Origin of the sequence: Dankookia sp. GCM10030260 (assembly GCF_042666655.1) — a bacterium.
GTDB lineage: Bacteria > Pseudomonadota > Alphaproteobacteria > Acetobacterales > Acetobacteraceae > Paracraurococcus.
This window is the reverse complement of the sequence record NZ_JBHTDE010000001.1, coordinates 1,046,843-1,101,464: the sequence shown is the minus strand read 5'-3', so window position 1 is coordinate 1,101,464 and position 54,622 is coordinate 1,046,843. Positions and strand designations below refer to the sequence as shown.

The 54,622-nt window shown below is 72.3% G+C and carries 52 protein-coding genes (2 of these 52 cut by a window edge); 31 read left to right on the top strand and 21 right to left on the bottom strand.

Annotated features, from left to right (window positions below; translation table 11 throughout):
- A protein-coding gene (locus ACFQS7_RS05275) for a universal stress protein (protein ID WP_380065969.1) crosses the window boundary here: on the top strand, positions 1-252 show its end. It extends 597 nt beyond the left edge of the window; the window shows 252 of its 849 coding nt (coding positions 598-849); its start codon lies off the left edge, out of view; its stop codon occupies positions 250-252.
- Between the two features lie 40 nt (positions 253-292).
- Here ACFQS7_RS05275 and ACFQS7_RS05270 read toward each other — a convergent pair whose 3' ends face one another.
- On the bottom strand, positions 293-592 hold the full coding sequence (locus ACFQS7_RS05270; RefSeq protein ID WP_241671129.1) for a DUF2312 domain-containing protein: 300 nt from the start codon (positions 590-592) through the stop codon (positions 293-295).
- Between the two features lie 93 nt (positions 593-685).
- Positions 686-997: a DUF1244 domain-containing protein gene (locus ACFQS7_RS05265; protein WP_380065968.1), complete on the bottom strand. Its 312-nt coding sequence runs from the start codon at positions 995-997 to the stop codon at positions 686-688.
- Between the two features lie 122 nt (positions 998-1,119).
- Between ACFQS7_RS05265 and ACFQS7_RS05260 the strand changes: the two genes are divergently transcribed.
- From ACFQS7_RS05260 to ACFQS7_RS05240, 5 genes are all read left to right on the top strand, one after another.
- Positions 1,120-1,494, top strand: coding sequence for a nuclear transport factor 2 family protein (locus ACFQS7_RS05260; protein ID WP_380065967.1), 375 nt, complete (start codon positions 1,120-1,122; stop codon positions 1,492-1,494).
- An 85-nt stretch (positions 1,495-1,579) separates the two neighbouring features.
- Positions 1,580-2,902 carry a glycolate oxidase subunit GlcF gene (gene glcF, locus ACFQS7_RS05255; RefSeq protein WP_380065966.1) on the top strand — a complete coding sequence of 441 codons (1,323 nt, stop codon included), beginning with the start codon at positions 1,580-1,582 and terminating at the stop codon, positions 2,900-2,902.
- 94 nt (positions 2,903-2,996) lie between these two features.
- On the top strand, positions 2,997-3,218 hold the full coding sequence (locus ACFQS7_RS05250; RefSeq protein ID WP_380065965.1) for a DUF2798 domain-containing protein: 222 nt from the start codon (positions 2,997-2,999) through the stop codon (positions 3,216-3,218).
- 41 nt (positions 3,219-3,259) lie between these two features.
- Entirely contained in the window at positions 3,260-3,637 is a 378-nt protein-coding gene (locus tag ACFQS7_RS05245) for a globin (protein ID WP_380065964.1), read from the top strand.
- Positions 3,638-3,797: 160 nt separating this feature from the next.
- Positions 3,798-4,286, top strand: a complete 489-nt coding sequence (locus tag ACFQS7_RS05240) for a hypothetical protein (RefSeq protein ID WP_380065963.1) — start codon at positions 3,798-3,800, stop codon at positions 4,284-4,286.
- Positions 4,287-4,292: 6 nt separating this feature from the next.
- Here ACFQS7_RS05240 and ACFQS7_RS05235 read toward each other — a convergent pair whose 3' ends face one another.
- Entirely contained in the window at positions 4,293-5,378 is a 1,086-nt protein-coding gene (locus ACFQS7_RS05235) for a YihY/virulence factor BrkB family protein (protein WP_380065962.1), read from the bottom strand.
- Positions 5,379-5,511: 133 nt separating this feature from the next.
- Between ACFQS7_RS05235 and ACFQS7_RS05230 the strand changes: the two genes are divergently transcribed.
- From ACFQS7_RS05230 to ada, 4 genes are all read left to right on the top strand, one after another.
- A complete protein-coding gene (locus ACFQS7_RS05230) occupies positions 5,512-6,501 on the top strand; it encodes a Bug family tripartite tricarboxylate transporter substrate binding protein (RefSeq protein ID WP_380065961.1) in 990 nt (329 codons plus the stop codon).
- A gap of 47 nt (positions 6,502-6,548) precedes the next feature.
- On the top strand, positions 6,549-7,127 hold the full coding sequence (locus tag ACFQS7_RS05225; protein ID WP_380065960.1) for a tetratricopeptide repeat protein: 579 nt from the start codon (positions 6,549-6,551) through the stop codon (positions 7,125-7,127).
- An 89-nt stretch (positions 7,128-7,216) separates the two neighbouring features.
- On the top strand, positions 7,217-7,348 hold the full coding sequence (locus tag ACFQS7_RS05220) for a hypothetical protein (RefSeq protein WP_380065959.1): 132 nt from the start codon (positions 7,217-7,219) through the stop codon (positions 7,346-7,348).
- Positions 7,349-7,435: 87 nt separating this feature from the next.
- On the top strand, positions 7,436-8,506 hold the full coding sequence (ada, locus tag ACFQS7_RS05215) for a bifunctional DNA-binding transcriptional regulator/O6-methylguanine-DNA methyltransferase Ada (protein ID WP_380065958.1): 1,071 nt from the start codon (positions 7,436-7,438) through the stop codon (positions 8,504-8,506).
- A gap of 166 nt (positions 8,507-8,672) precedes the next feature.
- Here the strand turns inward: ada and ACFQS7_RS05210 are convergent, their stop codons facing one another.
- The gene (locus ACFQS7_RS05210) at positions 8,673-10,220 is read right to left on the bottom strand and encodes a hypothetical protein (protein ID WP_380065957.1); all 1,548 of its coding nucleotides are present in this window, start codon (positions 10,218-10,220) and stop codon (positions 8,673-8,675) included.
- A 266-nt stretch (positions 10,221-10,486) separates the two neighbouring features.
- Between ACFQS7_RS05210 and ACFQS7_RS05205 the strand changes: the two genes are divergently transcribed.
- Positions 10,487-11,953 (top strand): DUF2231 domain-containing protein, encoded by a 1,467-nt coding sequence (locus ACFQS7_RS05205; protein WP_380065956.1) that lies wholly within the window; start codon positions 10,487-10,489, stop codon positions 11,951-11,953.
- 57 nt (positions 11,954-12,010) lie between these two features.
- Here the strand turns inward: ACFQS7_RS05205 and ACFQS7_RS05200 are convergent, their stop codons facing one another.
- The 4 genes from ACFQS7_RS05200 to ACFQS7_RS05185 all read right to left on the bottom strand — a co-directional run bounded on the left by ACFQS7_RS05200 (position 12,011) and on the right by ACFQS7_RS05185 (position 16,499).
- On the bottom strand, positions 12,011-12,409 hold the full coding sequence (locus ACFQS7_RS05200) for a hypothetical protein (protein WP_380065955.1): 399 nt from the start codon (positions 12,407-12,409) through the stop codon (positions 12,011-12,013).
- 112 nt (positions 12,410-12,521) lie between these two features.
- Positions 12,522-14,159 (bottom strand): pyruvate kinase, encoded by a 1,638-nt coding sequence (gene pyk / locus ACFQS7_RS05195; protein ID WP_380065954.1) that lies wholly within the window; start codon positions 14,157-14,159, stop codon positions 12,522-12,524.
- A 195-nt stretch (positions 14,160-14,354) separates the two neighbouring features.
- Positions 14,355-15,662, bottom strand: coding sequence for a glycerate kinase (locus ACFQS7_RS05190; RefSeq protein WP_380065953.1), 1,308 nt, complete (start codon positions 15,660-15,662; stop codon positions 14,355-14,357).
- A 132-nt stretch (positions 15,663-15,794) separates the two neighbouring features.
- On the bottom strand, positions 15,795-16,499 hold the full coding sequence (locus tag ACFQS7_RS05185) for a GntR family transcriptional regulator (RefSeq protein WP_380065952.1): 705 nt from the start codon (positions 16,497-16,499) through the stop codon (positions 15,795-15,797).
- 46 nt (positions 16,500-16,545) lie between these two features.
- Between ACFQS7_RS05185 and ACFQS7_RS05180 the strand changes: the two genes are divergently transcribed.
- Together ACFQS7_RS05180 and ACFQS7_RS05175 are read left to right on the top strand one after the other, a co-directional pair.
- A complete protein-coding gene (locus ACFQS7_RS05180) occupies positions 16,546-17,619 on the top strand; it encodes a tartrate dehydrogenase (protein WP_380065951.1) in 1,074 nt (357 codons plus the stop codon).
- 152 nt (positions 17,620-17,771) lie between these two features.
- The gene (locus tag ACFQS7_RS05175) at positions 17,772-18,737 is read left to right on the top strand and encodes a tripartite tricarboxylate transporter substrate-binding protein (protein ID WP_380065950.1); all 966 of its coding nucleotides are present in this window, start codon (positions 17,772-17,774) and stop codon (positions 18,735-18,737) included.
- A 146-nt stretch (positions 18,738-18,883) separates the two neighbouring features.
- Here the strand turns inward: ACFQS7_RS05175 and ACFQS7_RS05170 are convergent, their stop codons facing one another.
- The 3 genes from ACFQS7_RS05170 to ACFQS7_RS05160 all read right to left on the bottom strand — a co-directional run bounded on the left by ACFQS7_RS05170 (position 18,884) and on the right by ACFQS7_RS05160 (position 22,319).
- Positions 18,884-20,188, bottom strand: coding sequence for a hypothetical protein (locus ACFQS7_RS05170; RefSeq protein ID WP_380065949.1), 1,305 nt, complete (start codon positions 20,186-20,188; stop codon positions 18,884-18,886).
- A gap of 143 nt (positions 20,189-20,331) precedes the next feature.
- Positions 20,332-21,066 (bottom strand): SGNH/GDSL hydrolase family protein, encoded by a 735-nt coding sequence (locus ACFQS7_RS05165; RefSeq protein ID WP_380065948.1) that lies wholly within the window; start codon positions 21,064-21,066, stop codon positions 20,332-20,334.
- A gap of 23 nt (positions 21,067-21,089) precedes the next feature.
- Positions 21,090-22,319 carry an OpgC family protein gene (locus ACFQS7_RS05160; RefSeq protein ID WP_380065947.1) on the bottom strand — a complete coding sequence of 410 codons (1,230 nt, stop codon included), beginning with the start codon at positions 22,317-22,319 and terminating at the stop codon, positions 21,090-21,092.
- Positions 22,320-22,450: 131 nt separating this feature from the next.
- Here ACFQS7_RS05160 and ACFQS7_RS05155 point away from each other — a divergent pair, with 131 nt between their 5' ends.
- Positions 22,451-23,194, top strand: a complete 744-nt coding sequence (locus ACFQS7_RS05155) for an SGNH/GDSL hydrolase family protein (RefSeq protein WP_380065946.1) — start codon at positions 22,451-22,453, stop codon at positions 23,192-23,194.
- Between the two features lie 4 nt (positions 23,195-23,198).
- On the opposite strand, the gene ACFQS7_RS05150 is transcribed toward ACFQS7_RS05155, so the two are convergent.
- On the bottom strand, positions 23,199-24,014 hold the full coding sequence (locus tag ACFQS7_RS05150; RefSeq protein WP_380065945.1) for a hypothetical protein: 816 nt from the start codon (positions 24,012-24,014) through the stop codon (positions 23,199-23,201).
- A 754-nt stretch (positions 24,015-24,768) separates the two neighbouring features.
- On the opposite strand from ACFQS7_RS05150, the gene ACFQS7_RS05145 reads away from it, so the two are divergent.
- Both ACFQS7_RS05145 and ACFQS7_RS05140 read left to right on the top strand, forming a co-directional pair.
- Positions 24,769-25,584 (top strand): hypothetical protein, encoded by an 816-nt coding sequence (locus ACFQS7_RS05145; protein ID WP_380065944.1) that lies wholly within the window; start codon positions 24,769-24,771, stop codon positions 25,582-25,584.
- Between the two features lie 147 nt (positions 25,585-25,731).
- Positions 25,732-26,064: a hypothetical protein gene (locus ACFQS7_RS05140; RefSeq protein WP_380065943.1), complete on the top strand. Its 333-nt coding sequence runs from the start codon at positions 25,732-25,734 to the stop codon at positions 26,062-26,064.
- A gap of 73 nt (positions 26,065-26,137) precedes the next feature.
- Here ACFQS7_RS05140 and ACFQS7_RS05135 read toward each other — a convergent pair whose 3' ends face one another.
- Complete coding sequence (locus ACFQS7_RS05135) at positions 26,138-27,322, bottom strand: FAD-binding protein (protein ID WP_380065942.1); 1,185 nt, start codon at positions 27,320-27,322, stop codon at positions 26,138-26,140.
- Complete coding sequence (locus ACFQS7_RS05130) at positions 27,319-28,791, bottom strand: FAD-linked oxidase C-terminal domain-containing protein (protein ID WP_380065941.1); 1,473 nt, start codon at positions 28,789-28,791, stop codon at positions 27,319-27,321. Before ACFQS7_RS05130 ends, ACFQS7_RS05135 begins: the two co-directional genes overlap by 4 nt.
- 128 nt (positions 28,792-28,919) lie before the next feature.
- On the opposite strand from ACFQS7_RS05130, the gene ACFQS7_RS05125 reads away from it, so the two are divergent.
- On the top strand, positions 28,920-29,291 hold the full coding sequence (locus tag ACFQS7_RS05125; RefSeq protein ID WP_380065940.1) for a hypothetical protein: 372 nt from the start codon (positions 28,920-28,922) through the stop codon (positions 29,289-29,291).
- Between the two features lie 338 nt (positions 29,292-29,629).
- Here the strand turns inward: ACFQS7_RS05125 and ykgO are convergent, their stop codons facing one another.
- The 4 genes from ykgO to katG all read right to left on the bottom strand — a co-directional run bounded on the left by ykgO (position 29,630) and on the right by katG (position 34,357).
- Positions 29,630-29,755, bottom strand: a complete 126-nt coding sequence (ykgO, locus tag ACFQS7_RS05120; protein WP_133287551.1) for a type B 50S ribosomal protein L36 — start codon at positions 29,753-29,755, stop codon at positions 29,630-29,632.
- 87 nt (positions 29,756-29,842) lie between these two features.
- Positions 29,843-31,057: a 3-sulfinopropanoyl-CoA desulfinase gene (acdA, locus tag ACFQS7_RS05115; protein ID WP_380065939.1), complete on the bottom strand. Its 1,215-nt coding sequence runs from the start codon at positions 31,055-31,057 to the stop codon at positions 29,843-29,845.
- 30 nt (positions 31,058-31,087) lie between these two features.
- Complete coding sequence (locus tag ACFQS7_RS05110; RefSeq protein WP_380065938.1) at positions 31,088-32,017, bottom strand: hydrogen peroxide-inducible genes activator; 930 nt, start codon at positions 32,015-32,017, stop codon at positions 31,088-31,090.
- Between the two features lie 129 nt (positions 32,018-32,146).
- Positions 32,147-34,357, bottom strand: coding sequence for a catalase/peroxidase HPI (gene katG / locus ACFQS7_RS05105; protein WP_380065937.1), 2,211 nt, complete (start codon positions 34,355-34,357; stop codon positions 32,147-32,149).
- 470 nt (positions 34,358-34,827) lie between these two features.
- On the opposite strand from katG, the gene ACFQS7_RS05100 reads away from it, so the two are divergent.
- From ACFQS7_RS05100 to ACFQS7_RS05085, 4 genes are all read left to right on the top strand, one after another.
- The gene (locus tag ACFQS7_RS05100; RefSeq protein ID WP_380065936.1) at positions 34,828-35,403 is read left to right on the top strand and encodes a peroxiredoxin; all 576 of its coding nucleotides are present in this window, start codon (positions 34,828-34,830) and stop codon (positions 35,401-35,403) included.
- 192 nt (positions 35,404-35,595) lie between these two features.
- On the top strand, positions 35,596-36,126 hold the full coding sequence (locus ACFQS7_RS05095; RefSeq protein ID WP_380065935.1) for a carboxymuconolactone decarboxylase family protein: 531 nt from the start codon (positions 35,596-35,598) through the stop codon (positions 36,124-36,126).
- A gap of 75 nt (positions 36,127-36,201) precedes the next feature.
- Positions 36,202-37,764, top strand: coding sequence for an EAL domain-containing protein (locus tag ACFQS7_RS05090; RefSeq protein WP_380065934.1), 1,563 nt, complete (start codon positions 36,202-36,204; stop codon positions 37,762-37,764).
- A 47-nt stretch (positions 37,765-37,811) separates the two neighbouring features.
- Entirely contained in the window at positions 37,812-38,681 is an 870-nt protein-coding gene (locus tag ACFQS7_RS05085) for an amidohydrolase family protein (RefSeq protein WP_380065933.1), read from the top strand.
- Between the two features lie 173 nt (positions 38,682-38,854).
- On the opposite strand, the gene ACFQS7_RS05080 is transcribed toward ACFQS7_RS05085, so the two are convergent.
- The 3 genes from ACFQS7_RS05080 to ACFQS7_RS05070 are packed head-to-tail and all read right to left on the bottom strand — an operon-like array spanning position 38,855 to position 41,443.
- Positions 38,855-39,823, bottom strand: a complete 969-nt coding sequence (locus ACFQS7_RS05080; RefSeq protein WP_380065932.1) for an MBL fold metallo-hydrolase — start codon at positions 39,821-39,823, stop codon at positions 38,855-38,857.
- Between the two features lie 52 nt (positions 39,824-39,875).
- On the bottom strand, positions 39,876-40,853 hold the full coding sequence (locus ACFQS7_RS05075; RefSeq protein WP_380065931.1) for a 2-hydroxyacid dehydrogenase: 978 nt from the start codon (positions 40,851-40,853) through the stop codon (positions 39,876-39,878).
- 59 nt (positions 40,854-40,912) lie between these two features.
- Positions 40,913-41,443 carry a hypothetical protein gene (locus ACFQS7_RS05070; RefSeq protein ID WP_380065930.1) on the bottom strand — a complete coding sequence of 177 codons (531 nt, stop codon included), beginning with the start codon at positions 41,441-41,443 and terminating at the stop codon, positions 40,913-40,915.
- A 200-nt stretch (positions 41,444-41,643) separates the two neighbouring features.
- Between ACFQS7_RS05070 and ACFQS7_RS05065 the strand changes: the two genes are divergently transcribed.
- From ACFQS7_RS05065 to ACFQS7_RS05020, 10 genes are all read left to right on the top strand, one after another.
- Positions 41,644-42,435 carry an SDR family oxidoreductase gene (locus ACFQS7_RS05065; protein WP_380065929.1) on the top strand — a complete coding sequence of 264 codons (792 nt, stop codon included), beginning with the start codon at positions 41,644-41,646 and terminating at the stop codon, positions 42,433-42,435.
- A gap of 139 nt (positions 42,436-42,574) precedes the next feature.
- Complete coding sequence (locus ACFQS7_RS05060; RefSeq protein ID WP_380065928.1) at positions 42,575-43,840, top strand: hydantoinase/carbamoylase family amidase; 1,266 nt, start codon at positions 42,575-42,577, stop codon at positions 43,838-43,840.
- On the top strand, positions 43,837-45,909 hold the full coding sequence (locus ACFQS7_RS05055; RefSeq protein WP_380065927.1) for a hydantoinase/oxoprolinase family protein: 2,073 nt from the start codon (positions 43,837-43,839) through the stop codon (positions 45,907-45,909). The genes ACFQS7_RS05060 and ACFQS7_RS05055 overlap by 4 nt, the downstream gene beginning before the upstream one ends.
- Positions 45,909-47,594, top strand: a complete 1,686-nt coding sequence (locus ACFQS7_RS05050) for a hydantoinase B/oxoprolinase family protein (RefSeq protein ID WP_380065926.1) — start codon at positions 45,909-45,911, stop codon at positions 47,592-47,594. Before ACFQS7_RS05055 ends, ACFQS7_RS05050 begins: the two co-directional genes overlap by 1 nt.
- Complete coding sequence (locus ACFQS7_RS05045) at positions 47,588-47,755, top strand: hypothetical protein (protein WP_380065925.1); 168 nt, start codon at positions 47,588-47,590, stop codon at positions 47,753-47,755. Before ACFQS7_RS05050 ends, ACFQS7_RS05045 begins: the two co-directional genes overlap by 7 nt.
- Before the next feature lie 73 nt (positions 47,756-47,828).
- The gene (locus ACFQS7_RS05040; RefSeq protein ID WP_380065924.1) at positions 47,829-49,286 is read left to right on the top strand and encodes an amidohydrolase family protein; all 1,458 of its coding nucleotides are present in this window, start codon (positions 47,829-47,831) and stop codon (positions 49,284-49,286) included.
- Between the two features lie 176 nt (positions 49,287-49,462).
- A complete protein-coding gene (locus tag ACFQS7_RS05035; RefSeq protein ID WP_380065923.1) occupies positions 49,463-49,885 on the top strand; it encodes a hypothetical protein in 423 nt (140 codons plus the stop codon).
- 67 nt (positions 49,886-49,952) lie between these two features.
- A complete protein-coding gene (locus tag ACFQS7_RS05030; protein ID WP_380065922.1) occupies positions 49,953-51,581 on the top strand; it encodes a thiamine pyrophosphate-binding protein in 1,629 nt (542 codons plus the stop codon).
- 123 nt (positions 51,582-51,704) lie between these two features.
- Positions 51,705-53,873: a TonB-dependent siderophore receptor gene (locus ACFQS7_RS05025; RefSeq protein WP_380065921.1), complete on the top strand. Its 2,169-nt coding sequence runs from the start codon at positions 51,705-51,707 to the stop codon at positions 53,871-53,873.
- Positions 53,870-54,622, top strand: the 5' portion of a protein-coding gene (locus ACFQS7_RS05020; RefSeq protein WP_380065920.1) for a PepSY-associated TM helix domain-containing protein. The gene runs 339 nt beyond the window's last position; the window shows 753 of its 1,092 coding nt (coding positions 1-753); its start codon is at positions 53,870-53,872; its stop codon lies off the right edge, out of view. Before ACFQS7_RS05025 ends, ACFQS7_RS05020 begins: the two co-directional genes overlap by 4 nt.

Genomic DNA, 54,622 nt, shown 5'->3' with positions numbered 1-54,622 from the left:
CCGCAGGGCGAGGAGCCGGGTGCCGACATCGCGCTGCACCTGGCGCGGCATGGGGTGCCGGCGACGGTCCTGCACATGACCGCCGCAGGCCTCCCGGACGCCGAGGTGCTGCTGAACCAGGCCTCGGAACAGGCGGCGGACCTGATCGTGGTTGGCGCCTATGGCCATTCGCGGCTGCGGGAATGGGCGCTGGGCGGCGTCACCCGGACGCTGCTGCAATCGATGACCGTGCCGGTGCTGCTGTCGCACTGACGCGGCGGATGGCGGGGAGGCGTGCCTCCCCGCCGGCCGGTCACATGCCGAGCGCGCGGCGATAGAGGTCGAGCAGCGTCTCTTGCTCCTCGACTTCCGCCGGCTCCTTCTTGCGGATCGAGATGATCTGGCGAACCACCTTGACGTCGAAGCCAGCACTCTTGGCCTCGGCGAAGATGTCCTTGATGTCGCTGGCGAGCGCCTTGCGCTCCTCCTCCAGCCGCTCCACCCGCTCGATGATGCTGCGCAGCCGGTCGACGGCGATGCCGCCGACTTCCGGATCGGGGTCGGCTTCCTGCCGGGCGCGGCTTGCCCGGGCCTCGTCTTCCACGTCACTCATCGCCTGCGGCCCCCTGTACGAAGGGGGGCGGGTTTACCGGGCGCGGCGGATGGCAGCAACGGCAAAGCGCCATCCGGCCAGGGGCCACGCCGCTCAGTGGCCTGGATTGGCGACGGCGAATTTCGCCTTCTGCTCGGCGCTGGCCTCCTTCTGGTGCTGCGCCTGCCATTCCTTGTAGGGCATGCCGTAGACGATCTCCCGGGCATCGGGGTCGGCCAGGGTGATGCCCTGCTCGGCGGCGCCCTCGCGGTACCAGCGGGACAGGCAGTTCCGGCAGAACCCCGCCAGGTTCATCATGTCGATGTTCTGCACGTCCGTCCGGGTGCGCAGGTGCTCGACCAGCTTGCGGAAGGCGGCGGCTTCCAGGGCGGTGCGGGTGGCGTCGTCGAATTCGGGTGCGGCCATGGTCTGGGTCCTCAACTCTGGCCGGTCATTTGGGGCTGGCCGGGGGGCTGCGACAAGGCGGGCCCAGCGGCGTTCCTCGATGGCGGGCCGCGACGATCGCCCGCCTCCCGAGGAGGACCCCCATGGCGACCGCCGGCTTCGACTTCGCCACCCTGCGCCATGCGCTCGAGCACGGCGACGCTGCGACGCTCGCCGCGCTCTATGCCGAGGATGCGGAGATGACCATCGTCGACCGCAACCGGCCCCCCAGCGCGCCGCTGCGGCTGCTGGGCCGGCCGGCCATCGCCGGCTTCTGGCAGGATGTCTGCGCCCGGCCGATGACCCATGCGGTGGCCGAGGCGGTGGTCGGGGCCGACCGCATCGCCTTCGTCGAGCATTGCACCTACCCGGATGGCTGCAACGTCCTCTCGGCCATGACCCTGGACGTGGTCGAGGGCCGCATCACCCGGCACCTGACGGTGCAGGCCTGGGACGAGGTCGCCGGCACACCCGGCTGATCCGGCCCTCGGCCGGCCGCGCGCGCTCCCCGACGCCGCGCCGCCGAGGTTTCGCCCTTCCGCGCGAGCCCCTATATGCAGCCATATGCAGACGAATTTCGCGCCCGAGCAACTGGCCGACCCCGACACCCGGGACAGCAACACGATCCTCCGGACCTGCGTGCATTGCGGCTTCTGCACCGCGACCTGCCCGACCTTCGTGCTGCTGGGCGACGAGCTGGATAGCCCGCGCGGCCGGATCTACCTGATCAAGGACATGCTGGAGAGCGGCCGGCCGGCGACCGCCGAGGTGGTCAAGCACGTCGACCGGTGCCTGTCCTGCCTGTCCTGCATGACCACCTGCCCGTCCGGCGTGAACTACATGCACCTGGTCGACCACGCGCGGAAATACATCGAGGAGACCTACGACCGCCCCTGGCACGAAAAGGCGCTGCGCCGGGTGCTGTCAGCCGTGCTGCCCTATCCGGCACGGTTTCGCGCGGCGGTCGCCGGCGCCAGGCTCGGCCGCCCGCTGGCCGGGCTGATCCCGGGCGGGCATGTGCTGAGCCAGCGGCTGCGGGCCATGCTGACGCTGGCGCCGGGCGCGCTGCCGCCCGCCAGCCCGATGCAGGCGCCGCAGGTGCACAAGGCGCAAGGTGCACGCCGCGGCCGGGTCGCGCTGCTGACCGGCTGCGCCCAGCAGGTCCTCGCACCGTCGATCAACGAGGCGACGATCCGCCTGCTGACCCGCATGGGCATCGAGGTGGTGATCACCCGGGAACAGGGCTGCTGCGGCGCGCTGAACCACCACATGGGCGACCACGACCCGGCGATGCGCCTCGCCCGCGCCAACATCGCCGCCTGGAGGCGGGAGATCGCCGGCGAGGGTCTCGACGGCATCGTCATCAATACCTCGGGCTGCGGCACGACGGTGAAGGATTACGGCTTCATGTTCCGCGAGGAACCCGAGGCCGAGGCCGCAGCCGAGGTGGCGGGGCTGGCGATGGACGTGACCGAGGCGCTGCAGAAATTCGCCTATGCGCCGATGCGGGAGAAGCCCGGCCTGACGGTCGCCTACCATTCCGCCTGCAGCCTGCAGCACGGCCAGAAGATCACCGCATTGCCGAAGCAGCTGCTGGTCAGGGCCGGCTTCGCGGTGAAGGACCCGGCGGAGCCGCATCTCTGCTGCGGCAGCGCCGGCACCTACAACCTGCTGCAGCCGGAGATCGCCGGGAAGCTCAAGGCGCGCAAGCTGCACAACCTGAACCGCACCGGCGCCGACCTGATCGCCGCCGGCAACATCGGCTGCCTGACCCAGCTGGGCGGCGACGCGCTGCCGGTGGTGCATACGGTCGAGTTGCTGGACTGGATGGCCGGCGGACCGGAGCCGGCCGCGGTCGGCGCGGCGCGTCGGGAGAAGGCGGCATGAGCCTGCGGCCACCCTCCGGCGATCGCAGGGTGGGCGCCGGCCCTGGCGACTCACGCCTCCGGGCCCCGCGGCCCTCCGGCGATCGCGGGGCAGCATGATTCCCGTCCGCTACACGCCCATCCTGGTGCCGCTGGTGATGACCTTCTTCGTCGCCTGCTGCGTCTCGCTGCTGCTCACGCTCAACAGCGTCGGCTTCATTGCCGGCTTCGTCGGGCTCTGGCTGAGGAACTGGATGGTCGCCTGGGCCTTCGCCTTCCCGGCCGGCATCTTCGCCCTGCCCCTGGCGCGGCGGATCGTCGCGCTGCTGACGGCCTGACCCGGGCACGATAGCCTGCCGCAGCAGGGCGGGAGGCAGGCATGGACCAGGATCCGGTGGCCAAGAGCCTCGCGCTGTTCGCCGCCCGCTGCGCCGACCCTGCCACGGCGATCTACGGCCGGCTGTTCGCCCTGCATCCGGAGGCCGAGGCGCTGTTCCTGATGGATCCGGGCGGCCATGTCCGCGGCCAGATGCTGGCCATCGCCTTCGAGGCGCTGCTCGACGGCGGCGACCGCCTGGTCGGGCTGGTCGGGATCGAACGGATGAACCACGTCAATATCGGGGTGCCGCCGGCGCTCTTCGACGGCTTCCTGGGCCTGCTGCGCGACGTGGTGCGGTCGGTGCTGGGCACGGACTGGACCCCGACCATGGCCCAGGCCTGGAAGGCACGGCTGCGTATCCTCGGCAGTGACACCTGAAGCTTGGCGGAGGCGGTTACAGCACACCTTATTTCGTCGCACGAAGCACAATTTGAGATGTCGCGATATTGCGCATAGGTTGAATTATTGGTATTTTATTATTGTATTGTGGATGGAGCCCGCGGTGCCCCGGCTATGGAACCACCCGTTGCGTGCCTTCATGCTCGGTGCCAGCTGCGGCATCGCCGGCATGCTGGTCGTGACGCATGGCAGCCTGCCGTCGAGGCTATCGCCTGCCCGGCTGTGGTCCACCACCAGCATCGCGGCGCCGGCCATCGAGGCGAATCGCGCCCCGGACGCGCTCGGCGCCTCGCTCGCCCGCAGCACGGCGGAAGCCGGCCAGCGCGTGCTGCGCGCCGCCGCGACCCCGGCCGGCCGCGCCGCCTGCGAGGTGGCGATCGCCGATGCGGACAGCGCCGCCTACCGCGCCGCCCAGGATGCCCGTGGCCGCCAGGGCAACCCGCAGGACGTGCAACTGGTCCTGACGGCCGAAGACGGCTACCTCGCCGCCGCCCGGCTCTGCCTGCGGGAAGCGCGGCCGATCTGCCAAGCCGCCCCGCGCCGCACCGATGGCTGCGACCAGGTGGTCGGCGTGACCGAGGCCGAGCTGGTCAGCACCCGGGCGCTCCGCGCCGGCCGGGGGAACTGAGCCCGGCTACCCCGCCACGCTGTCCGCCATCCGCGCGCCGCGGGTGCCAAGTGGCTTTTCCGGCCCGGCCGTGGTGTCGCGCGCCGTCTGGTGCTCCATCTCCGCATCAAGCTCCGCCCCCACCAGCACTACGGTGGCGGACAGCCAGATCCAGGTCATGAAGCCGATCGCCGCACCCAGCGAGCCGTAGGTCTCGTTGTAGTTGCCGAAATTGGTGACATACCAGGAGAAGCCGAGCGAGAAGCCGACCCAGGCAATCGCCGCGACGGCGCTGCCCCAGCTCACCCAGCGCCACTGGGCACGCGTCCGGCTCGGCCCGTAACGGTAGATGCAGGCGAGGAAGCCGCCGATCGCCAGCAGCAGCACCGGCCAGCGCGCCAGGCGCAGCACGGTCTCCAGCGTGTCACCGAGCCCAACGAAATTCAGCACGACCGGGATCGCTACCACACCCACCATGGCCAGGATGATGAACAGGATACCGGCCAGGGTGAAGGCCAGCGTGACGGCCAGGCGCAGGAAGAAGCCGCGCTTCTCTTGCTCGCCGTAGACGATGTTCAGCGAATCGACCATCGCCTTCATCGCCTGGTTGGCCGACCAGAGCGAGGTGGCGAGGCCGATCACCGCGCCGAAGCCGAGCGTGCCGGTGCCCTTGGCGGTGATCCGCTTCACTTGGTCGGTGATGATCTCCATGCCGCCGCCGGGGATGACGCCGGACAGCGCCGCCAACTGGTCGTTGATCGTCGCCGGGTTGGCGAACAGTCCATAGATCGAGATCAGCGCGCCGAGCGCGGGGAACAGCGCAAGCAGGGCGTAGAAGGTGATGCCAGCCGCCTCGGTCATCACCCGGTCGTCGGCGACCTCGGACGCGGTGCGCTTGGCGATGGCCCACCAGCCACGGGCCGGGATTTCCAGGGGGCTGGCGGCGCCGCGGCCCTGTCGGTCGGAGCCGGGGCGCGGGTCGGGCCGGGCGGCGGGCCGCGCCGCAGTGCGGGCCGAAGCCGGGCCGCCGCCGCGCCCGGTCAGCAAGAGGACCAGCCCGCCGGCCGCAGCAAGCGTGGCAAGGAGGGGATACGGGCTGCGTTCGATCGGCATCGGTGTCTCCGGAACGCCAGGGGGAACGGCGCGCAAACGCGGCAGCCTCGCCCAGGTGCCGCGTGCGGCGGCGATTTGCGCCCGTGTGGCTTTCGCGCCATGTCGCCGGCGACGCCGTCCGGGGATCCTCCGCATGACCATGCCGCGCCGCCTGCTGCTTTCCGCTACCCTCGCGGCGCCGCTGGTCGGCCGGGCCCGGGCGCAAGCCTGGCCGGAGCGGCCGATTTCCGTCGTGGTGCCCTTCCTGGCCGGCGGATCCACCGATATCGCGGCACGGATCATGGCGGAGCGGATGGCACCGAAGCTCGGGCCCCAGGCCCGGCTGATTGTCGAGAACCGCGCCGGCGCCGGCGGCTCGGTCGGGGCGGAATGGGTGCGGCACCGGCCGGCGGATGGCTACACGCTGCTGCTGGCCTCGGCCTCGGCGCTCGGCACCAACCCGGCGGCGCTGCCGCAGACCACGCCCTACGATCCGGTGGAGGATTTCACCCAGGTCGCCCTGGTGGGTGGCGGGCCGATCGTGCTCGTCGTCCCGGCGGCGTCTCCCTTCAAGACGGCGCAGGACCTGCTGGCGGCGGTCAAGGCGGCGCCCGGTCGCCATACCTGGGCGACCAGCGGGGCCGGCGGCATCGGCCACCTGACCGGCGAATACCTGAAGATGCGGGCCGGGGGCCTCAAGGCCGAGCACGTGCCCTATCGCGGCGGCTCCGCGGTGATGGAGGCACTGGCCAAGAGCGAGGTGGACTACTCCCTGGAAGTTTTGGCCTCGGTTGCCGCCCATTTGCGGGACGGGCTGTCGCGCGGCCTGGCGGTCTCCTCGCTCAAGCGGCATCCGCTCTTCCCGGAGATCCCGACGCTGGACGAGGTCGGGCTGCCGGGCTTCGAGATCACCACCTGGAACATCCTGTGCGGGCCGCGCGGCCTGCCGCCTGAGATCGCCGCCACCCTGTCGCAGGCGGTGGGCGCGGCGCTCACCGAGCCCAGCACCGCGCAGCGCCTGGCCCAGGCCGGGGTGGATCCGGCCAATCCCGGCACGCCGGCCGAAACCCGCGCCTTCCTCACCGCCGAGCTCGCCAAGTTCCGCGCCATCGTGAAGGACGCGGGGCTCACCCTCGGCCGCTGATCCGGCCGGGGCTTGCCAGCGGCGCCGGGGCGCCCGACCTTCCTGGGATGCGCCGGCTCCTCGCCCTGATGCTCCTGCTGCCGATCCCTGCCGCGGCGCAATCCGCGCCGCCGCAGAGCCCGGCCACCCGCGCCGCGGAGGTCCGCAAGGCCGAGCTCGACCGCGCCTTCGAGGCGCTGCGCACCGCCCCCGACGAGGCCGGCGCCGCGCTGGTCGAAGCGCGCATCCGCACGCTCTGGGCGCAGGGCGCGACGCCGTCCACCACGCTGCTGCTGCGCCGCGGCGCCCGCAACGTGGAGGCACGGCTGCCGGCCGAGGCGCTGGAGGATTTCGATGCCGCCATCACCCTGCAGCCCGATTTCCCGGATGCATGGTACCTGCGCGCCCAGGCCTATGCCCGGGCCGGCGACAGCGCCGCCGCGGCGCGCGACCTGCAGGAGGCGCTGCGGCTGGAGCCACGCCATTGGGCGGCGCTGATGAGCCTGGCCGCGCTGCAGGAGGAGGCCGGCAACGCGATGGGCGCGCTACGCAGCCTGGAGGCGGCGCTGGCGATCAACCCGCGCATGCCGGGTGGCGCCGACCGGCTGAAGGAACAGCGGCGCAAGGCCGAGGGCGACACCACCTGAACGGCGGCCCGCATGACACGGCCGTCATTCGCTTGCTGCATGGCAGTAATCCAGAAAGATGGTTGGTCTGTAATGTCGAGTGGCCGCAGATGAGGCGGAACGAAGGCGGGCTCATGCAGCCCGGCCGATCAAGGACCGATCCCGTGAACGAGTTGATCAACATGCTGCCCTGGATGTTCGGCCTGGTCGCCGCCGCCGCGGCGGTGAAGGTTTCGAAGTAGCCGCGGCGCGCGCAGGCCGGTCCGGCCTGCGCGCGCCGGGGCAATCGACGGATGGCCCGGCCTGCGGCCACGCGCCAGAGTGCCGCCATGACGCACATGGCCCCCTTCCCTGATCCGGATGCCGCCCGCTGGGATGCCTTGCTGGCGCGCGATCCCTCCCCCGCCTGCGGCGGCTTTCTCTATGCGGTGACGACCCAGGGCGTGTTTTGCCGCTCCGGCTGTCCTTCCCGCCCGCCGCTGCGGCGCAACGTCCGCTTCTACGCCGATGTCCCCGCCGCCGAGGCGGCCGGCTTCCGCGCATGCAAGCGCTGCGACCCCAAGGGCGACCGCGCGGCGATCCACGCCGCCGCCATCCGCGCCGCCTGCGACCTGATCGAGGCGAGCGAGGGCATCCCGTCGCTGGCGACGCTCGCCGACCGGGCCGGCTATGCCCGGCACCATTTCCTCCGGCTGTTCCGGGAGATCACCGGCGTGACCCCGCATTCCTATGCTGCCTCGGTCCGTGCCCGCCGGCTGCAGGCCGCGCTCCAGGCCGGCGACCGTGTTGCCGAAGCCGTGGCCAGCGCCGGCTATGGCTCCGAGAGCCGGGTCTACGAGGCACCCGGCCGCGTCCTTGGCATGACCCCCGGCGCCGCCCGCCGCGGCGGCGCGGGCGAGACGATCCGCACCGCGACCGCGATGAGCGCGCTCGGCCCCCTGATGGTCGGCGCGACCGCGAGCGGCGTCTGCTTCATCGGCTTCGCCGAGGATTTTGCCGCGCTCGAGGGCGACCTCCGCCACCGCTTTCCTCAGGCGCACGTGGAGCCGGCGCCTGAGGCCCTGGCCGCGACGGTGCGCCAGGTGGTGGAATTTCTGCAGGAGCCGAAAGCGGCGCTCGCCCTGCCGCTCGACCTGCGCGGCACCGCCTTCCAGCGCCGGGTCTGGGAGGCGCTGGTGGCCATCCCCTTCGGCGAGACCCGCAGCTACGGCCAGATGGCCGAGGCGATCGGCGCGCCCAGGGCGGTCCGCGCCGTGGCCCGGGCCTGCGCGCAGAACCATGTCTCGCTGGCGGTGCCCTGCCACCGGGTGGTCGGCAAGGATGGCGATCTGACCGGCTACCGCTGGGGCGTGCCGCGCAAGCGGGCGCTATTGGCGAAGGAGCGCGCAGGAAAGGCCTGAACACAGCAAGCTGGTTCACTGCGGGCCCGAGGCGCCGAACGGCGTCCGCGCCCGCTGGCGCGATGCTGGCCACCCCGGAAGTTTGGACCTGGCGACCGACGACGGGCGATGATCATGCCGGCGGTCGGTCTTCACAGACCGCCGGCATGACGCAGTCGCACCCGCGTCAGCGGTTGCCGCCCGGCCCGCCACCCTCCGGCGCCGCGGTCGGGATCGCCGGGCCGCCTTCCGCCCGCTCCCGCGCCAGCCGCGCGGTGATGTCGGCCAGGTCACGCCGCTGCGCATCGAGCCGTGCCTGCGCCGAGGCGATCTCGCCGTTCAGCGCCGCGCGCCGCTGCTCCAGCCCGCTGACCTCGCCGCGCAGCGCTTCCAGGTCGCGGCGCAGCGCCGCCTGCTCCTGCCGCGATGCCTCGGACGCGGTGCTGGCCTGGCGCGCCTCGCCTTCCAGGGTCCGGGCGCGGGTGTCGAGCTCGGCCAGCGCATTGCGCCGCTGCGCCAGGGCCTGGTCGGCGGCGGCGGCCTCGTTGCGCGCCGTCTGCAGCCGGCGTTCCTCGGCCGCGGTGCCGTCGCGCAGCTCGGCCAGCCGCTTCTCGGCGGTGCCGATCTCGTCCCGCAGCGCGGCGCTGCGCTGTTCCAGCCCGCGCAGGGTGGCCTGCGCCTGGTCGCGCGCGGTGCCGAGACGGGCCAGTTCCGCCTCGGCCTGGCCGACTGCGTTGCGGCGTTCGGTCAGCGTCGCCTCGGCGGCGGTCATGCTTTCCCGCAGGCCGGCCAGCCGCCGCTCCGCCTCGGCGCCGCCGCGGCCCAACTCGGTGGAGCGGGCTTCCAGGCCCTTCACCTGCTGGTCGGCCGCCTCGGCCGCCTGGGTGGTGCGGGTCAGCCGGGTATTGGCCTCGGCCAGGCCGCGTTCCGCCGTGGCGGTCTGCTCGCGCAGCGCGGCCAGCCGCCGCTCCGCCTCGGTGCCGGCGGTGCGGCGCTCGGCGACGGTGCGCTCGGCCTCGGTGATGGTGCTGCGCAGCGCCTGCAGCCGGGCCTCCTCCTGCGCCACCCGGTCGCGCTGGCCGGCGAGGGTGCGGTCCTCCGCCGCCGCCTGCTGGCGCAGCCCGGCCAGCCGCTGCTCAGTCGCCATCGCCTCGCCGCGCAGCGCGACCAGCCGGCGGTCCTCGGCGGCGATGCGTTCGGTCAGCGCCACCAGCCGGCCGTCCTGGCCGGCGACCTGGTCGCGCAACTCGGCCAGCCGGCGCTCGGTGGCGCCGGTCGCATCGCGCAGGCCTCCGAGCTTGCGGTCCTCCGACCCCGCCTGTTCCTGCAGCAAGCCCAGCCGGCGCTCGGTTTCGGCCAGGCTGCCGCTGCGCTCGGTGCGGGCCTGCTCCAGCTGCCCGGCCTCGGATTGCAGGCCGCCCAGGCGCTGTTCCTCGGCTTCGAGCTGGGCCCGCTGCCGCCGCACCTCGGCCTCGGCGGTCGAGCGGCCGCGCTGGGCGACGGCGAGCGAGGCGCGGGCCTGGGCCAGCTTGGCCTCGATCGCCGAGAGGTCACCGGCGGCGACGCGTTCCTGCGCCAGGGTGGCTTCCAGTTCGGCATTGCGCTGGCGCAGCGTGCCGCCCTCCGCCTGGGCGGTGGCGAGGTCGCGCTGCAGGCTGTCCACCCGGGCGGTACGCTCGACCGTCAGGCCACAGCCGGCAAGCGGCACCAGGAAGGTCGAACACAGCACAAACATGGCCGGACCCGGCCGGCGTGACGACCCAAGCATACGGTATCTCCCCCAAGCCCCCCGAGAGGCCGTGGCATGGCGCCTTCTCAGGCTGCCGGGGTCAATCGCCGGCGGGCCCTGGCGGTCCATCGAACCGGTCACGATCCTGTTTCCCCGCACTCGGCCGCGCCCATGCGTTCACCGGCGGCGCGCGCGGCGAACCGTGCGACCACCACCGCTTTAGGTCGGCATGGCGGCTCGCACCCTGCGATGCGCCGGGCGGGAGGCAAGCGATGGCGCGCAGCCGGCGGCGCGGGGCGGAGGCCCTGATCGGGCGGATCGAGGCGGCGGAGGCGCTCGACCCGCCGGGCCATGCGATCGGCTATGCCCTGGCGCGGCCCGCCCAGATCGCCGGCCGGCCGGCGAAGCGGCTGGGCAATGCGCTGCACGGCACCGGCTATGGCCACCCGGTCCACCCGATGCTGGTGACGCTGCCGATCGGCAGCTGGACCCTGGCGTTCGGGCTCGACCTGCTGGCCGTGCTCGGCCTGGTGCGGGACCGCCGGGCCGCCGAGGTGGCGGATACCGCGCTGCGCGCCGGCGCGCTGGGCGCGGTCGGCGCCGCGGCGACCGGGATCGCCGACTGGCAACATACCGATGGCCGCGACCGCCGGCTCGGTATGGTGCATGGGCTGGCGAACGGCACCGCGCTCGGCCTCAACCTGGTCTCGCTGGTGCTGCGCGGCCGCGGCCGGCGCGGGGCGGGGCGGCTCGCCTCGGCGCTGGCCTTCGGCTGCATGGCGGCGGGCGGCTATCTCGGCGGGCATCTCGTCTATCGGCGGCGGATCGGGGTGGACCATGCCGACCGCAGCCCGGAGCCGCGCGAATGGCAGGCGGTGCTGCCGCTGGCCGAATTGGCGGAGGACCGGCCGCGCCGCGTCGAGGTCACGGATGCAGACACGCGGCAGGCGATCGGCATCGCCCTGGTCCTGCATGGCGGCCGGGTGCATGCGATGGGTGCCCGGTGCTCGCATGCCGGCGGGCCGCTCGACCAGGGCTGGGTGCTGGAGGGGCGGCTGGTCTGCCCCTGGCACGGCTCGCGCTATTGCCTGGAAACCGGCCGACCGACCGACGGCCCCGCCACCACGCCGCAGCCACGCTATGCGGTGCGCATCCAGGACGGCATGGTCGAGCTGCGGCGGGAGCAGGCGCCGGGCGACGCGGTGGTGACCGCGGCACGCGCCGCCCGCGCGGCGGGTCCGCAAGGCGGGCCGCTCGGCCGCAGGGCAGAGGAAGTGCTGATCGAGCACCACACCCTGCTGCGGCGGATGTTCGCGCAGATCCTCGCCATGCCGCGCGAGGACCCGGAGCGGCGCGACCTGATGCGGACACTGGCCGAGGAGCTGGAGATCCACGAATATATCGAGGACAGCCTGTTCTACCCTGCGGTCCAGCCGGTCAGCGAGGATGTCGCGGTCGCCCATGCCGAGCATCGCCTGCTGGCCGACCTGCTGGCCATGACCCTGAAGCTCAACACCGCGAGCCCGGCCTTCGAGGAGCACTTGCGCGCCCTGCAGGCGGCGGTCGACCACCATGCCGGTTCCGAGGAACGGTCGATGTTCCTCGAGGCGCAGCGGCTGGGAGAGACGCGGCTGCGCGAGATCGGCCATGCGCTGGAGGCGCTGTTGGAGCAGTCCCGCACCTCCCGCGCCCGGCATGCCTTCCGCCTGCTCAAGATCCGGCTGCTGGAAGGCGCCTGACCCGGACGGCGGGCCCGGGGGAAGTGGCCCCGGGGCGTGACCCCGGGGCCGCCGCAGTCAGGGTGCGCGGCCGCCGGGCGGCGGGGCGCCGCCACCGGACCGCTGCACCTCGGCATTGCTGATGCCGCCCATGATCTGGCCCGTGCCGGGCTTGATCGGCGCCTGCACGCCGGGGCCGGGCATGGTGCGCTGGACCTCGGCATTGCTGATGCCGCCCATGATCCGGCCGGTGCCGGGGACGATCGGCGCCTGGGCGCCGCTGCCCTGCTGCACGCGCTGGATGTCGGCATTGCTCGACCCGCCCATGATGCGGGCGGTCCCGGGGACGACCGGCGCGGCGGCGCTGCCGCCCGGTGGCGACGCGGCCGAGGTCGTCCGCGGCGGGGTCTGGCAAGCGGCAAGGAGGACGAGGCTTGCCGCCATCGCGGTTGCGCCGGCCATTCGGGTCTTGGTCATGTCGCTGGTTCCTGTCTGGTGGCAGGTCTGGCAGCCCAAAGGACCACCACCCGACCGCAAGCGGCAACGCGCGAGGCGCCCAATCTTTCCATCGCGTAATGCCGCATCCGAGCTATTTCACCGTGGCAACCCGCAGCGCGTTGGTGGTGCCCGGGGTGCCGAAGGGGACGCCGGCAGTGACCACCACCTCCTGGCCCGGGGTGGCGAAGGCCTCCTGCTGCGCCGCCCGCAGCGCCTTGGCCACCATGTCGCCCATGGTGTGGGGTTCCTGGGTCAGCAGCGGGTGGACGCCCCAGACCACGGCCAGGCGCCGCGCGCTCTCCATGCTGGCGGTCAGGCCGAGGATCGGGCAGTCCGGCCGTTCCCGCGCAACCCGCAGGGTGGTGCTGCCGGTCGAGGTGAAGGTGGCGATCGCCTGGGCCTGGATGGTGTGCGCCACCTGCCGCGCCGCGGCGGCGATGGCGCCGGCGCTGTTGGGTTCCGGCTCGGGCCGCGCGGTGTCGGTCTGCCGGCGCCAGTCGGGGTCCTGCTCCACCCGCGCCACGATGCGGTCCATCATGTTGACGGCCTCGTACGGGAATTGCCCGGCGGCGGTCTCGGCCGAGAGCATCACCGCGTCCGCCCCGTCGAACACCGCGGTGGCGACGTCGGAGGCCTCGGCGCGGGTCGGCGAGGGCGAGGAGATCATGCTCTCCAGCATCTGGGTCGCCACCACCACCGGCTTGCCCGCCGCGCGGGCGGCGCGGACGATGCGCTTCTGGATCAGCGGCACCTCTTCCGGCGGGCATTCGACGCCGAGGTCGCCGCGGGCGACCATGACGCAGTCGGCCAGCGCCATGATGGCGTCGAGGTTCTCGACCGCCTGCGGCTTCTCCATCTTGGCCATGATCAGCGCCCGGCCGGCGGCGATCAGCTTGGCCTCGGCCACGTCCTCGGGGCGCTGCACGAAGGACAGGCCGATATAGTCGATGCCCAGCGGCAGGACGAAGTCCAGGTCCTCGCGGTCCTTGGCGGTCAGCGCCGGGATCGGCAGGGCGACGTCGGGGACGTTGACGCCCTTGCGGTCGGACAGCGCGCCGCCGACCACCACCTCGGTCTCCAGGTGGTCGCCGCGGACGCGGGTGACCCGCAGCCGAAGCTTGCCGTCGTCGAGCAGCAGGGAGGTGCCGATCTGCGCCGCCTGGATGATCTCGACATGCGGCAGCTGGACGCGGCTGACATTGCCCGGCGTCGGGTTGAGGTCGAGCCGGAAGGGCTGGCCGGTCTGCAGCTGCACCCGGCCGCCCTGGAAGCGGCCGACCCGCAGCTTCGGGCCCTGGACGTCGGCCAGGATGCCGATGGGGCGGCCGGTCTTCTCCTCCAGCGCGCGGATGGTGGCGATGCGCTCGGCATGGTCGGCATGCGACCCATGGCTGAAGTTCAGGCGGAAGACATCGGCGCCGGCGCGGAACAGCCGCTCGATCACCTCGGCGCTGGCGGAGGCGGGGCCAAGCGTCGCCACGATCTTGGTACGGCGGCGGCGGCGCAGCGGGATGCGCGGGGCCATGCGGAGCTTCCCTTCCGGCGGCGGGTAGAGGTCGGGGCGGAGCTGGTGCACCGGCATGTCGAGCAGCCGGGCCAGCTCGCTGACGCGGTCGGCCGGAATGCGCTGCCATTGCGACACGGCGGCGGGGGTGATGCCGAGGGCAGTGGCGATCTTCGCCCCGGTGCCGCGGCGGGTGAGCAGGTCGTCGAGGATGGCGTCTCTCATGCGACGCAGCCTATGGATATTAAGCTTTGCCGCCTAGCCTTAATTAAAACCTTATTAAGTTAATATTAAGGAACAAGTTTGGTGCGATCCGGGCGTTCGATGGGGTCCTATCCCGATACAGGAGGGCAAGGGCCGGTCCAATCTTAAGGCCTCGCGAGAAGATGTGCGGCGCTCCGGGTCTGCGCGCAGGCCGGCTCAACCGATCAGCATCGCCCGCACATCGTTCACGTTGGTCAGCGTCGGCCCGGTCACCACCAGATCGCCCAGCCGCCGGAACAGCCCGGTGCTGTCGTGGCCGGCCAGGGCCGCACGCGGGTCGATGCCCAGGGCGCGTGCCCGGACCAGGGTGTCGGGCGCAGCGATGGCGCCGGCGGCGTCCGACTTGCCGTCGATGCCGTCGGTGTCGCAGCACAGCGCCCAGACCCTCGGCGCGCCGCCCAGCGCGAGCGCCATCCCCAGCAGGCATTCGGTCCCCCGCCCGCCCTCCCCGGCCGGGCCGTCGATGGTCACCGTGGTCTCGCCGCCCGAGAGCAGCACGGCGCCGCGCCCGACCGGCACGCCATGCGTCGCGGCCGAGAGGGCGATGCCGCCCAGCGCCCGGCCGAGTTCGCGCGCCTCGCCTTCCAGCGCATCGCCGAGGATCAACGGGACAAGGCCGAGCGCCGTCGCCTCCGCCGCCATGGCCCGCAGCGAGGCCATGGGCGTGGCGATCATCCGCAACTCGGTCCCGGCCAGGCGCGGATCGCCGGGCTTGGGCGTTTCCTCGGCCGCCGCCGCCAGATGCCGCGTCGCCGCCTCCGGCAGCTGCATCCGGTAATGCGCGACCAGGGCGCGCGCTTCGGCGAAGGTCGTGGGATCGGCGACGGTGGGGCCGGAGGCGATGACCGCCGGGTCGTCGCCGGGGACGTCGGAGATCGCAAGGGTCACCACCCGGGCCGGATGCGCCGCCGCCGCCAGCCGCCCGCCCGAAAAAGCCGACAGGTGCTTGCGGATGCAGTTCATGTGGTCGATCGGCGCGCCGCAGCGCAGCAGCTCGCGGTTCACCGCGATCAGGTCGTCGAGCGTCAGGCCCGGCGCCGGCAGGGTCGACAGCGACGACCCGCCGCCGGAGACCAGGAACAGCACCAGGTCGGCCGGCCTCAGCCCCTGCACCACGGCGAGGATCCCGGCCGCCGCGGCGGCGCCATGCGCATCCGGCACCGGATGGCTGGAGAAGCGTACCGGGATGCGGCGGCCGGGCGGCGGGCGGGGCAGGTCCGCCCCATGGGTGGTGACGACGAGGCCGGTCAGCGCCACCGCCGGCCAGGCCTGCTCGACTGCGAGCGCCATCTTCGCCGCCGCCTTGCCGACGCCGACCACCACGACGCGGCCGGCCTTCGGCGGCTCCGGCAGATGCGGGGCGAGGACCGCCAGCGGGTCGGCGGCGCGCACCCCGGCCTCGAACAGCCGCAGCAAGGCGGCGCGGGCGGTGGCGTCGTCCCAGCGATCGGTTGACCGGTGCATGGCCTTCTCCCTGTCGAGGGTCTTGTCCCGTCCCGCCGCCCCCGGCGCCAGGGGCGACAGGAAACGATTGTAAAGTTTCTTGTGGTATGGAACAAGGCACGCAAGGTGGTAGGGAGGGCGGCTATGACGAGTTCAGCGCGGCACTCCGCCCAGCACCCGCAGGATGTCCTCGCTTGCCCGGGACCGATGCGCCGCCACCGCGGCGCGAGCCGGCTCCGGCGCCCCGGCCTTGAGCGCCGCGAGGATCGCCGCATGCTCGGCGACCGAGGCGGCCGGGTCCTCGCGCCGCGCCGCCGTGGCGCTGCGGGCTCGCTGCGCCTGGTCGGCCGCGGTCTGCGCCAGCCGGGCGAGGCGGGCATTGCCGCTGGCCCGCAGCAGGGTGCGGTGGAAGCGGTCGTCGGCCGCGGCCCAGGCCTTGCGGTCACCGGCGGCGAGCGCCCTGGCCATCGCTTCGGTCGCCTCCTGCATGGTCGCCAGGGCCTCGGCGCCGGCCGCGCCGCGCCCCGCCAGCAGCGCCGCCGCGGCGCCTTCCAGCGCGATCAGGATGTCGTAGGTCTCCCGCAGGTCGACTGGGTCGATCGGCAGTACCCGCAGCCCGCGGCGCGGCAGGACCTGCAGGAAACCCTCGTGCTGCAGCCGCAAGGCGGCCTCGTGCACCGGGGTGCGGCTCATGCCGAGCTGGTCGGCGATCGCCTGTTCCACCGCCTCGTGCCCCGGCGGCAGCAGGCCCTCCAGGATGCTGGCCTTCAGCGCCGCATAGGCGGCCTGGGCCAGGCTTTCGCGGGCCGGGGCGGCGGGCGGGACGGGGCGGACCCGCGGCGATTCCGGCTGTTCCATGGCCATTCCCATACCACCAGCCACGCAACCGATTGAAGGAGTTCCGATGCGCACCCACAGGATCGCCGCCATCCCCGCCGACGGCATCGGCAAGGAGGTCATCCCCGCCGGGCTGCGGGTGCTGGAGGCGCTGGCCGAGCGGAGCGGCGACTTCCGGCTGGACGTCACCGATTTCCCCTGGGGCACCGACTACTACCGGGAGACGGGCAAGATGATGGCCGAGGACGGGCTCGAGACCCTGAAGGGGTTCGATGCCATCTTCTTCGGCGCGGTCGGCGACCAGCATGTGCCGGACGACATCACCCTGTGGGGCCTGCGGCTGCGGATCTGCCAGGGCTTCGACCAGTATGCCAATATCCGCCCGACCCGGGTGCTGCCCGGCCTGACCAGCCCGCTGCGCGCCGTGCAGCCCGGCGATATCGACTGGGTGATCGTGCGGGAGAACTCCGAGGGCGAGTATGCCGGCCATGGCGGCCGCGCCCATCGCGGCCACCCGGAGGAGGTCGCCACGGAGACCGCGATCTTCACCCGCGCCGGCGTCACCCGGATCATGAAGACCGCCTTCGAGATCGCCGCCAAGCGGCCGCGCCGGAAGCTGACGGTCGTCACCAAGTCCAACGCGCAGAAGCACGGCATGGTCTTCTGGGACGAGGTCGCCGCCGAGGTCGCCCGCGACTACCCGGGCGTGACCTGGGAGAAGGAGCTGGTCGACGCCATGGCGGCGCGGATGGTGCAGAAGCCGGCCAGCATCGACACCGTGGTCGCCACCAACCTGCATGCCGACATCCTGTCGGATCTGGCAGGCGCGCTCGCCGGCTCGCTCGGCGTGGCACCGACCGCCAACCTCGACCCTTCGCGGCGCTTCCCGTCGATGTTCGAGCCGATCCACGGCTCGGCCTTCGACATCGCGGGGAAGGGCGTGGCCAACCCGGTCGCCACCTTCTGGACCGCGGCGATGATGCTGGAGCACATCGGCGAGGTCCCGGCCGCGGCCCGGCTGATGGCGGCGATGGAACGCGTCTGCGCCGACGGCGTCATGACCGCGGATGTCGGCGGCACCGCGAATACAGAGCAGGTGACGGAGGCGGTCATCGCCGCCATCCGCGGCGCCAACGACTGAAGCAAGGCCGGGGAGGGAAAAGTATTCCCTCCCCGGACCCCTCCCTTCCTTTTTCCGAGTCGGGTCCCGACTCCCAGAAATAGATGAGGGGGTTTGGGGAAGAATACCTTCTCCCCCAGCCTTGCTTTCTTTTACCCGGAAGGAAACGCCCCATGCTCTCCCGCCGCAGCCTGCTCGCCGCGCCACTCGCCTTCCCTGCCATCGCCCGGGCCGCCTGGGTGCCGGACCGGCCGGTGACCATCACCGTGCCCTTCAGCGCCGGCGGCCCGACCGACGTCATCGCCCGGCTGGTCGCCGAGGGGATGGGCCGCAACCTCGGCCAGGCGGTGGTGGTCGAGAACGTGACCGGCGCCGGCGGCACCATCGCCGCCGCCCGCGTCGCCAATGCGCGGCCCGACGGCACGACGCTGATGTTCCACCATATCGGCCATGCCAGCGCGGCGACGCTGTACCGCAAGCTGCCCTACGACGTGCAGGGAAGCTTCGCGCCGCTCGGCCTGGCCTCCGATGCCGCGATGACCGTGGTGGCGCGGCCGGATTTCCCGGCCGCCGACCTCGCCGGCGTCATGGCGGCGATCAAGCGGCAGGGCGACACGCTCACCCTCGCCCATTCCGGCCTCGGCGCCGCCAACCAGCTCTGCGGGATGCTGCTGCAGCATGCCGCCGGCACCGCGCTGACCTCCGTCGTGTTCCGCGGCAGCGCGCCGGCGATCACCGAGCTGATGGCCGGGCGGATCGACCTGTTCTGCGACCAGGCGACCAATACCGCGACCTTCCTCCGGGAGAGCCGCATCAAGGGCTATGCGGTCACCCTGCCGCAACGCGTCGCCGGGCTCGATTTGCCGACCGCGGCCGAGGCGGGGCAGCCGAGCCTGGCCATGAGCACCTGGCATGGGCTCTACGCCCCGAAGGCGACGCCGGCCGAGATCCGCGCGCGGCTGTCCGAGGCGCTGCGGGCCGCGCTGCGGGAGGAAAGGCTGCTGGCCCGGCTGGCCGACCTGGTGACCGAGCCGGCCAGCCAGGAGCGCGCCACCGAGGCCTTCCATACGCGCTTCCTCGCCGAGGAGGTGGCGCGCTGGCGGCCGATCATCCAGGCGGCGGGGCAGTACGCGGATTGAGCAAGCGAAGGCCGGGAAGGGAAAGGGAAGGCTTTCCTTCCCAGACCCCATCTTTTCCCTCTCACGTGCCGCGCCCCGGACATGGATGCGGGTCGGACGCCTGCCTCCAAGGGGGGAGAATGCCGTCTCCCCCGGCCTTCCCCTGTTCAGGCGAACAGGTAGTCCACCCCCGCCACCAGGTGGTCCACCCCCTCGACGGTGAAGGCCTCCCGGTGCCCCGCCCCGTCCACCACGCGGTAGCGCCCGCCGCCCAGGTCGCGCAGCGTGGCATCGGCGGCGAAGCCCTCGAAGCGGATCACATCGCCGGCGTCGAAGCCGGTGATGCGGTCGCCGCGGACGCTGCCGGCCTGCTGGACGAAGGTGGTCTGCCCCGGGCCGCCCTCCAGCCAGTCATGCGTCCCGGTCAGGGCGAAGGTATTCACCCCACCGCCGCCGACCACGTGGTTGTGCCCGGCGCCGCCGCTGACGGTCAGGTTGACCATCGCCTCGGCCGTCACCGTGTTGTCGCGGCCGCCGAGCGTCACCTCCGCGGTCGAGAGATGCCCGTCATAGGTCGAGCCGCCGCGCGGCACGGAGAAGGGATAGATCGCATAGGGCAGCAGGCTGGTGGCGGCGATCCGGTCGTCCAGCGCGTCGGCGCCGACCGCCGTCATCGTCAGATCCGCCCGTCCATGGGTGGTGATCTGAGCCACCCCCGCGCTGCCGTCGCTGGCGAAGGACCAGGACGCGGTGGCGCCGCGGGCCAGCACCAGGCTGCCGGCCCCGGCGCCGACCACGTCCACCGCCTTGCCCTGCCCGGTGCCGGTGAAGTCCGCATGCACCGTCTCGAAGGTCGCCAGCAGCCAGGCGTCGCCGTCCGCCCGTCGCGGGGCGAAGTCCAGCGTGCCGGACCCACGCCAGCCGCCGAGGTTCTGGATGCGGGCGAAGTCCACCCCGTCCAGGGTCACCGGCGCGGTCAGCACCTGCTGCGCCGCGAGGTCGGTGGTGAAGGAATCGGCGGCGATCGGCGCGGCATCGAGCGTGCCGACCACCTCCTGCCGGATCGTCACCACCCGGTCGGGCAGCACGAGCACGCTGCCATCGGCGGCCACCTGTTCCGGATGCAGGATCAGCCGCGCCTCGTGCAGCCCCGGCGTGGTGGCGGTCAGCACCGCATCCAGCTCGCCGCGGCCGGATTGCGGCCCGATGCCCACATAGGCGTCCGGCACGAACAGCCGCAGGTCGGGGTCGGCCTGGACCTCGAAGCGCACGGTCAGCGAATCGGCCGGCGCCGAGGCCTGGTTGAATACGGCGAGGCGGAAGGTCGGCAGCAGGCTGCCGGCCTCGACCTGGCCGAGATCGAGCAGCCAATCCGCGCCATCGGCGGTGAGCGGCGCCGGGCCGCCCCTCTGGCTCAGGGCAAGCAGGGGTGGTGCGCCGAAGGCGGCGCTATCGCTGGGGTCGTCTGGCATTCTGTCCATCCCATCCGGCAACAGCCGCCGGCGCGAGGATCTCAGTCAGACGAATCCGATTTGTATACGCATGGGCCCGTGATGCTCGCGGAGGTGATCCGGGTTACCGCATGTTGCAGCCGCCGCGATCACGGGCAGGCCGCTCACGGTCGCGGCCTGCCGCGCGCCTCCGCCGCCCCGTCGCGCAGCAGGGCCGCCACGGCCTGGGCCAGGCAATTGTTCAGCCGGTCGGTCGCCGCCACCCGCTCCGGCTTCGGCGCGCGCTCGACATCGACCTGCTCGGTCTCCGCCCAGTGGCGCATCAGGTCCCAGCGCCGCAACAGCGGCACGTGGTGCGCCGCCGCCACCAGCCGCAAGGCGTCCATGTAGGGCTCGACATTGGCGTTGGCCCGCAGGAAGCGGGAGAACTGCGGTTCGATCAGCACCGCATCCGCCCCGGCGGCCTTGAGCTCGTCGAGCCCGGTGTTCAGCGCCTCGACCATCTCGTCGACTTCCAGGCCGCGCACCGCGCTGACCGTCCCGGTCGCCCAGAGCACGAGCTGTGCCGGTGCCTTGGCCATCTCCTCGACCAGCAGCGCCCCGGCCTCGGTGGTGTTGATCCCACGCTTGCCGCGCACCACCACCTTGAAGGCGATGCCGGGGCGGCGGGCCGTCAGCAGCGCCTGCAGCCGGGCCGGCCAGGCCGCCTCCGGCCCGCTGGTCCCGGCGCCGAGGACGGAGGCACCGCCGATCACCAGGATGCGGAGCGACCTGGCGTCGACCGCGCGGAGGGTGGCCGGCAGCGGCGCCCCGGCCTCCAGCAGCTCGGCCGGGGCGATGCAGGCGCGGTTATCCGCCCGCGCCGGCCAGGCCAGCAGCGCGGCGAGCAGCAGCGCCATCGCGGGGAGCCGTGCCGTATCCATTACGCTGCAGTCGTAGAAGAGGGCGCCGGGGCAGGCAAGCGCCCGGTACGGGCGGCCGGTGCCTCGCCCCGGTCGCGGTGCCGGTACCAGGCGCCGAGCGCGCCGACCGCCACCAGGGCCACCAGCCCGGTGAGGTTGACCGCCAGCTGCATCGGCCCGCGGTCGGATTGCTCCAGCGCCAGCCGGCCGAGGAAGGACAGGAAGATGCCGGTGCAGAAGACCGACAGCCCGTGCTGCCCCATCAGCAGGAAGGGCGCCGCCAGCCAGCCGCGCAGCCAGGCCGCGTCGCGCGGCACCGCATGGCCAAGCAGGTAGGCCAGCGCCAGGATCGAGACCAGCCGCAGCGGGTGCAGCGCGCTCTTGTCCACGGTGGTCAGCAGGACGCCGAGTTCCTCCGGCACCAGGGCCAGCCATTCCGGCGCCTGGAAGGCGACCAGCATGGCCGCGGCGCCGAGCGCCAGCAGCAGGACGCAGGCGGCGACCAGCCAGGGCCGGAAGGGCACTGCCGGCGGCGTGCCGCGCCGCCCGTCCGGCCCCGGCGGGGCATAGCCCAGCGCGGCGCCGGTCAGGAACAGCGCCTGCCAGGCGAAGGGATTGAAGAACCAGCCGCCATCGATCCAGTTCGGCAGGTTCAGGTCCAGCAGCCGCGCCGCCGTGTAGAGCACCGCCGAAAGCCCCAGCAGCAGCACCGGCCGGCGCAGCAGCGGCAGCGCCGGGATCAGCAGCACCAGCAGCGCGATGTACAGCGGCAGGATGTCGAGGAAGGCCGGCTGGTAGCGCAGCAGCAGCGCCTGCAGCAGCGCGTGGTAGGGCTGCTCCCGGAACGGGTCGAGATGCAGCTCGTCCAGATAGGCCGGGCTGTCGAGGATCGAGGCGGAATAACCGACCTGGGCCGCGAAGACCACGAACAGGAAGATATGCGCCACATACAGCGTCCCCGCCCGGCGCAGCAGCGAGGCCCCGGCGAAGAGCCAGCCGCGCCGGTCGAAGGCCGCGCCATAGGCCAGACCGGCGGCATAGCCGGCAAGCAGCACGAAGGCCTCGGTCGCGTCGCAGAAGGCGATGTTGCGGAGCGTCAGCTCGCCGAGCCGGTTGCCCGGGATGTGGTCAATGAAGATGGAGAACAGCGCCAGGCCGCGGAACAGGTCGACCCGCAGGTCGCGGGAGCCAGCTCCCCGCTGGCCCTGGCCTGCGCCGGCGGTCCCGCCACCCCGGATCAGGCCTCGCATGCATCCCTCCGCCCCAGCATCATGGGCGCCGCGAAAGTTGCGTCGCCATGCGTGGTTTGCAAGTCACGTATTGCGCCGCACGCGCGTCTGGCCGCTGGCGCTGGGTCGCCGGTCCTGGTTAGGGTCGTGCGATGCGCCGTCTCGCCACCCTTGCCGCCCTGCTGCTGCCCTGCCTGGCCCCCGGCCTGGCCGCGGCGCAACCCTGCCCACAAGCCCCGTCGCAGACCATCAACCTGCCGGCGATCCGGGCCGCGGTGACCTATGCCGCGCCGCTGACCGTCGTCGCCTTCGGCTCTTCCTCGACCGAGGGCGCCGCCTCCTCGGGCCCCGCCGCCACCTACCCGGCCCAGCTCGAGGCGCAGCTGCGCGCCGCCCTGCCGGACCTGCCCGTCGCGGTGCTGAACCGCGGCAAGGGCGGCCAGGAGGTGTACGAGATGCTGGCCCGGCTGGAGACCGACGTGCTGGCCGAGCATCCGGTCCTGGTGATCTGGCAGGCCGGCGCCAATGCGGTGCTGCAGGGCATGCCGGCCGAGGAATTCCGCGCCGCCCTGGCCGAGGGCATCGCCCGGATCCACGCCACCGGCGCCGACGTGGTGCTGATGGACAGCCAGCGCGCGCCGCGCATCCTGCAGGCGCCGGGCTTCGAGCGGCTGGACGCGGCGATCGACGGCCTGGCCGAGGCCACCTATGCCGAGCTGTTCTCCCGCGCCGCGCTGATGCGGGCCTGGGAGGCGGCGGGGACGCCCTCGGCCGAGATGATCTCGCCCGACGGGCTGCACCACAACGACCGCGGCTATGCCTGCGTCGCCGAGGCGCTGGCGCGGTCCATCCTGGCCGCGGCGGGCACGGCCGCGGCCCAGGTGGCCAAGCGGTAGGCCGCTACTCGGCCGCCAGGGCCTCGGGCGTCACCAGCACGGCGTGGTTCGGCCGCGGCAGCAGCGCCAGCCGGGCGTCCAGCCGGCCCTGCACCATGTCGCGGAACAGCGCCCGGTTCAGCGGCCCGGTCTCCGGTACCCGGTCGAGGAAATCCTGGAACACGCCGCGGTAGCGCGCCGCCTGGCGGACGAAGCGTTCGTCCACCTGGAAGCGCGCCATCTCCTCCGGCGTCGCCGGCAGCAGCCGCAGGATCGCCAGGCCAAGCTCGGCCCCGGCCGGCAGCGGCAGCTCGACCGCTGGCTGGCCCTCCGGGCCCTCCGGCGTGCGCCAGCCGAAGACCAGCCGCCACATCGCCGCCATGACCGCGGCCAGCTCCCGCCCGGTGAGGTCCCACTCCGCCACCAGTCGGGCCAAGCGGGTCTCGGTCGCCAGCGCCTGCTGCGTCTCGGCTTGGCGCCGCCCGGTGGTGGCCTGGCCCAGCAGCAGGCGGATCTGCTCCTGCAGCAGCGTCGTCTGCTCGCGCGATTCGGCCAGCAGCGCCTGCAGGGCGAGCTGGCGGCTGTCGCCGGCCTCCCCCTGGCGCAGCAGGGCGCCGCGCAGCGCCGCCAGCTCCGCCCGCTGGACCTGCCAGGCCTGGGCAAGGAGGACGGCGCAGCCGGGCAGCAGCAGGCCGGCGGCGAGGCTGCCCCAGCCGGCAGGACCCAGCGCGAGCAACCCCTCGGGCCCGGCCAAGGCGATCAGCAGCAGGGTGGCGCCGACCGGGACGAGGGCGGCGAGGAGCAGGAGACCGAAGCCGATGGCGCGGGCGAGCAGGCGCAAGGCGGGCAGCCCTCCGTGTCCGGGGTCACTCAAGCATGTCGGTAGATCGCGTTTAATTTACACTATGCCAGGGCGATTTCCAGCGAGTCCTTTCCCCGGCCTGCGGCATCTGCCGGCCTGTGGCCGCCCTGCCGCGGTCCATCCTCGGGGCCACGCTGACGGAATTGATGGTCCGCTTGCAGCAACGAGGTCGAGGTCGCCGAAGGCCGTGCGGCAGGCCACGCAACTGCCACCGGACCAGATCAGCGCTGCCCGGAGGGCGGGGCGCGGCTGGCTCATGGCCACCGACGGCAGCGCCGCCCTTCCGTGCGACGTGCTCGCCTGGCTGAGCGCCGCCGACCGCATCGCCCCGACCGGCGACGCAGCCGGGACAGCGCCTGGCGACCGCAGGCGCTCGGTCGGGCCTCCCACGACAAGGCAGGCCGGGCGCCGATGGCGCCTTTCCCGATCGCGGCCGCTTTGATGGCATGCCTCCCCCCCTCCGCCGCTGCCGCGCATGCCTGCGAGCCGCCGCTTCCTGCCCGACGGCACCCCCGGCCGGGTCGCCTGCGACGCGTGCCGGGCCTGTTCGCACGACGTCGCACGCCGCATCCGCATCGGCCTGTCCGGGGCGCAGCGTGCACCGCCGGTCGGGCCGGTTCGGCCGGCAGCCGCGGCTGGTTCCGCCCGGCGAATGGACGGCGTTCCCGCCTGCGTCACCCTGGCCTAACCTGGACGTGGCGGCCGATCGGGGCCGCATGGGGGAAGCCGGCGGATGCTCGAGGTCTTCAACACCCTGGCGGATCGCGGGCTGCTGCCGCTTGGCGCCTTCCTGCTCGCCCTGTTGCTGCTGGCCAACGAGATCGGCTACCGCATCGGCCGCTGGCGCGCCGCGGTCCGCGCCGAGACCGTCGAAAGCAACATCGGCATGCTCACCACCGGCATGCTGGGCCTGCTCGCCTTCACCCTCGGCCTGACCATTTCCATCGCCGAATCGCGCTACGAGGCCCGCCGCGACATGGTGGTGACCGAGGCGAATGCGATCGGCACCGCCTGGCTGCGCGCCGGGCTGGTGCGCGGCGGCGAGGGCCCCGAGATCCGCCGCGAGCTGGAGGACTACACCCGGCTCCGCCTCGACTACACCCGCGCCGGGCCCGACCTGGAGGCCGAGGCGGCGCTGAACGTCGCCACCAATGCGGCGCAGGGCCGCATCTGGGCGCTGGCCCAGGCGGCGACGCTGCGCGACCCGACCCCGGTGATGGTCAGCGTCTTCGCCTCGCTCAACGAGACCTTCGATGCCGCCCTGGCGCAGCGCTTCGCCTATGAGAGCCGGGCGCCGGCGCACATCCAGTGGCTGCTGCTGGCCGGCTCGCTGCTCTCGGTCGGGGCGATCGGCCTGCAGCTCGGCCTCGGGCCGCAACGGTACCTGGTGCTGAGCGTGCTGCTGATGGTGATGTGGACCGGGGGGATGCTGCTGATCGCCGACCTGAACCGGCCGCGCCAGGGCAATATCCGGGTCGATCCGGCGCCGCTGGTCTGGACGCTGCAGGGGTTCGCCGGCAGCATGCCAGCGACAGCGCCGAAGCCTTAGCAGGCAAGGCCGGGGAGACGGCATTCTCCCTGCCCCGCTCATCCAGTCCTGTGGGTCGGCTCCCGCCGCGAAGCGATGGGCGCGCGAGGCGCGAAGCTGGTATACTTTGGCACGGCGCGATTCGGCGCCGCCAAGGACCCCTTCCCCATGGCACGCAAGCCGGCCCGGCCCCGTCCGGTGGACGCCGCGATCATCCGGCTGATGGCCCTCGTCGCCAAGGGCGTCGCGCCGCACCGCATGGCCCGCGAGGTGGAGATTATCGCCGCCGAATGGGCCGCGGCGCCGGAGGCCGACCCCTCCGAGGTGCGTGACAGGTTGGACCAGCTGCGCGAGATGATCGCCACCGGCGTCGCCGATGCCGAGGAGCAGGTCTCCGATGTCGACAGCAGCGAGCCGGCGGCGGTGAAGCAGGCCGCCGCCACGCTGGCCGCGTTGCGGGCGACCCAGGACGCCGCGACGCGGGCGCTGGAAGCGGCCTGAGGCCCCTTCCGCGACGGGTGCCAGACTCCCCGAAAGAGAGCTGGGTCCAGGGAGGACACTGCCTCCCTGGCCTTCACAGCCCTGCCCGCATCCGCCCCGGGTTGAGGATTCCCATCGGGTCGAGCACCGCCTTCACCCGCCGGCCGATCGCCCCCAGCGCCGCGGGCTCCTCCGGCAGCACCGCGACCGCGGCGCGCAGCGGCTCCGGCGCGCGGAACAGGGTGAAGGTGCCGCCGGTGGCCTCGGCCGCGGCGACCACCCGGGCATGGGCGTCCGGCCTCGCCGGCCCGGCCAGCCAGACCAGCCCACCGCCCCAGTCGAGCAGCGCCTTGTCGAGCCCCGCCGCGGCCACGACCTGCGGCCCCGCGGTCGGCCGGACGGAGACGCGCCAGATGGCCTCGTCCGGCGTCGCGCCCAGCGGTTCGGCCTCTCGCACTGATGCCCAGAGGGCGCGGCTTTCCTCCAGGTCGATGACCGTCACCTCGCCCAGGGCGGCCAGATCGGCGCGCAGCCGGCCGCAGCGGTAGGCGACGGAGTCGGAAAAATCCTCGATCCGCAGCAGCGCCAGCGGGCCGGGGCGGCCCGGGGTGCCGCCTGGCAGCAGCGCCGCGCCGGAGACCCCGAAGGGACTGCCGAGCCCGGCCGAGAGCACCCGGACGCCGGCCGCCAGGTCCGCCACGCGCACTGCGACGGTGCCGGAGGAGGCCGGGCCAGGCAGCACCTTCAAGGTCACCTCGGTGATGACGCCCAGCGTGCCATGCGCCCCGGCCAGCAGCTTGCAGAGGTCGAGCCCGGTGACGTTCTTCAGCACCCGCCCGCCGCTGCGGAAAATCTCTCCCGTCCCGCTGGCGGCGCGGATGCCCATGACATGGTCGCGCATGGCGCCGCCGGCGATGCGGCGCGGGCCCGAGAGGTTGGTGGAGAGCAGCCCGCCGATCGTCGGCGGGAGGCTGGCGCCGAACAGCGCGCCGAAGCTCGGCGGCTCGGCGATCAGGTGCTGGCCCTTCTCGGCCAGCGCCGCCTCGATCTCCGGCAGCGGGGTGCCCGCCCAGGCGGAGACGATCATCTCCGACGGGCTGTAGAGCGTGATCCCGCCCAGCCCGCGGGTCGACAGCGTCCGGGCCGCCTGCACCGGGCGGAGGAAGGCGCGCTTGGTCCCATTCCCCTCGATCGCCAGCGGCTCCCCGGCTGCCGCGGCTTCGGCGATGGCGGCGGAGAGCGCGGCCTCGGTGGCCGGGGCGAGGACCTCGGTGCTCATGCCGCGCGCGGCAGCGTGGCGGGGGCGAAGGCGGGGTTGTCCTCCAGCGGGAAGACCTTGGCCGGGTTCAGCAGCCAGTCGGCGTCGAAGGCGCCCTTGATCCGGCGCTGCAGGGTCAGCTCCGCCGCGGTGAACTGCACGCCCATCAGGTCGCGCTTCTCGACGCCGACGCCGTGCTCGCCGGTCAGGCAGCCGCCGACCTCGACGCAGAGCTTGAGGATGTCGGCGCCGAAGGTCTCGGCCTTGTGGAAGCTGGCCGGGTCGTTGGCGTCGAACATGATCAGCGGATGCAGGTTGCCGTCGCCAGCGTGGAAGATGTTGGCGACCTGCAGGCCGTAATCGGCCGACATCTCGCCGATGCGCTTCAGCACGAAGGGCAGCTGGCCGGTCGGGATGGTACCGTCCATGCAGAGGTAGTCGGGGCTGATCCGCCCCACCGCGCCGAAGGCGCCCTTGCGGCCCTTCCAGATCGCCAGCGACTGCTCGGCCGATTCGGCCACCTTGACGCTGATCGGGTCGAACCGCTCGCAGATGCCCTTCAGCTGGGCCAGCAGCGAGTCCTGCTCCGCCACGCTGCCCTCGACCTCGATGATCAGCAGGGATTCGGCATCCAGCGGGTAGCCGGCATGGGCGAAGGCCTCGCAGGCGTGGATCGCCGGGCGGTCCATGAACTCCAGCGCGACGGGGATGATGCCCGAGGCGATGATGGCATCCACCGCCTCACCGGCGATCTCGTTCGACTTGAAGGCGGCGAGCATGGCGCGCTGGCCTTCGGGGCTGTGCAGGATGCGCACCGTCACCTCGGTGATCACCGCCAGCATGCCTTCGCTGCCGGTCAGCAGCCCCAGCCAGTCATAGCCCGCGGCGTCGAGGTGCTTGCCGCCGACCTCGAGGATGTCGCCCTCGATCGTCACCAGCTTCAGGCCGAGCAGGTTGTTGGCGGTGACCCCATACTTCAGGCAATGCGCCCCGCCGGAGTTCATGTTGACGTTGCCGCCGATCATGCAGGCGAGCTGGCTGGACGGGTCGGGCGCATAGAAGAAGCCGTCATCGGCGACATGCGCGGTGATGCCCAGGTTGGTGACGCCGGCCTCGACCACCGCCAGGCGGTTGTCGTAGTCCACTTCCAGGATGCGGTTCATCCGCATCATGCCCATCACCACCGCATCGGCCAGCGGCAGCGCGCCACCCGAAAGCGAGGTCCCGGCGCCGCGCGGGATCACCCGCACGCCGTTCTGGTGGCAATAGCGCAGGATGGCGGCGACCTGCTCCGTCGTCTCCGGCAGCACCACCGCCAGCGGCGGCTGCCGGTAGGCCGAGAGCCCGTCGGTCTCGTAGGGCTTGAGCCGCAGTTCCTCGCTGATCACCCCGTCGCCCATCGGGCCGGGGGGCAGGATGCGCTGCAGGGCGGCGACGATCTCGGCGCGGCGGGCCATCACGTCCGGCTTCGGGTCGGGCAGCCTGATCACGTCCCACTCTCCTGCAAGCATAGGGCAACGGCCGGAAAATGGGCCGGCCGGCGCCACCCGGCAAGCGGCGTGCTTGCCCCTTCCGGGCGGCGCGGGCAGTTTCCCGGCAATTCCGATTGGAGATGCGCGTGCCCCGCTTCCGCCCCCTGCTGCTTGCCGGCCTGCTGGCCCTCGGCCTGGCCGCCGCCCTCGCCGCACCCGCCGCGGCCCAGATCCGCGAGGGCAGCTACGCCGTCGAGGGCACCAACCCCGACGGCACCAACTACGACGGCGAATTCCTGTTGCGGACCGGGCCGGGCGGCGCCTGGGTGGGCAATTGGCGGGTGGCGAACGAGACCATCATGGGCCTCGGCCTGATCCAGGGCGGGGTGCTGGCGGTGTCCTTCGTGGTCAACGGCCGCCCCGGCGTCGCGGTCTTCGAGGTGGACCCGGATGGCCGGCTGCGCGGCAGCTGGACCACCGGCGGCGGGCTGGGGACGGAGATGATGACCCCGAAATGACCAGCCGGGGCGGAGCGGATTGAAGCGGGCTCAAAGCGGCCCAATTTGCCTCAAACCATGTGAGGCCGCTCCGGCCCCATTCGCGGCAAGGCTAGGCTGCGCCACGCTTTGCGGCCAGGACGCTTTTGTCTTTGAGGGATTGAGCAATTCAATCCGCCTCATCGGCGCGCCGAGGGCAAGGCGCCGCCTTGATTATCTTCCTATAATCTCCCCGGCCCCGCCATGCAAGGGAAATGCCCCCGCCGGCGGCCGGTACACGCAAAAACCCCGCCGCGGCAGCGCCGGCGGCGGGTTGCGTAACCCCAGTCCCCCGGCCCCGAGGGGCCGGGCGAGGCGCTTCAGCCCTGGCGGGCCTTCAGCCGGGGGTTCTTCTTGTTCAGCACGTAGATGCGGCCGCGGCGGCGCACCACGACGCAGTTCTTGTCCCGCGTCTTGGCGGACTTCAGGCTGTTGCGGATCTTCATCGGACTGGACCTTGGTACGCCGTGCGGCAGCGAAAGAGAGGCGGAGCGTCTAGGGGAAAGGGTGGCGGGCTGTCAACCAAACACGGCCTATTCCGCGGCTTGCCGCAAGAATCCGTCGCGCGTCTGCGGCAATTTCCGCCCCAGGATGCGCTCCGCAACCTGGGTCCGCAGCACCTGCGCGGTACCGCCGGCGATGGCGAACATCCGCGCGTCGCGGACGAAGCGCTCCATCGGGTTGTCGCGGCTGTAGCCGGCGGCGCCCCAGACCTGCAGCGCCTGGTTGGTGACCTCGATCGCGGTGTCGGCGGCCAGCACCTTGGCCTGGGCGGCGGCCAGGCGGTCGGGAAAGCCGCTGGCGCCATCGCCCGGCCCGGCGCTGCGGGCGGCGCGCCAGATCAGGGCGCGGGCGGCCTCGAGCTTGATCGACATGTCGGCCAGCATCCAGCCGAGCCCCTGGAATTCGGCGATCGGCCGGCCGAATTGCCGCCGCGCCTGGGCATAGGCCAGGGCCTGGTCATAGGCCCCGGCGGCGATGCCGAGCGCCGCGGTCGCCGCGCCGACCCGCTGGCCGTTATAGGCCTCCATCAGCCGGCCGAAGCCGCGGGCGAAGCCCCCCGGCGGGCGCAGCACCATCGCATCCGGCACCTCCAGCCCGCGGAAGTGGATCTCCGCCTCCGGCATGCCCTTCAGCCCCATGGACGGGATGCGGCGGTGGATGACGAGGCCGGCCGGGTCCCCTTCCCCGCCGCGCACCACCAGGAAGCCGCCGATGCCGAGATCGACGCCGGCCTCGAAGGCCCGGGCGAAGATGAGGTGCAGGCGGGAGACGCCGCCGCCGGTGATCCAGTGCTTCACCCCGTCGATCACCCAGGTATCGCCGTGGCGCACCGCGCGGGTGGTCATCTCGGTCGCCGCCGACCCGGCGTCCGGCTCGGTGATGCAGATCGCCGGCTTGTCGCCGGCGAGCACGAGCCCGGCCGCCAGCCGCTGCTGCGCCGGGCTGCCATAGGCCATGACCGCGCCGATCGCGCCCATGTTGGCCTCGACCGCGATGCGGCCGCAGACCGCGCAGGCCTTGGCGAATTCCTCGATCACCAGGACCGCGTCGAGATAGGACAGCCCGGGGCCGCCGAAGCTCCGCGGCACGGTGAGGCCCATGAAGCCCGCCTCGGTCATCCGGCGGACCATCGGCCAGGGGTATCGCTCGCTGCGGTCGGTCTCGGCGGCCTGGGCCGCGGCCTCCTGCGCCAGGTCTCGCGCGCGTTCGCGCAACCTCGCCTGGTCCGGCGTCAGACCGTCCATGCCCGTTGTCCTTCCCCTGTTCCCACCCCGTTACCCGCCGCGCATCGCCGCCGCAATGGCCGGGGCCAGATCGCGGAATTCCGTCGCGCGCGGGCTGCGCGTCCGCCAGGCCAGGGCCAGGCTGCGGCCGGAGGGCGCCGCCTCGCCCGGCTCGCCTTCCAGCGGCCGCACCTCGACCGAGGTGCCGGCCAGCACGCCGCCCGCCACCGCCAGCTGCGGCACCAAGGTGACGCCGAGCCCGCTGGCGACCATCTGCACCAGGGTATGCAGCGAGGTGGCGGCGAACCCCTCCTCCCCCGGCAGGGTGCCGCGCGGCAGGCCGCAGGCGTCGAGCGCGTGTTCGCGCAGGCAATGCCCGTCCTCCAGCAGCAGCAGCCGCTCGGCGGCAAGCGCGCCGACCGGCACGCGGTCCCGCGCCGCCAGCCGGTGGCCGGCCGGCAGCGCCGCCAGGAAGGGGTCGGCGGCGATCGGCAGGGTCTCCACCTCGCCGCAGGCGCAGGGCAGCGCCAGCAGCAGCAGGTCCAGCCGGCCGCGGTCGAGCTGCGCCACCAGCCGCTCGGTCTGGTCCTCCCGCAGCCAGAGCCGCAGGCGGGGGAAGGCCTCGCGCAAAGCGGGCATCAGCCGGGGCAGCAGGAAGGGGCCGATGGTGGGGATGATGCCGAGCCGGAGCGGGCCGGAGAGCGGGTCGCGCGACGCGGCGGCGGTCTCGGCCACCGCCTCCAGCGCCGCCAGCGCCCGGCGGGCGCGCTCCACCACCTCCAGCCCCAGCGGGGTGAAAACCGGGCGCTTGGCGGCGCCGCGTTCCAGCAGCCCGGCATCGAGCTGGCGTTCGAGCGCGATGATGCCGGCCGAGAGGGTGGACTGGGTGACCGCGCAGGCATTGGCGGCGCGGCCGAAATGGCCGTGGTCGGCCAGCGCCAGAAGGTAGCGGAGCTGCTGCGGGCTGGGCAGGGGAACCATCGAAGCAACCGATCAAAACGGCTGGCTTCTATAGGCTGCGTCCCAGTCCGAGGCCAGTATCCGCGGCCAGCCGACGCGGACCACCGGACGGCGCCCCGGGGATTCCCGGGGCGCCGCCGCAGGGTCGGGTCAGGCCAGGTCGAAGCGGTCCAGATTCATCACCTTGGTCCAGGCCGCCACGAAGTCACGCACGAAGGCTTCCTCGCCGCCGGCGCTGCCGAAGACCTCGGCCAGGGCGCGCAGCTGCGAGTTGGAGCCGAACACCAGGTCAACCCGGGTCCCGGTCCACTTCACCGTGCCGGTCGCCCGGTTGCGCCCCTCGAACAGCTCCGCGGTCGAGCTGGTCGGCGCCCAGTCCGTGTCCATGTCGAGCAGATTGACGAAGAAGTCGTTGGTCAGCACGCCCGGCCGCTTGGTGAAGACGCCGTGCGGCACCTGCCCCGCATTGGCGCCCAGCACGCGCAGGCCGCCCACCAGCACGGTCATCTCCGGCGCCGAGAGCGTCAGCAGCTGGGCCCGGTCGACCAGCAGTTCCTCCGCCGAGACGGCGTACTGGGTCGTCAGGTAGTTGCGGAAGCCGTCCGCGGTCGGCTCCAGCACCGCGAAGGACTCGACGTCGGTCTGCTCCTGGGAGGCGTCGGTGCGGCCCGGGGTGAAGGGCACCTCGACAGCATGGCCCGCATCCTTCGCCGCCTGCTCGACCGCGGCGCAGCCGCCGAGGACGATCAGGTCGGCCATCGAGACGCGCTTGCCGCCGGCGGCCGAGGCATTGAAGTCCTGCTGGATGGCTTCGAGCTTGGCCAGCACCGTCGCCAGCTGGGCCGGCTGGTTGACCTCCCAGTCCTTCTGCGGCGCCAGGCGGAGACGGCCGCCATTCGCGCCGCCGCGCTTGTCGGAGCCGCGGAAGGTCGAGGCCGCGGCCCAGGCGGCGCCGACGAGCTGCGGGATGGTGAGGCCGGAGGCGAGGATCTTCGCCTTCAGCGCGGCGATGTCGGCGGCGTCCACCAGCGGATGCGTGACCGCCGGGACCGGGTCCTGCCACAGCAATTCCTCGGCCGGGACCAGCGGGCCCTGGTAGCGGGCGCGCGGCCCCATGTCGCGATGGGTCAGCTTGAACCAGGCGCGGGCGAAGGCTTCGGTGAACGCTGCCGGGTTCTCATGGAAGCGCTTGGAGATCGGCCCGTAGATCGGGTCGAGCTTCAGCGAGAGGTCGGTCGTCGCCATCATCGGCGCGTGCCGCACCGCCGGGTCGTGCGCATCGGGCACGGTGTTGGCGGCTTCCGGGTTCTTCGGCGTCCACTGCCAGGCGCCGGCCGGGCTCTTGGTCAGCTCCCAGTCGTAGTTGAACAGGTTGTCGAAGTAGCCGTTGTCCCAGGCGATGGGGTTGTTGGTCCAGGCGCCCTCGAGGCCGCTGGTGATGGTGTGCACGCCCTTGCCGCTGCCGAAGTCGTTCTTCCAGCCGAGGCCCTGGAGTTCCATCGCGGCGGCCTCGGGCTCGCGCCCGACCAGCGCCGCGTCGCCGGCGCCATGGCACTTGCCGAAGGTATGGCCGCCGGCGATGAGGGCGACGGTCTCCTCGTCGTTCATCGCCATGCGGGAGAAGGTCTCGCGGATGTCGCGCGCCGCGGCGAGCGGGTCCGGCGTGCCGTTCGGGCCCTGCGGGTTGACGTAGATGAGACCCATCTGCACGGCGCCAAGCGGGTTCGCCAGCTCACGGTCGCCGGTGTAGCGGGTGTCGCCCAGCCAGGTGTCCTCGGCGCCCCAGTAGATGTCCTCCTCCGGCTCCCAGACATCCTCGCGGCCGAAGCCGAAGCCGAAGGTCTTGAAGCCCATGGTTTCCATGCCGACGTCGGCGGCCAGGATCATCAGGTCGGCCCAGGAAATCCGGTTGCCGTATTTCTGCTTGATCGGCCAGAGCAGGCGGCGCGCCTTGTCGAGGTTGCCGTTGTCGGGCCAGGAGTTCAGCGGGGCGAAGCGCTGGCTGCCGCTGCCGGCGCCGCCACGGCCATCGGCGATCCGGTAGGTGCCGGCGCTGTGCCAGGCCATGCGGACGAACAACGGGCCGTAATGGCCGTAATCGGCCGGCCACCAGTCCTTGCTGTCGGTCACCAGCGCGGCGAGGTCACGCTTCAGCGCCTCGATGTCGAGCGCCTTGAGCTCCTCGGCATAGCGGAAGCCCCTGGCCATCGGGCTGGAGGCCGGGGAATGCTGGTGCAGGATCCGGAGGTTGAGCTGGTTCGGCCACCAGTCACGGTTCGACCGGCCGCCCGAGCTCGCATGCTTCGGCGCGCCGTGGATGACCGGGCACTTGCCCACGTTCTGGCCGCTATGTCCGTCCATGTTCTTCTCCGTCCCTCGGTTGTTGGGGTCGACCCGGACCGTGCGAAGGACGTCACGACCAGTCCAGAGGCGACCTGATTCCGTTCCCGCTCCGTCTTGCGCAGCCTGCGGTGGTCGAGGCCAGGGCCCGCGGCCCGGACCGGGGCGACTCCCCGGACTCGGCCGGACCGTGAGCGCCCCATCGGCCTGACGCCACCTGGCGGCACCGGCGGATCTGCTCACGGATTGAAGCCTATGCCGTCGCGCCCTCACGCTCCAATGAATAATTCATGGAAGCTTGATCGGCTGGATCGATCACAATTGCCGATGCCCGACCCTTGCGGACCTACGGCAACCATCGAAGCTGTCGATGCATCCCGTTCAAACTATTCATTGGCCGCGACATGCTGCGCTGCATATATTGCATTGCAGCACCGAGGGCCGGACACGATGCGCCCCCGCTGCACCCGAGACCGAGGAGCACGCGACCCATGCTGACCGTTGGCGATACCTTCCCCTCCTTCAAGCTCGCCGCCGTGAAGGCCGGCCCCGAGGGCCTCGGCGGCCCCGGCAAGTCCTTCACCGAGATTTCCTCCGAGTCCGACGCCGGCAAGTGGAAGATCGTCTTCTTCTGGCCGAAGGACTTCACCTTCGTCTGCCCGACCGAGATCGCCGCCTTCGCCAAGCTGTCGGGCGAGTTCGCCGACCGCGACGCGGTGGTCTACGGCGTTTCCACCGACAGCGAGTTCGTCCACCTGAACTGGCGCGTCTACAACGACGACCTGCGCGACCTGTCGATCCCGATGCTGGCCGACATCAAGCGCGAGCTGTCCTCGGCGCTCGGCATCCTCGACAAGGACGCCGGCGTCCCGCTGCGCGCCACCTTCATCGTCGACCCGGACGGCACCATCCAGTGGGCCTCGGTCAACGGCCTGAACGTCGGCCGCAACCCGCAGGAAGTGCTGCGCGTGCTCGACGCGTTGCAGACCGACGAACTCTGCCCCTGCAACTGGACCAAGGGCGAAGAGGCCCTCGACGCCCAGAAGCTGTTCGACAAGGCGGCCTGAGTTAGGTCGCGCACGCAAGCAGCCGCCACGACAACCCTATTTGCGTGCGCGAAAAGGGGGGCAATCAGCCCCCCTTAGCCCCCCCCGCTCCCGCGTCCCCCCCGGCGCGGGAGAGGGTTGGTCGAACGGATCGCCGGCAGCTGCCCCGATCCGCTCCGCCCACCCGATGACCAGCCCCCGAAGGAGCCCGCCATGTCGCTGGAAGCCCTGCGCAATTCCCTGCCCGACTACGCCAAGGACCAGAAGCTGAACCTCGGCAGCCTGGCCGCCGAGACCGTGCTGACCCCGCAGCAGCGCGCCGGCACCTTCATCGCCTCGGCGCTCGCCAGCCGGAACCCGACCGTCATCAAGGAGATCGTCGGCGAATTCGGCCCCCAGCTCAGCCCCGAGGCGCTGGTCGCGGCCAAGACAGCCGCGAGCATCATGGGGATGAACAACGTCTACTATCGCTTCACCCATTTGGTGCACGGCGATTACGCCCAGATGCCGGCGAAGCTGCGGATGAACGCCATGGCGAAGCCCGGCGTGGACAAGGTGGATTTCGAGCTCTGGTCGCTCGCCGTCTCGGCCATCAACGGCTGCGGCATGTGCATGGAGAGCCACGAGAAGGTCCTCCTGCAGCACGGCATCGGCAAGGAAGCCGTGCAGGCCGCGGTGCGCATCGCCGCGGTGCTGCATGCGACGGCCGCGACGCTCGACGGCGAGGCCGCGCTCGCGGCCTGACCGCTGGACGAGGGGATTCACCCGACCTTCATCCGGGTGCGCCACTGTCTTCCGGGACAGACGGGCAGCCGATGCATGGACGGGAACGCGCAGCCGCGGCGGGTGACGGACCGGGAGCGATTCCTCACCTTCGCCCTCGCCGCGGCCGAGATCCTGCTGGAAGTGGCACCCGATGGCCGCATCCTGTTCGCCGCCGGCGCGCTGCAGAGCCGGCTCGGCGCCCCGGCCGAGGCCTGGGTCGGCCGGCCGGTGCGGGACCTGCTCGCCCGCGGTGACCGTCAGGGCTTCGACCTGGCCTTCGCCGGGCTGCAGGCACGTGACCGGCTGCCGCCGATCTGCTTCCATCTGGCCGATTCCCGCCGCACCCCGATGTCCTGCGCCGGGCTGCGGTTGCTCGGCCAGGATGCCGACCGCATCTGCCTGACCTTCGCCGCCATGCCCGGTGGGTCGGGGGAGGCCCCGGCGCCTTCGGGTCCCGCCGCGCTGCGCGACGCCGCCGAGCTCGCGGCGCGCGACGGCGGCGCCGCCGGCACCCTCGGCCTGATCGAATTGCGCGACGAGGCCGGCCCGCTCACCCCCTCCGCGGAGATCGCCGAACGGATCCGGGAGACCATCGCCGGCGGCCTGGCGCCGGATGCGGTGGCGGGCGAACTCGCCGCCGGCCGCTACGGGCTGATCTCGGTGGCGGAGACCGACCTGGCCGAGCTCGGCGCCCGCATCGCCGCCGCCGCCGGCGACGGCGCCTCGGTCGCCACCCGCAGCCTGCCGCTGGCGGCAGAGGGCCTGACGCCGATGCAGGCCTCCCGGGCGCTGCGCCATGCGCTCGCCTGCTTCACCCGCGACGGGCCCGAGGCGCTGGACCAGGCCGGCTTCGCCGATGGGCTCTCGGGCTTCGTGGCGGAGGCCTATGGGCGCGCCGTCTGGCTCCGCCGCGCCATCGCCGAGCGCCGCTTCCGCCTGGCCTTCCAGCCGATCGTCTCGCTCGCCGATGCCACGCCGCACCACTACGAGGCGCTGCTGCGGCCGGAGCCGGATGCCTCCTCCCCGGTCAGCGGGGTGCAGGAATTCGTCACCTTCGCCGAGACGGCCGGCCTGTCGGAAGAACTGGACTGGGCGGTGCTGGCCACGGTCTGCGCCGCGGCGCGGCGGGCGCGGCAGACCCGCATCGCCGCCAACCTCTCCGGCCTCACTTTGCAGAGCCCCGCCTTCCGCGAGCGCCTGCTCGGCCTGCTGGATGCCGAGCCGCTGCTGCAGCACCGCCTGCTGATCGAGATCACCGAGACCGCGGAGATCGAGGACGAGGCCGAGGCGGTGCGCACGGTGGAGGCGCTGCGCGCGCGCGGCCTGCCGCTCTGCATCGACGATTTCGGCGCGGGTGCGGCGGCCTTCCGCTACCTGCGCGCCTTCCGGGTGGACTACGTGAAGATCGACGGGCTCTACGTCACCGCCGCCGCGCGCAGCGACCAGGATCGCGGCATCGTCGCCGGCATGGTCGACCTGGCCCGCACCGTGGGCGCCCGGGTGGTCGCCGAGCGGATCGAGACCGAGGCGGAGGCGGCCCTGATGCGCGAACTGGGCGTGGATTACGGCCAGGGTTGGCTCTACGGCAAGCCGGGGCCGCTGCCCGGGAGCGATTGACGCCGCGGGCCGCCGCGCGTCCCATCCCGGCAACAGGAGGCGACGCGATGACCGACCGGAGCTGCCAGGCCCCCGACCCCGCGACCCGCACCCCGCGTACCCGCCTGCCGCCCGGCGCCTGCGACGCGCATTGCCATGTCTTCGGCCCGGCCGACCGCTACCCCTATGCGCCCGACCGCGCCTATACCCCACCCGACGCGCCGCTGGCCGAACTGCGGCGGGTGCACCGGACCATCGGCGTCGAGCGCGCGGTGATCGTCCAGGCAAGCTGCCACGGCACCGACAACACCGCGATGCTGGACGCCATCGCCACATCCGGCGGGGCCTACCGGGGCATCGCCATCGTCGACGGCGGCGTCACCGATGCCGAGCTCGCCCGGCTGGATGCGGGCGGCATCCGCGGCGTGCGCTTCAACTTCGTCCGCCACCTCGGCGGCGCGCCGGACCTCGATGTCTTCGACGCGGTGATGGGCCGGATCGAGGCGCTCGGCTGGCACGTGGTGCTGCATCTCGACGCCGAGGACATCCTGGAGCATGCGGCGCGGATCGGCCGGCTGCGGGTGCCCTTCGTCATCGACCACATGGGCCGGGTGAAAGCGCGCGGCGGGCTGGGCCAGGCGCCGTTCCAGGCGCTGCTCGACCTGCTGCGCAACCCGCTGGCCTGGGTGAAGGTCTGCGGCGCGGAGCGGGTCTCCTCGGCCGGCGCCCCCTTCCTGGATGCGGTGCCCTTCGCCGCGGCGCTGGTCGGGGCCGCGCCCGACCGGGTGCTGTGGGGGACCGACTGGCCGCACCCGAACATCGCCGGCGACATGCCGAACGACGGCGACCTGGTGGACCTCCTCGCCGCTGTCACGGCGGATGCGGGGCTGCGGCAGCATGTGCTGGTGGACAATCCGGCGCGGCTCTACTGGGCGTAAGCGCCGAGGAGACGACAAGGCCGGGGAGAAGGTATCTCCCCGGTCCCCTCACCTTTTTTTGGGTGGATACCTGCCGCGCGACGCATGCCAAGCCCACAGAAGGCAATAGAGGGGTTGGACGCATGCGTCCAACGGGAGGAAAAGCCTTCTCCCCGCGAGCTTCACCCGCGCCGTCAGCTCCAATCCGCCCGCACATACCGATAGCCTTCCCCGTCCCGCAGCATGTGCCCCGCCGCCGGGAAGGGAAAATGGTAGCCGATGACCTGGATGCGGTCGGTCGCCACTTCGTCCAGCACCCGGCGGCGGGTCGCCTCGGCCGCCGCCGCGTCGAATTCGAACATCGACCGCAGCCCTGGCCGGCGGGCGAAGAGTTCCGGCCGGTGCGTCGTGTCGGCCAGCACCATCAGCTGCTGCCCGGCATCGGCGACGCGGAAGATGCAGTGGCCGGGCGAGTGGCCGAAGGCGGCCACGGCATGGATGCCGGAGGCGACCTCGGCGCCCGCGGCGAAGCGGCGGGTACGGTCGCGGTAGGGCGCGAAGCGGCGGGCGACATTGGCGAAGTTGACCCGCTGGCCCTCCGGGCTGCGGGTCTCGTTGGCCGGGTCGCTCCACCAGGCCCATTCCGGCTCGGCCACCGCGACCTCGGCATTGGGGAAGACGGCGGTGCCGTCCCGCGTCGTCAGGCCATGGATATGGTCCTGGTGGCAATGGGTGATGACGACCAGCCCGACCTTGGCGGGATCGAGCCCCGCGGCGGCCATGTTGGCGGCGAGCAGCCCGGCGGTGGGTGCCATCTGGCCGCCGGTGCCGGTGTCGAAGGCGACCAGCAGCTTGCCCGTATCGACGAAGGTGACGGTATAGGGCCCGTCATAGGTCGCGGTCGGCAGGAAGCTCTCGGCCAGGGTCGCCTGCACCTCGGCGAGCGGGGCGTTGCGGACCAGGCCCTCGGCGTTGCGCCGGACGAAGCCGTCGAAGACCGTGGTGACGGTGAAGCCGCCGAGCTGGAAGCGGTACCAGCCCGGTGCCTGCAGGCGGGGGGCCTGTGGCACGGCGCTGGCCGGGGCGGCCTGGGCCATGGCCCGGCCGACCAGGGCAGGGGCGGCGAGCGACGCGATCAGCGCGGCGCGGCGGGTGGTCTCCATCGGGCATCCCTCCCAGGCGGATTTGCCGGGGAGGATGCGCCAGCGGTAGCGGTTATGCCACCCGGTGCGGCGGGGCGGTGTGCTTGAGCAGCACGGCGTCGAGGTTCTCGAGCGCCCGGTTGCCCATGGCGTCGCGCACCTCGATCGTGGCGCTGCCGAGATGCGGCAGCAGGGCGACGTTCTCCAGCGTCATGTAGCCCGGGTTCACCTTCGGCTCGCCGTCGTAGACATCGAGGCCGGCGGCGCGGATATGGCCGGACTTGAGGGCCGCGATCAGCGACTCGTCGTGCACCGAGACGCCGCGGCCGCTGTTCACGACGAGGCTGCCCTGCTTCATCTTCGCCAGGCGTTCGGCGTTCAGCCAGTGCTTGTTGGCGTCGCCGCCTGGCACGTGCATCGAGATGATGTCGATGGTGGACAGGAAGCTGTCCTCGTCGGCGTGGTAGATGGCGCCCTGCTCCACCTCGGGCGGCAGCTTCTGGACGTCGCGGTAGTGGATCTCCATCCGGAAGCCGCGCGCCATGGCGGCCAACTCGCGGCCGATCCGGCCGAAGCCCAGGATGCCGAGCTTCTTGCCTTCCAGCGTCACGCCCATGAGCTGGGTCGGCGCCCAGCCCTTCCACTGCCCGGCGCGGACCATGCGCTCGCCCTCGCCGGCGCGGCGGGCGGCCATCAGCATGAGGGTGAAGGCGCACTCGGCGGTGGCGAAGGAAAGCACCTCCGGCGTATTGACCACGACGATGCCGCGCGCCTTGGCGGCGGCGATGTCGATATGGTCGAAGCCGACCGAGAAGGTGGCGATGACCTTCACGCTGTCCGGCAGGGCGTTGATGCAGGCGGTGTTGAGCTGATCGCCGGCCGCGCCGAAGACGCCGGCGGCGCCGATCTCGGTGGCGCGGCGGGCGATCTCGGCGCCGTCGGTGGACCAGGGATCGTCCTGCGGGTTCAGCCGGGCGTCGTAGTCGCGGGCGGCGCGCGCCTCGATGGCGTCGGGCAGCTTGCGGGTGACGAGCAGGATCGGCTTCGGCATGGACGGCTCCTTTGGTGGTCCCGCGGCGGCCGGCCGCCGCGGGACGTGGGTGCCGTCCGTTAGCGCATTTCGACGAGGATGCCATCCACGCCGATGTTCAACGCGAGGCCGGTCCGGTTCGAAGTCAGCCGCAACACGACGCCCGAGGTGTTCTGCAGCCAGATCGGCCCGCTGAACTCCGCCCCCGGCGCCACGACGCCGGCCCGGAACTGGCCGAAGGTGCCGGGGAATTGGGACACGTCGGTCATGTTGAAGACCTCGCCGGTCGCGCGGATCCGCGCCATCCCGACGCCGCCGAGGCCGGCACCGCCGATCCGGAAGGGAATCCGGCGGCCCCGGTGGATCAGCGTCCCGCTGCCCCAGGACGCCTTGCCGATCATCCCGACCTGCCATTTGCGGACCTCGACCCGCGCAACGGCCTCGGACGGCCTGGGCTCGACCGGTGCGGCGGCCGGCGCAGGGGCGGGCGCCAGGGCAACCGGCGCGGGCGCCGGCTCGTGGCGCAGGCGGCCAGCAGCGCCGGCAGGACCAGGGGGGGCGTCGGGGTGGCGATCGGCATCGACGGGAACCTCCGGACAGTCGGTTGGCATGCGGCGCAGACCACTGCGGCCGTGCCCGGCGGGGCGGCCGGCGCACGCCGCCCCGCCGCACCCAGGGTGTGCGTCATCTGTGCGCAACGACGATAATCCGCGTAACGGACCTGCACCAGCCACCGTCGGCCTGCCGACGCCTTGCCACCCCCGCCCCCGGGAGGCAGCCTGCGCCCCCTGAATCGGGAAGGAGCGTCCCCATGGATCTCGGATTGAAGGGCCGCCGCGCCCTGGTGATGGGTGGAACCAAGGGCCTCGGCCGGTCGATCGCCGATGCGCTGGCGGCCGAGGGCGCCAGCCTCGTCATCAGCGGCCGCGACCAGGGCCGGCTGGACCAGGCCGCGGCCGAGCTGAAGGCGGCCGGTGCCGCCACGGCCGCCGGCGTGGTGGCCGACGTCGCCAGCAGCGCCGACATGGACCGGCTGGCCGAGGCCGCGGTCAAGGCGATGGGCGGGGTCGACATCCTGGTGCTGAACCATGGCGGCCCGCCGCCCTGCACCGCATCGCAGATCACCGAGCCGGCCTTGCTGGAGTGGTTCCAGCACATCGTCGTCTCGCCGATCCGCATCACCAACGCGCTGCTGCCGGCGATGCGGGAACGCGGCTGGGGCCGCGTCATCGTGGTCGGCAGCACCGGCATGCAGCACCCGATCCCGACGCTGGCGCTGTCCAACACGCTGCGCGCCTCGATCTGGGGCTGGCTGAAGACGCTGAGCGGCGAGGTGGCGAAGGACGGGGTGACGATGAACGTGCTCGCCCCCGGCACCATCCTGACCGACCGGGTGACCTCGACCACCACCACGCGGGCGAAGCAGATGAATGTCAGCTTCGAGGATGCGCTGGCCAAGGCGGCGGAGGAGATCCCGGCCGGCCGGCTCGGCGCGCCGTCCGACTACGGGCCGATGGGCGCCTTCCTGGCGAGCGAGAAGGGTGCCTACATCACCGGCAGCATGATCCGGGTGGATGGCGGGCGCGTGCGCGGGATGGTCTGAAGGAAGCTCGGGGGAGACGGTAGTCTCCCCCGGACCCCACATCTATTTCTGGGAGTCGGCGCCTGCCGCGCGGCGGGTGCCGCCCCCCCGACCTTCCGGCATGCGGTTCGCTAGGACACCGACGACGCAGGAGCCCTCGATGCTGCCCAACCTCACCCCCGATGTCGCCCTTGCCGAGCAACTGTTTGCCGCGTTGCGCGCGCGCAGCTTCGACGGCGTCGGCATCACCCGGGAGGCCTACGGCCCGGGCGAGCGCATGGCGCATGCGCTGCTGGCCGAGGCGGGGGACGCGCTGGGGCTGGAGAGGACGGTCGATCCGGTCGGCAACCTGTACCTGACCCTGCCGGGCGCGGACCGGACGGCGAAGCGGGTGATCCTCGGCAGCCATCTCGACAGCGTGCAGCAGGGCGGCAACTACGACGGCGCCGCTGGCGTGCTGGCCGGGCTGGCCGCGGTCGCCGGCATGAAGCGGGCCGGCTTCACGCCCGCGCGCGACATCACCGTGATGGCGATCCGCGCCGAGGAGGCCGGCGCCTGGTTCCCCACCAGCTACCCCGGCAGCCGCGGCGCGCTGGGGATCATGAAGCCCGAGGAACTGGCCGTGCAGCGGCTCGACAGTGGGCGGTCGCTGGCCGATCACATGCGGGAGGAAGGCTTCGATCCCGGCTTCATCGAGGCGGGCAAGCGGGCGATCGGGCCCGACGGCGTCGCCGCCTTCCTCGAAGTCCATATCGAGCAGGGGCCGGTGCTGGATGCGGAGGGCATCCCCGTCGGCATCATCACCGGCATCCCCGGCAGCCGCCGTCTGCGCGCCGGGCGGGTGATCGGCGAATGGAACCACTCCGGCGCCACGCCCAGAAAATACCGCCGCGACGCGGCGATCGCGCTGGCCGACCTGGCGGTGGCGATGGACGAGGCCTGGTGCCGGCTGGAAGCCCGCGGCCACCGCATGGTCTGCACCTTCTGCGTGCTGGCGACCGGCCCCGAGGCCGGCTTCACCAAGATCCCCGGCGAGGCGCATTTCCAGCTCGATGTCCGCAGCGTCAACCTGCATTCCTGCGACGCGCTGTTCGAGGTGCTCTACGACAAGGTCGCCGAGATCGAGGCGCGGCGCGGGGTGACGTTCGAGCTGGGCCTGGAGGCCGGCAGCCGCGCCAGCCCGATGGATGCCGGCGTGCAGGCCGGGCTGGTCCGCGCGGCGGAGGCGCTGGGAACGAAATACCTGACCATGGCCTCCGGCGGCGGGCATGACGCGGCGGCCTTCGCCCAGGCCGGGGTGCCGGCGGGGATGCTGTTCGTGCGCAACCAGAACGGCAGCCACAACCCACACGAGGCGATGCGGATGGAGGATTTTGCGGTGGCGTGTTCGGTGGCGCAGCGCTTCGCGGCGGAGTATGGCGCGTGACGGCAAAGCTTGCGGTCGATATCGGCGGCACCTTCACCGACCTCGCCATCGAACGCGGCGCCGAGCGCTGGACCGCCAAGGTGCTGACCACGCCGGCGGCGCCCGAGCAGGGCGTGCTGGAAGGCGTGGCCCAGGTGCTGGCCAAGGCCGGCATGGCGCCGTCGGACATCATCCTCGTCATACACGGCACCACGCTGGCGACCAATGCGGTCATCGAGCGCAAGGGGGCCAGGACCGCGTTGCTGACGACCGAAGGCTTCCGCGACGTCCTCGCGCTGGGCAACGAGTCCCGCTTCGACCAGTACGACCTGAACATCGAGCTGCCGCAGCCTTTGGTGCCGCGCCGCTGGCGGCTGCCGGTGACCGAGCGGCTGGACAACACGGGCCGCGTCCTGCTGCCGCTGGATGAGGCCGCGGTCGAGGCCCACGTCGCCTTCATGCGGGCGGAGGGGATCGAGGCGGTCGCCATCGGCTTCCTGCATGCCTTCGTGAACCCCGAGCACGAGCGCCAGGCCGCCGCCATCGTCCGGCGGCTCTGGCCGGAGGTGCCGATCTCGCTCTCCTCCGAGGTCTCGCCGGAGATGCGGGAATGGGAGCGCTTCAGCACTACCGTCGCCAATGCCTATGTGCAGCCGAGGATGGCCAGCTATCTCGGCCGGCTGGAGGTCGGGCTGCGCGCGGCGGGGCTCGGCTGCCCGCTCTTCATGATGCTGTCGGGCGGCGGGCTGACGACGCTCGAGACCGCGGCGCGCTTCCCGATCCGGCTGGTCGAGAGCGGCCCGGCGGGCGGCGCGATCTTCTCGGCGCATGTGGCGAAGCAGCGCGGCCTCGACCGCGTGCTGTCCTTCGACATGGGCGGCACCACGGCCAAGGTCTGCCTGATCGACGACTACCAGCCGCAGGCCAGCCGCACCTTCGAGGTCGCGCGCGTCGGCCGCTTCAAGAAGGGCTCCGGCCTGCCGCTGCGGATCCCGGTGATCGAGATGGTGGAGATCGGCGCCGGCGGCGGCTCGATCGCCGCGGTGGACAGCCTCGGTCGCATCACGGTGGGACCCGAGAGCGCCGGCGCCGATCCGGGCCCGGCCTGCTACGGCCGCGGCGGCATGAAGCCGGCGGTGACGGACGCCAACCTGGTGCTCGGCCGCTACGACCCGGTGGCCTTCGCCGGCGGGTCGCTGCGGCTCTACCCGGAAGCCTCGCGCGACGCGCTGGCGGCCGAGGTGGGCGGCAGGCTCGGCCTGTCGGCCGAGATGGCCGCGCTCGGCGTGGTCGAGATGGTGGACGAGAACATGTCCAACGCCGCCCGTGTCCATGCCATAGAAAGCGGCAAGGGCTTCGCCGGGCGCAGCATCATCGCCTTCGGCGGCGGCGGGCCGGTGCATGGCTACCGCGTCGCGGAGAAGATCGGGGTGAAGCGGCTGCTGGTGCCGAGCGGCGCCGGCGTCGGCAGCGCCATCGGCTTCCTGCGCGCGCCGGTGGCCTATGAGGTGGTGCGGAGCCTCTACCAGCGCTTCGGATCCTTCGACGTGGATGCGGTGAACGCGCTGCTGGCCGGCATGGCGGCGGAAGCCGCGTCCGTCGTCGCCAAGGGCGCCTTCGAGGCGGAGACCAAGGAGAGCCGCATCGCCTACATGCGCTATGTCGGCCAGGGGCATGAGATCTCCGTCCCGCTGCCGCCGCGCGCCATGACGGCGGAGGACGTGCGGACGGTGCGCGCGCTCTACGACCAGGAATACACCCGCTTCTACGACCGCCCGGTGCCGGGCAGCGATGTCGAGATCCTCAGCTTCGCGGTGACGGTGGCGACGATCGTCGAGCCGGTGGAGCCCGCCGCGGCGGCGCACGCCGCCCCTGCCCCGGCGCCGATCCGGACGCAGCCGGTGCGGGACACGGTGACCGGCGAAATGGCGGATTGGCCGGTGTTCGACCGCGCCGCGATGGCGCCGGGCGCGGTGGTGCCCGGCCCCTGCATCGTGGCGGAGGCGGAGACGAGCACGCTGGTCGGGCCGGGGTGGTCCTGCGCGATGGACAGCCTCGGCTATCTCGACCTGACGCAGGAGAGCGCGTGATGCAGGAGACCAGCGTGAAAGAGACTGGGGCCCTCGCCAAGATCCAGCGCCAGATCCAGTGGAACCGCCTGATCGCGGTGGTCGAGGAACAGGCGCAGACCATGATCCGCACCGCCTTCAGCACCACGGTGCGCGAGGCGGGCGACCTCTCCGCCGGCATCTTCGATTTGCAGGGCCGCATGCTGGCCCAGGCCGTCACCGGCACGCCGGGCCACGTCAATTCCATGATGGAATCGGTCGGCCACTTCCTGGCCAAGTTCCCCGCCGAGGCCATGCAGCCGGGCGACCACTACATCACCAACGACCCCTGGCTCGGCACCGGCCACCTGCACGACCTCACCGTCGTCACCCCGGCCTTCAGGCGCGGGAAGATCGTCGGCCTCTTCGCCAATACCGCCCATATCATCGATATCGGCGGGCTCGGCATGGGGCCGGAGGGACGCAGCGTCTTCGAGGAAGGCCTCTACATCCCCATCGTCAAATGCTTCGACCGCGGCGTGCCGAACGAGACCTTCTTCGACTTCCTCCGCGCCGGCAGCCGCACGCCGGTCGAGCTGGAAGGCGACGTCTACAGCCTGTGCGCCTGCAACGACGCCGGCGCCAAGCGGCTGGTCGAGATGCTCGACGAATTCGACATGGACAGCCTCGACCCGCTCGCCGGCTTCATCTTCGACAGCTCGCTCGCCGCGACGCTGGAGGAGATCCGCAAGCTGCCGCGCGGCACCTTCGCGGGCTCGATCAAGTCGGACGGCTACGAGTTCGAGGTGACGCTGAACGCCTCCATGACCATCGCCGAGGACCGCATCACGGTGGATTATGCCGGCACCTCCGGCCTGTCGACGCGCGGCATCAACGTGCCCCCCGCCTATTGCCGCGCCTACTCCTGCTTCGGCATCAAGTGCGTCGTCGCCCCCGAGATCCCGAACAACTGGGCCAGCCTCAGCCCCTTCCACATGGTCATCCCGGAAGGCTGCATCCTCAACGCGCCGCGGCCCTACCCGGTCTCGGTGCGCCACGTGGTGGGCCAACTGCTGCCCGACCTGATGATGGGCTGCCTGCACCAGGCGGTGCCGGACCGCGTGAATGCCGAGGGCTCCTCGGCGCTGTGGAACCCGCCCTTGCGCGGCGGCAGCCAGGTTTCCGGCCAGGCCGCCGAGACCGAGGATTTCGAGATCATCACCTTCAACTCGGGCGGCACCGGCGCGCGGCCGACCAAGGATGGGCTGGACGGGATCGCCTTCCCCTCCGGCGTCCGGACCATGCCGGTCGAGGCCACCGAGAACGTCGCCCCCGTCATCTTCTGGCAGAAGCAGCTCCGCCCCGACAGCGCCGGGCCCGGCCGCACCCGCGGCGGCTTCGGCCAGGTGATGGAGATCGGCGCCAAGGGCGATGCCGAATTCGCCGTCAACGCCATCTTCGACCGCGTCGCCAATCCGCCGAAGGGCCGCGAGGGCGGCGGCGACGGCACCGCCGGCTGGGTCGGGCTGAACGACGCCAACGGCACGCCGCTGCGCACCAAGGGCTTCCAGGTGATCCCGAAGGGCCGCAGGTTGCTGTTGAAGCTGCCGGGCGGCGGTGGCATGGGCGACCCGAAGGCGAGGGATCCGGACCGGGTGCGGCGCGACGTTGCAGACGGGCTGATCACGAAGCAGGCGGCGCGGGAGATCTACGGCGTCGAATGCTGACGACCGCGCGGCAGGCGGCGGTGGCGCCTGGCGATTCGGGCACGCATCGTCGGGTGTTCGATGCCGCCCGCATCTGGCCGGCGGCGCCGTGGCTCGATCGGACGAGGCCCTGGAAGACCATGCCGCCCGCCTGGACCGTCACCGTCCGAGCGCTTGGCTGACGCCGCCCCTGGCGCCATCCCGGCTGGCGGGACATGATCGTGGTTCATTCCTGCCCGGCGGACTCCCGAACCCATGGCCCTTCGCTGCGACCTCATCATCCGCGACGCCACCCTGTTCGACGGCACCGGCGGGCCGCGCCGGGTTGGCGATGTCGGCGTCAGCGGCGACCGCATCGTCGCGGTCGGCGACCTCGGCGGCGCGAGCGCCGACCGCGAGGTCATCGCCACCGGCCGGGCGCTCGCGCCGGGCTTCATCGATGCCCACACCCATGACGACCGCGCCGTGCTGTCGGGCTGCGAGTGCCTGCGCTGCAAGTCGTCGCAGGGCGTCGCCACCGTGGTGGTGGGCAATTGCGGCGTGTCGCTGGCGCCGCTGACCCAGGTGAAGGGCCGCCGGCCGCCGCCGCCGCTCGACCTGGTGGGTGATTCCGGCTTCTCCTTCGACAGCTTCGCCGAATACGCCGACGCGGTCCGCCGCACCCCGGCGGCGGTGAACACCTATGCCATCATCGGCCACCAGACGCTGCGCTACCGCGTCATGGGCGACGACCTCTACCGGCCGGCGAAGGACGCCGAGATCGCGCGGATGCGCCAGCTTGTCGCGGAAGCCCTGGCGGAGGGCGCCTCGGGCTTCTCGACCGGCCTCTACTACAAGCCCAACATGCATGCGACGACCGAGGAGGTGATCGCCGTCGCCGAGCCGCTGCGCGCCGCGGGCGGCATGTACTTCACCCATATGCGCGACGAGGCGGACCAGGTCTGCGCCTCGATCGAGGAGACGCTGAAGATCGGCAAGCGGGTCGGCGTGCCGGTCTGGATCAGCCACCACAAATGCTCGATGCCGGAGAATTACGGGCGGTCCGTGCAGACGCTCGCGCTGCTCGAGGCCAGCGCCTCGCTGCAGGAGGTCGCCTACGACATGTACCCCTATCCGGCCGGGTCCACCGTGCTGATGCCCGACCGGCTGCGCGACGACGTCCGGGTCATCATCACCTGGTCGATCCCGCATCCGGAATTCGCCGGCAAGGACTTGGCCGACGTCGCCCGCGGCTGGAACATGGACCAGCGCGCCGCCGCCGAGAAGCTGCTGCCGGCCGGCGCCATCACCTTCCAGATGGACGAGGAGGACGTGCGGCGGATCATGGCGCATCCGATGAGCGTCATCGGCTCCGACGGCATCCCGCACGACGCCCATCCGCACCCTAGGCTCTGGGGCACCTTCCCGCGCGTGCTCGGCCTTTACTCCCGCCAGCTCGGGTTGCTGTCCATGGAGCAGGCGATCCACAAGATGACCGGCCGCACCGCGCAGCTGTTCGGCATGGTGGACCGTGGCGTGCTGCGCCCCGGCGCCTATGCCGACCTGGTGCTGTTCGACCCGCACAAGGTCCTGGATCGCGCCACCTTCGAGGACCCGAAGCAGGAGAGCGACGGCATCGAGGAGGTCTGGACCAACGGCGTGCCGGTCTTCCGCGGCGCCGGCGGCCTGACCGGCGAGGCGCCCGGCCGGCTGATCCGTCGCAACCGGGACTGAAGGAAAACGCCGGGGAGGAAGTATCCTCCCGTTGGACGCGGTGCGTCCAACCCTTCTCCGTTTCTTGGGGTCGAGACCCGCCGCGCGGCGGGTGCCGGACCCACTAAAAGGAAGGGGGGGGGTTGGGGAGGGAATGCTCTTCCCTTCCCAACCCTCCTTTCCCCTGAAGGATCGAGATGGCACGCCAGGAGGAGGACACCGGCCCGGTCCGCGGCCCGCTGATGCAGCGGGGCACGCTCTCGCGCGGTGCCATCGCCGGCGGCATCGTCCTGCTGCTGCTGGGCGGCCTCGCCTGGATGCGCGCCGACGACCGGCCCGACTCGCCGCTCGACCACTACCGGCGCATGGGGCTGACCGCGGGGCCGCTCGCCTTGCAGCGCGACCTGCTGGCGGAGTTCCCGCCCGGCACCGACCCCTCCCCGGTGGTCCGCCGGCTGGAGGGCCTCGGCTTCACCTGCAGGCCCGCCGAGGCGCGCTGGTCCTGCCTGCGGGTGGAACGCGGCGAGGGCCGCAGCGTCTGGCAGGCCGAGGTGGCGCTCGGCCTTAAGGACGGCGCGCTGGACGGGCTGGAGGCACGCTTCGCCGAGGAGATCCGCTGACCCCTCGGGTTTGCAAGCGGCTGCGGCTGCGGTAGTCCGGTCCCAGGGAAAACGACCGGGACACGCAATGCCGACCGCCGCAGAACGCATCGTCGAATTCCTCGCGGCCCAGGGGGTCGACCGCGCCTTCTGCGTGCCGGGCGAGAGCTACATCGCCCTGCTCGACGCGCTGCATGCGCACAACACGCTCGACCTGGTCACCTGCCGCAGCGAGGGCGGCGCCGGCTTCATGGCGGTGGCCGATGCCAAGCTGACAGGGTTGCCCGGCGTCGTGCTGGTCTCCCGTGGCCCCGGCGCCTGCAATGCCAGCATCGCGGTGCATACCGCCGAACAGGACGCCACGCCGCTGATCCTGCTGGTCGGGCAGGTGGAGAAGCGCGACCTCCGCCGCAACGCCTTCCAGGAGATCGACTACGCCAACATGTTCCGCGGCGTGGCGAAGTGGGTGGGCGAGTTGACCGACCCGGACCAGGCACCGGAATTCATCGCCCGCGCCTTTGCGCAGGCGATGGGCGGCGTGCCCGGCCCGGTCGTCCTCTCGCTGCCCGAGGACGTGCTGGCGATGGAGTGCCGCGCGCCCCTCATGCCGGCCACCCTGCCCGCCCCCGTGCCGCCGGCACCGGCCGACGCGGCCCGCCTCGCCGCTTTGCTGCGCGGCGCGGAACGGCCGATCCTGCTGGCCGGCCACGGCTTCGAATCGCCCACCGGCCGCGCCGCGCTGTTGGACTTCGCCGAGGCCTGGGACCTGCCGGTCGCCGTCTCCTTTCGCCGCCAGGACCTGTTCCCCAACCAACACCCGCTCTATGCCGGCGACCTCGGCCTGCGGAACCCCGATGCCCAGCGCGCCGCCTTCGCCGAGGCCGACCTGGTGCTGGCCCTCGGCACGAGGCTGACCGACATCACGACGCAAGGCTGGACCTGGCCGGCGGCCGGGCAGCGGCTGGTGCATGTCTGCGCCGACCCGCGCTTCCTCGGCTGGCTCTTCCCGGCCGAGCTCGCCATCGCCGCCGATGCACAGGCGACCATTGCCGCACTGGCTGCCGAGCCGCCCGCCGCCCCACCCTGCCGCGCCGCCTGGAACGCAAGGCTGCGTGACCTGCATGTCTCAGACTGCCAGGTGGTGCCGCGCCGCTTCGAGGATGGCGTCGCTTTCGCCGAGGTCGCCAAGCTGATCGAGCGCATCGCCCCGCCCGACGTCATCGTCACCCTGGATGCCGGCACCTTCGGCGCGCCCTTCTACCGCAAGGCCGCCTGGACCCCGCCGCAGCGCCTGCTGGTGCCGGTCTCCGGCGCCATGGGCTTCGGCGTGCCGGCCGGTGTGGCGGCGGCGCTGCGGCTTCCGGACCGCACGGTCATCGCGCTGGTCGGCGACGGCGGCGCACTGATGACCGGCGGGGAATATGCGGTGGCCGTCGCCCGCGGCGTGCCGCTCAAGCTCGTCTTGTCCGACAACGGCAGCTACGCCTCGATCCGCATCCACCAGGAGAAGGCGCATCCGGGCCGGGTCTCGGGGACCTCGCTGATCAACCCGGACTTCGCCCAGTGGTGCGCGGCCTTCCGGGTGCCGGTGACGGTGATCGACGGCAAGGACGATTTCCCGGCGCTGGAGGCGGCGCTGCAGGCGCCGGGAGCGGCGGCGATCGTGGTGCGGACCTCGCTGCAGGCCGTGCTGCCGGGGGCGAGAGCGACCGAGTGATCGCAGCCGACGCCGGCGCGGACCAGGCACGGCCGTGTGGGCGGCACCCCGGCTGCGACTCGACCTTGCAATTGCGAATGACTCTCAATATCAAACGGTACCTGCCTCTTCGGGAGTCCCACCGTGTCGCGCTGCGCCTGCCCCACCTTCCTCCTCGGTGCGCTGTCCCTCGGCCTCGCCGGCGCCTTGGCCAGCCCCGCAACCGCGCAGCAGGGCGCGGCGGAAGGCGCGATCCGGTTGCCCGAGATCGATGTCGCCGGCCGCCCGCCGCTCGGCGTCGCCGAACCCACCCGCGGCTTCGTGGCGACCGAGGCCATTGCCGGCACCAAGGGCGCGACCCCGCTCCTCGAAGTGCCGCAATCCGTCTCGGTCGTGCCGCGCAGCGCCATCGACGCATTGCAGGCGCAGACGCTGGGAGAGGCGATCCGCTACCAGTCGGGGCTGCGGGGTGAATCCTACGGTCCGGACCCGCGCGCCGACTTCCTGCTGCTGCGCGGCTTCGACGCGGTGGACAACAGCATCTACCTCGACGGGCTGCGCTACAGCACCGGCTTCGCCGCCGGATCGCTCGAGACCTATGGGCTCGACCGCTTCGAGATCGTCCGCGGTCCGGCCTCGGTCCTCTATGGCCAGATCCAGCCCGGCGGCCTGGTGAACCAGGTTTCCCGCCGGCCGACCCTGACGCCGCAGGGCGAGGTGCGCCTCTCGGCCGGCGATTTCGGCCGTGCCCAGGCGGCCGGCACCAGCAGCGGGCCGCTCGACCGCAATGGCGTCTGGTCCTACAGCCTGACCGCGCTTGGGCGGATCGCCGACAGCCAGGTCGACAAGGTGGGCAACGACCGCGTCTTCGTCGCGCCGGCGTTGACCTGGCGGCCGGACAACGACACGCGGCTGACCGTCCACGCCTACTACCAGCGGGACCGCACCCAAGGTGCGCAATTCCTGCCCTATCGCGGCACCGTCACCGAAACCGCCTTCGGCCGCATCCCGACGCGCCGCTTCGTCGGCGAGCCTGGCTTCGACAAGTACGACATCACCCAGTGGGGCGTCGGCAGCGAGTTCGAGCGCCGGCTCGGCGAGGCCGTGACCGTCCGGCAGAACCTCCGCTGGGCACATTCCGGCATCAACTGGCGGCAAACGGTCGGCACCGGGCTGCTGGACGACGACCGGACGCTGTCGCGCATCAGCTACGTCACCAACCCCGATGTGGACCGCTTCCAGGTCGACAACCAGGCAGAGGTCCGCTTCGCCACCGGCCCGCTTGGGCACAAGCTTCTGGCCGGCTTCGACTATTCCACGGTGCGGATCGCCAATCCGCAGGCCTTCGGCGCCGCGCCTGGCCTCGATGTCTTCAGCCCGGCCTACGGCTCGCCCGTGCCGCTCCCGTCGCCGAGCCTCAACACGCGGCAGAACACCGCGCAATACGGGCTCTATGCGCAGGACCAGATCCGGCTCGGCGAGCGCCTGGTGCTGACCGCCGGCGTCCGCAACGACTGGGTGGACAGCGACACGCTCGACCGCATCGGCGGCACCACCCAGCGGCAGCGCGACACGGCGGCGACGGCGCGGGTCGGGCTGGTCTATCTCGCCCCCGGCGGCCTGGCGCCCTATGCGAGCTGGTCCACCTCCTTCCTGCCCACACCGGGCACCGACGCCGCCGGGCAGGCCTTCCGGCCCCGCTCGGGCGAGCAGTTCGAGGTCGGGGTCAAGTACCAGCCACCGGGCGGCGAGAGCTTCGTCCAGGCCTCCGCCTTCCAGATCACCCAGACCGACAGCCTGACCACCGACCCGAACAACCCGCTGTTCCAGGTCCAGACCGGCGAGATCCGGGTGCGCGGGCTTGAGCTGGAAGGCGTCGGCCGCCTCGCCCGCGGCCTCAGCCTGATCAGTTCCTTCACCTACCTGGACCCCACCATCACCAAGGGCGCGGCGGAGGAGGTCGGCAACCGGCCGGCCGGCGTCCCGGCCTATGGCGCCGGGCTCTATGCCGACCAGAGCTTCGACGAGGCCTGGGGCCGCCTCGCCGGGCTTGGCCTCGGCGCCGGCATCCGCTTCCTAGGCAACAGCACCACCGGCAACGCGGCGCACAACGTGGTGCCCTCGGTCACGCTGGTGGATGCCGCACTGCGCTACGACCTCGGCCGCCTCGGCCGTGAGTTCGACGGCACGCAGGTGGCGGTGACGGCCAACAACCTGTTCGACACCACCTATGTCTCGCGCTGCACCAGCGACACCGCCTGCTTCTATGGCAACCGGCGGACGGTGCTGGCCAGCCTGGTGAAGCGCTGGTGACGCTGCGCGGATGGGCGCGGCTGCATAGCTGGTCGAGCCTGGCCTGCACGCTGTTCCTGCTGCTGCTCTGCCTCACCGGCCTGCCGCTGATCTTCCACCATGAGATCGGCCACCTGACGGGGGCGGAGATCGAGGCGCCGCCGCTGCCGCCGGGAACCCCCATGGCCGACCTAGACCGCGTCGTCGCCGCCGCCCGCGCTGCCCGGCCCGGCGAAGTGGTGCATTACCTGATCTGGGAAGATGACCCCGCCATCCTGCGGCTGAGCATGGCGCCCGCACCGGACTCGTCGCCCGAGGCGCTGACGACCGTGCTCGTCGACGCGCGCAGCGCTGCGGTGCTCGGCGAGCCGCGCGACCGCGAGGGGTTCCTCTACTGGATGCTGCGGCTGCACACCGACATCTTCGCCGGCATCCCCGGCAAGCTGTTTCTCGGCGCGATGGGCCTGCTGTTCGTGCTTGCGACCGTCTCCGGCGCGGTGCTGTACGCCCCCTTCGCGCGGCACGGCGACTTCGGCGCGGTGCGGGCCGGGCGCAGCGCGCGGCTCCGCTGGCTCGACCTGCACAACATCCTCGGCGTGGTGACGCTGAGCTGGGTGCTGGTGGTCGGCGCGACGGGCGTGGTGAACACGCTCGCCGAGCAGGTGCTGGCGGTCTGGCGGGCCGACCAGCTGGCGGCGATGACGGCGCCCTGGCGTGGCCAGCCGCCGGTCGGGGCGCCGGGGTCGGTCCAGGCCGCGGTCGCGGCGGCG

Excerpts from the sequence above, each read along its gene's own strand:
- ACFQS7_RS05170 (WP_380065949.1), bottom strand. The coding sequence starts at position 20,188 with ATGCCAGACGACCCCAGCGATAGCGCCGCCTTCGGCGCACCACCCCTG.
- ACFQS7_RS05080 (WP_380065932.1), bottom strand. The coding sequence starts at position 39,823 with ATGGAGACCACCCGCCGCGCCGCGCTGATCGCGTCGCTCGCCGCCCCT.
- ACFQS7_RS05175 (WP_380065950.1), top strand. The coding sequence starts at position 17,772 with ATGCTCTCCCGCCGCAGCCTGCTCGCCGCGCCACTCGCCTTCCCTGCC.
- ACFQS7_RS05090 (WP_380065934.1), top strand. The coding sequence starts at position 36,202 with ATGGACGGGAACGCGCAGCCGCGGCGGGTGACGGACCGGGAGCGATTC.
- ACFQS7_RS05245 (WP_380065964.1), top strand. The coding sequence starts at position 3,260 with ATGGACCAGGATCCGGTGGCCAAGAGCCTCGCGCTGTTCGCCGCCCGC.
- ACFQS7_RS05160 (WP_380065947.1), bottom strand. The coding sequence starts at position 22,319 with ATGCGAGGCCTGATCCGGGGTGGCGGGACCGCCGGCGCAGGCCAGGGC.
- ykgO (WP_133287551.1), bottom strand. The coding sequence starts at position 29,755 with ATGAAGATCCGCAACAGCCTGAAGTCCGCCAAGACGCGGGACAAGAAC.
- ACFQS7_RS05185 (WP_380065952.1), bottom strand. The coding sequence starts at position 16,499 with ATGGAACAGCCGGAATCGCCGCGGGTCCGCCCCGTCCCGCCCGCCGCC.
- ACFQS7_RS05145 (WP_380065944.1), top strand. The coding sequence starts at position 24,769 with ATGCTCGAGGTCTTCAACACCCTGGCGGATCGCGGGCTGCTGCCGCTT.
- ACFQS7_RS05060 (WP_380065928.1), top strand. The coding sequence starts at position 42,575 with ATGCTGCCCAACCTCACCCCCGATGTCGCCCTTGCCGAGCAACTGTTT.
- ACFQS7_RS05070 (WP_380065930.1), bottom strand. The coding sequence starts at position 41,443 with ATGCCAACCGACTGTCCGGAGGTTCCCGTCGATGCCGATCGCCACCCC.
- ACFQS7_RS05165 (WP_380065948.1), bottom strand. The coding sequence starts at position 21,066 with ATGGCGCTGCTGCTCGCCGCGCTGCTGGCCTGGCCGGCGCGGGCGGAT.
- ACFQS7_RS05210 (WP_380065957.1), bottom strand. The coding sequence starts at position 10,220 with ATGTTTGTGCTGTGTTCGACCTTCCTGGTGCCGCTTGCCGGCTGTGGC.
- ACFQS7_RS05085 (WP_380065933.1), top strand. The coding sequence starts at position 37,812 with ATGACCGACCGGAGCTGCCAGGCCCCCGACCCCGCGACCCGCACCCCG.
- acdA (WP_380065939.1), bottom strand. The coding sequence starts at position 31,057 with ATGGACGGTCTGACGCCGGACCAGGCGAGGTTGCGCGAACGCGCGCGA.
- ACFQS7_RS05225 (WP_380065960.1), top strand. The coding sequence starts at position 6,549 with ATGCGCCGGCTCCTCGCCCTGATGCTCCTGCTGCCGATCCCTGCCGCG.
- ACFQS7_RS05040 (WP_380065924.1), top strand. The coding sequence starts at position 47,829 with ATGGCCCTTCGCTGCGACCTCATCATCCGCGACGCCACCCTGTTCGAC.
- pyk (WP_380065954.1), bottom strand. The coding sequence starts at position 14,159 with ATGAGAGACGCCATCCTCGACGACCTGCTCACCCGCCGCGGCACCGGG.
- ACFQS7_RS05220 (WP_380065959.1), top strand. The coding sequence starts at position 7,217 with ATGAGGCGGAACGAAGGCGGGCTCATGCAGCCCGGCCGATCAAGGACC.
- ACFQS7_RS05180 (WP_380065951.1), top strand. The coding sequence starts at position 16,546 with ATGCGCACCCACAGGATCGCCGCCATCCCCGCCGACGGCATCGGCAAG.
- ACFQS7_RS05250 (WP_380065965.1), top strand. The coding sequence starts at position 2,997 with ATGATTCCCGTCCGCTACACGCCCATCCTGGTGCCGCTGGTGATGACC.
- katG (WP_380065937.1), bottom strand. The coding sequence starts at position 34,357 with ATGGACGGACATAGCGGCCAGAACGTGGGCAAGTGCCCGGTCATCCAC.
- glcF (WP_380065966.1), top strand. The coding sequence starts at position 1,580 with ATGCAGACGAATTTCGCGCCCGAGCAACTGGCCGACCCCGACACCCGG.
- ACFQS7_RS05045 (WP_380065925.1), top strand. The coding sequence starts at position 47,588 with ATGCTGACGACCGCGCGGCAGGCGGCGGTGGCGCCTGGCGATTCGGGC.
- ACFQS7_RS05075 (WP_380065931.1), bottom strand. The coding sequence starts at position 40,853 with ATGCCGAAGCCGATCCTGCTCGTCACCCGCAAGCTGCCCGACGCCATC.
- ACFQS7_RS05110 (WP_380065938.1), bottom strand. The coding sequence starts at position 32,017 with ATGGTTCCCCTGCCCAGCCCGCAGCAGCTCCGCTACCTTCTGGCGCTG.
- ACFQS7_RS05260 (WP_380065967.1), top strand. The coding sequence starts at position 1,120 with ATGGCGACCGCCGGCTTCGACTTCGCCACCCTGCGCCATGCGCTCGAG.
- ACFQS7_RS05095 (WP_380065935.1), top strand. The coding sequence starts at position 35,596 with ATGTCGCTGGAAGCCCTGCGCAATTCCCTGCCCGACTACGCCAAGGAC.
- ACFQS7_RS05035 (WP_380065923.1), top strand. The coding sequence starts at position 49,463 with ATGGCACGCCAGGAGGAGGACACCGGCCCGGTCCGCGGCCCGCTGATG.
- ACFQS7_RS05265 (WP_380065968.1), bottom strand. The coding sequence starts at position 997 with ATGGCCGCACCCGAATTCGACGACGCCACCCGCACCGCCCTGGAAGCC.
- ACFQS7_RS05050 (WP_380065926.1), top strand. The coding sequence starts at position 45,909 with ATGCAGGAGACCAGCGTGAAAGAGACTGGGGCCCTCGCCAAGATCCAG.
- ACFQS7_RS05235 (WP_380065962.1), bottom strand. The coding sequence starts at position 5,378 with ATGCCGATCGAACGCAGCCCGTATCCCCTCCTTGCCACGCTTGCTGCG.
- ACFQS7_RS05190 (WP_380065953.1), bottom strand. The coding sequence starts at position 15,662 with ATGCACCGGTCAACCGATCGCTGGGACGACGCCACCGCCCGCGCCGCC.
- ACFQS7_RS05240 (WP_380065963.1), top strand. The coding sequence starts at position 3,798 with ATGCTCGGTGCCAGCTGCGGCATCGCCGGCATGCTGGTCGTGACGCAT.
- ACFQS7_RS05030 (WP_380065922.1), top strand. The coding sequence starts at position 49,953 with ATGCCGACCGCCGCAGAACGCATCGTCGAATTCCTCGCGGCCCAGGGG.
- ACFQS7_RS05135 (WP_380065942.1), bottom strand. The coding sequence starts at position 27,322 with ATGAGCACCGAGGTCCTCGCCCCGGCCACCGAGGCCGCGCTCTCCGCC.
- ACFQS7_RS05230 (WP_380065961.1), top strand. The coding sequence starts at position 5,512 with ATGACCATGCCGCGCCGCCTGCTGCTTTCCGCTACCCTCGCGGCGCCG.
- ACFQS7_RS05270 (WP_241671129.1), bottom strand. The coding sequence starts at position 592 with ATGAGTGACGTGGAAGACGAGGCCCGGGCAAGCCGCGCCCGGCAGGAA.
- ACFQS7_RS05065 (WP_380065929.1), top strand. The coding sequence starts at position 41,644 with ATGGATCTCGGATTGAAGGGCCGCCGCGCCCTGGTGATGGGTGGAACC.
- ACFQS7_RS05205 (WP_380065956.1), top strand. The coding sequence starts at position 10,487 with ATGGCGCGCAGCCGGCGGCGCGGGGCGGAGGCCCTGATCGGGCGGATC.
- ACFQS7_RS05155 (WP_380065946.1), top strand. The coding sequence starts at position 22,451 with ATGCGCCGTCTCGCCACCCTTGCCGCCCTGCTGCTGCCCTGCCTGGCC.
- ada (WP_380065958.1), top strand. The coding sequence starts at position 7,436 with ATGACGCACATGGCCCCCTTCCCTGATCCGGATGCCGCCCGCTGGGAT.
- ACFQS7_RS05100 (WP_380065936.1), top strand. The coding sequence starts at position 34,828 with ATGCTGACCGTTGGCGATACCTTCCCCTCCTTCAAGCTCGCCGCCGTG.
- ACFQS7_RS05200 (WP_380065955.1), bottom strand. The coding sequence starts at position 12,409 with ATGACCAAGACCCGAATGGCCGGCGCAACCGCGATGGCGGCAAGCCTC.
- ACFQS7_RS05140 (WP_380065943.1), top strand. The coding sequence starts at position 25,732 with ATGGCACGCAAGCCGGCCCGGCCCCGTCCGGTGGACGCCGCGATCATC.